Annotated in this window: 53 protein-coding genes (2 of these 53 cut by a window edge); 25 read left to right on the top strand and 28 right to left on the bottom strand. The window is 62.9% G+C overall.

The genetic code is table 11. The annotated features are described in order from the left end of the window. Positions 1-607: the 5' portion of a hypothetical protein gene (locus VT84_RS18245; protein ID WP_082840511.1), read on the bottom strand. Its footprint begins 191 nt before the window's first position; 607 of the gene's 798 nt are visible here — the first part of the coding sequence; it begins with the start codon at positions 605-607; its stop codon lies off the left edge, out of view. Positions 608-871: 264 nt separating this feature from the next. Between VT84_RS18245 and VT84_RS18240 the strand changes: the two genes are divergently transcribed. Further along, positions 872-2,317 (top strand): cation:proton antiporter, encoded by a 1,446-nt coding sequence (locus VT84_RS18240; protein ID WP_082840510.1) that lies wholly within the window; start codon positions 872-874, stop codon positions 2,315-2,317. A gap of 94 nt (positions 2,318-2,411) precedes the next feature. Here the strand turns inward: VT84_RS18240 and VT84_RS18235 are convergent, their stop codons facing one another. The 4 genes from VT84_RS18235 to VT84_RS40930 form a co-directional block, all read right to left on the bottom strand. Further along, positions 2,412-4,802: a sigma-70 family RNA polymerase sigma factor gene (locus VT84_RS18235; protein WP_082840509.1), complete on the bottom strand. Its 2,391-nt coding sequence runs from the start codon at positions 4,800-4,802 to the stop codon at positions 2,412-2,414. A gap of 206 nt (positions 4,803-5,008) precedes the next feature. Continuing rightward, positions 5,009-6,031 carry an AAA family ATPase gene (locus VT84_RS18230; RefSeq protein WP_082840508.1) on the bottom strand — a complete coding sequence of 341 codons (1,023 nt, stop codon included), beginning with the start codon at positions 6,029-6,031 and terminating at the stop codon, positions 5,009-5,011. A 94-nt stretch (positions 6,032-6,125) separates the two neighbouring features. Next, positions 6,126-6,941 (bottom strand): pyridoxal phosphate-dependent aminotransferase, encoded by an 816-nt coding sequence (locus VT84_RS18225; RefSeq protein ID WP_239465926.1) that lies wholly within the window; start codon positions 6,939-6,941, stop codon positions 6,126-6,128. Then, the gene (locus tag VT84_RS40930) at positions 6,841-7,278 is read right to left on the bottom strand and encodes an aminotransferase class I/II-fold pyridoxal phosphate-dependent enzyme (RefSeq protein ID WP_239465890.1); all 438 of its coding nucleotides are present in this window, start codon (positions 7,276-7,278) and stop codon (positions 6,841-6,843) included. The genes VT84_RS18225 and VT84_RS40930 overlap by 101 nt, the downstream gene beginning before the upstream one ends. Positions 7,279-7,759: 481 nt before the next feature. Between VT84_RS40930 and VT84_RS18220 the strand changes: the two genes are divergently transcribed. Continuing rightward, positions 7,760-8,935: a prenyltransferase/squalene oxidase repeat-containing protein gene (locus VT84_RS18220; protein WP_082840507.1), complete on the top strand. Its 1,176-nt coding sequence runs from the start codon at positions 7,760-7,762 to the stop codon at positions 8,933-8,935. 610 nt (positions 8,936-9,545) lie between these two features. Here VT84_RS18220 and VT84_RS18215 read toward each other — a convergent pair. Both VT84_RS18215 and VT84_RS18210 read right to left on the bottom strand, forming a co-directional pair. Next, the gene (locus tag VT84_RS18215; protein WP_082840506.1) at positions 9,546-9,800 is read right to left on the bottom strand and encodes a hypothetical protein; all 255 of its coding nucleotides are present in this window, start codon (positions 9,798-9,800) and stop codon (positions 9,546-9,548) included. A 234-nt stretch (positions 9,801-10,034) separates the two neighbouring features. Further along, positions 10,035-13,115 carry a DUF2309 domain-containing protein gene (locus VT84_RS18210; RefSeq protein ID WP_082840505.1) on the bottom strand — a complete coding sequence of 1,027 codons (3,081 nt, stop codon included), beginning with the start codon at positions 13,113-13,115 and terminating at the stop codon, positions 10,035-10,037. Positions 13,116-13,647: 532 nt separating this feature from the next. On the opposite strand from VT84_RS18210, the gene VT84_RS18205 reads away from it, so the two are divergent. Beyond that, positions 13,648-14,703, top strand: a complete 1,056-nt coding sequence (locus VT84_RS18205) for an RNA ligase (ATP) (protein WP_082840504.1) — start codon at positions 13,648-13,650, stop codon at positions 14,701-14,703. A 359-nt stretch (positions 14,704-15,062) separates the two neighbouring features. On the opposite strand, the gene VT84_RS18200 is transcribed toward VT84_RS18205, so the two are convergent. Continuing rightward, positions 15,063-16,667, bottom strand: a complete 1,605-nt coding sequence (locus tag VT84_RS18200; protein ID WP_082840503.1) for an acyl-CoA carboxylase subunit beta — start codon at positions 16,665-16,667, stop codon at positions 15,063-15,065. A gap of 115 nt (positions 16,668-16,782) precedes the next feature. On the opposite strand from VT84_RS18200, the gene VT84_RS18195 reads away from it, so the two are divergent. Further along, positions 16,783-17,550 (top strand): hypothetical protein, encoded by a 768-nt coding sequence (locus tag VT84_RS18195; protein WP_052554235.1) that lies wholly within the window; start codon positions 16,783-16,785, stop codon positions 17,548-17,550. Between the two features lie 25 nt (positions 17,551-17,575). Next, positions 17,576-18,343: a class I SAM-dependent methyltransferase gene (locus VT84_RS18190; protein WP_052554233.1), complete on the top strand. Its 768-nt coding sequence runs from the start codon at positions 17,576-17,578 to the stop codon at positions 18,341-18,343. On the opposite strand, the gene VT84_RS18185 is transcribed toward VT84_RS18190, so the two are convergent. The 8 genes from VT84_RS18185 to dnaX form a co-directional block, all read right to left on the bottom strand. Continuing rightward, entirely contained in the window at positions 18,260-19,399 is a 1,140-nt protein-coding gene (locus VT84_RS18185) for an NAD-dependent epimerase/dehydratase family protein (protein ID WP_082840502.1), read from the bottom strand. The genes VT84_RS18190 and VT84_RS18185 overlap by 84 nt on opposite strands. Then, the gene (locus VT84_RS18180; protein ID WP_162271760.1) at positions 19,396-20,439 is read right to left on the bottom strand and encodes an NAD-dependent epimerase/dehydratase family protein; all 1,044 of its coding nucleotides are present in this window, start codon (positions 20,437-20,439) and stop codon (positions 19,396-19,398) included. The genes VT84_RS18185 and VT84_RS18180 overlap by 4 nt, the downstream gene beginning before the upstream one ends. A gap of 208 nt (positions 20,440-20,647) precedes the next feature. Then, complete coding sequence (locus VT84_RS40925; protein ID WP_239465888.1) at positions 20,648-21,397, bottom strand: hypothetical protein; 750 nt, start codon at positions 21,395-21,397, stop codon at positions 20,648-20,650. Positions 21,398-21,572: 175 nt separating this feature from the next. After that, the gene (rpoN, locus tag VT84_RS18170) at positions 21,573-23,159 is read right to left on the bottom strand and encodes an RNA polymerase factor sigma-54 (protein WP_082840500.1); all 1,587 of its coding nucleotides are present in this window, start codon (positions 23,157-23,159) and stop codon (positions 21,573-21,575) included. A gap of 202 nt (positions 23,160-23,361) precedes the next feature. Further along, the gene (recR, locus tag VT84_RS18165; protein ID WP_052554227.1) at positions 23,362-23,958 is read right to left on the bottom strand and encodes a recombination mediator RecR; all 597 of its coding nucleotides are present in this window, start codon (positions 23,956-23,958) and stop codon (positions 23,362-23,364) included. A 48-nt stretch (positions 23,959-24,006) separates the two neighbouring features. Further along, a complete protein-coding gene (locus VT84_RS18160) occupies positions 24,007-24,255 on the bottom strand; it encodes a hypothetical protein (RefSeq protein ID WP_052554226.1) in 249 nt (82 codons plus the stop codon). Positions 24,256-24,293: 38 nt separating this feature from the next. Then, positions 24,294-24,626 carry a YbaB/EbfC family nucleoid-associated protein gene (locus VT84_RS18155; RefSeq protein WP_162669372.1) on the bottom strand — a complete coding sequence of 111 codons (333 nt, stop codon included), beginning with the start codon at positions 24,624-24,626 and terminating at the stop codon, positions 24,294-24,296. A gap of 25 nt (positions 24,627-24,651) precedes the next feature. After that, positions 24,652-26,478, bottom strand: coding sequence for a DNA polymerase III subunit gamma/tau (gene dnaX / locus VT84_RS18150; RefSeq protein WP_082840498.1), 1,827 nt, complete (start codon positions 26,476-26,478; stop codon positions 24,652-24,654). A gap of 359 nt (positions 26,479-26,837) precedes the next feature. Here dnaX and VT84_RS18145 point away from each other — a divergent pair, with 359 nt between their 5' ends. Further along, complete coding sequence (locus VT84_RS18145) at positions 26,838-28,007, top strand: sulfotransferase family protein (protein ID WP_082840497.1); 1,170 nt, start codon at positions 26,838-26,840, stop codon at positions 28,005-28,007. Positions 28,008-28,119: 112 nt separating this feature from the next. On the opposite strand, the gene VT84_RS39655 is transcribed toward VT84_RS18145, so the two are convergent. Continuing rightward, positions 28,120-28,461 (bottom strand): putative signal transducing protein, encoded by a 342-nt coding sequence (locus tag VT84_RS39655; protein WP_162271759.1) that lies wholly within the window; start codon positions 28,459-28,461, stop codon positions 28,120-28,122. Between the two features lie 2 nt (positions 28,462-28,463). Then, positions 28,464-28,748, bottom strand: coding sequence for a hypothetical protein (locus VT84_RS39650; RefSeq protein ID WP_162271758.1), 285 nt, complete (start codon positions 28,746-28,748; stop codon positions 28,464-28,466). Between the two features lie 491 nt (positions 28,749-29,239). Between VT84_RS39650 and VT84_RS18135 the strand changes: the two genes are divergently transcribed. Then, the gene (locus VT84_RS18135; RefSeq protein ID WP_162271757.1) at positions 29,240-30,505 is read left to right on the top strand and encodes a two-component system sensor histidine kinase NtrB; all 1,266 of its coding nucleotides are present in this window, start codon (positions 29,240-29,242) and stop codon (positions 30,503-30,505) included. Between the two features lie 34 nt (positions 30,506-30,539). Continuing rightward, positions 30,540-31,943: a sigma-54-dependent transcriptional regulator gene (locus VT84_RS18130; RefSeq protein ID WP_082840494.1), complete on the top strand. Its 1,404-nt coding sequence runs from the start codon at positions 30,540-30,542 to the stop codon at positions 31,941-31,943. Between the two features lie 8 nt (positions 31,944-31,951). Here VT84_RS18130 and VT84_RS38665 read toward each other — a convergent pair whose 3' ends face one another. The 4 genes from VT84_RS38665 to VT84_RS18115 all read right to left on the bottom strand — a co-directional run bounded on the left by VT84_RS38665 (position 31,952) and on the right by VT84_RS18115 (position 33,893). Next, positions 31,952-32,158, bottom strand: coding sequence for a hypothetical protein (locus tag VT84_RS38665; RefSeq protein WP_157469606.1), 207 nt, complete (start codon positions 32,156-32,158; stop codon positions 31,952-31,954). 91 nt (positions 32,159-32,249) lie between these two features. Further along, entirely contained in the window at positions 32,250-32,639 is a 390-nt protein-coding gene (locus tag VT84_RS40140) for a TraR/DksA family transcriptional regulator (RefSeq protein ID WP_052554214.1), read from the bottom strand. A 279-nt stretch (positions 32,640-32,918) separates the two neighbouring features. Then, a complete protein-coding gene (locus VT84_RS18120) occupies positions 32,919-33,401 on the bottom strand; it encodes a universal stress protein (RefSeq protein ID WP_052554212.1) in 483 nt (160 codons plus the stop codon). Positions 33,402-33,443: 42 nt separating this feature from the next. Further along, entirely contained in the window at positions 33,444-33,893 is a 450-nt protein-coding gene (locus tag VT84_RS18115) for a hypothetical protein (protein ID WP_082840493.1), read from the bottom strand. A 292-nt stretch (positions 33,894-34,185) separates the two neighbouring features. On the opposite strand from VT84_RS18115, the gene VT84_RS18110 reads away from it, so the two are divergent. The 12 genes from VT84_RS18110 to VT84_RS18055 all read left to right on the top strand — a co-directional run bounded on the left by VT84_RS18110 (position 34,186) and on the right by VT84_RS18055 (position 48,367). Continuing rightward, positions 34,186-35,748 (top strand): NBR1-Ig-like domain-containing protein, encoded by a 1,563-nt coding sequence (locus VT84_RS18110; protein WP_239465925.1) that lies wholly within the window; start codon positions 34,186-34,188, stop codon positions 35,746-35,748. Between the two features lie 155 nt (positions 35,749-35,903). Next, complete coding sequence (locus tag VT84_RS18105; protein WP_052554203.1) at positions 35,904-37,304, top strand: hypothetical protein; 1,401 nt, start codon at positions 35,904-35,906, stop codon at positions 37,302-37,304. Between the two features lie 118 nt (positions 37,305-37,422). After that, a complete protein-coding gene (locus VT84_RS18100; protein ID WP_082840491.1) occupies positions 37,423-38,577 on the top strand; it encodes an alkaline phosphatase family protein in 1,155 nt (384 codons plus the stop codon). 71 nt (positions 38,578-38,648) lie between these two features. Further along, complete coding sequence (locus VT84_RS18095; RefSeq protein ID WP_082840490.1) at positions 38,649-39,521, top strand: endonuclease/exonuclease/phosphatase family protein; 873 nt, start codon at positions 38,649-38,651, stop codon at positions 39,519-39,521. A 133-nt stretch (positions 39,522-39,654) separates the two neighbouring features. Beyond that, positions 39,655-40,803 carry a radical SAM protein gene (locus VT84_RS18090; RefSeq protein WP_082840489.1) on the top strand — a complete coding sequence of 383 codons (1,149 nt, stop codon included), beginning with the start codon at positions 39,655-39,657 and terminating at the stop codon, positions 40,801-40,803. A 91-nt stretch (positions 40,804-40,894) separates the two neighbouring features. After that, complete coding sequence (locus VT84_RS40920) at positions 40,895-41,569, top strand: hypothetical protein (RefSeq protein WP_239465886.1); 675 nt, start codon at positions 40,895-40,897, stop codon at positions 41,567-41,569. A gap of 198 nt (positions 41,570-41,767) precedes the next feature. Then, on the top strand, positions 41,768-42,658 hold the full coding sequence (locus VT84_RS18080) for a PP2C family protein-serine/threonine phosphatase (RefSeq protein WP_157469604.1): 891 nt from the start codon (positions 41,768-41,770) through the stop codon (positions 42,656-42,658). Positions 42,659-42,731: 73 nt separating this feature from the next. Further along, positions 42,732-43,202: a hypothetical protein gene (locus VT84_RS18075; protein ID WP_082840487.1), complete on the top strand. Its 471-nt coding sequence runs from the start codon at positions 42,732-42,734 to the stop codon at positions 43,200-43,202. Between the two features lie 168 nt (positions 43,203-43,370). Then, complete coding sequence (locus tag VT84_RS18070; protein WP_082840486.1) at positions 43,371-45,299, top strand: redoxin domain-containing protein; 1,929 nt, start codon at positions 43,371-43,373, stop codon at positions 45,297-45,299. A gap of 709 nt (positions 45,300-46,008) precedes the next feature. Next, a complete protein-coding gene (locus VT84_RS18065; protein ID WP_162271756.1) occupies positions 46,009-46,878 on the top strand; it encodes a PDZ domain-containing protein in 870 nt (289 codons plus the stop codon). 2 nt (positions 46,879-46,880) lie between these two features. Continuing rightward, the gene (locus VT84_RS18060; RefSeq protein ID WP_082840484.1) at positions 46,881-47,738 is read left to right on the top strand and encodes a PDZ domain-containing protein; all 858 of its coding nucleotides are present in this window, start codon (positions 46,881-46,883) and stop codon (positions 47,736-47,738) included. 74 nt (positions 47,739-47,812) lie between these two features. Then, positions 47,813-48,367 carry a HEAT repeat domain-containing protein gene (locus tag VT84_RS18055; protein WP_082840483.1) on the top strand — a complete coding sequence of 185 codons (555 nt, stop codon included), beginning with the start codon at positions 47,813-47,815 and terminating at the stop codon, positions 48,365-48,367. A gap of 299 nt (positions 48,368-48,666) precedes the next feature. Here the strand turns inward: VT84_RS18055 and VT84_RS18050 are convergent, their stop codons facing one another. Both VT84_RS18050 and VT84_RS38660 read right to left on the bottom strand, forming a co-directional pair. Beyond that, positions 48,667-48,894 (bottom strand): hypothetical protein, encoded by a 228-nt coding sequence (locus tag VT84_RS18050; protein WP_052554167.1) that lies wholly within the window; start codon positions 48,892-48,894, stop codon positions 48,667-48,669. Positions 48,895-49,136: 242 nt separating this feature from the next. After that, complete coding sequence (locus VT84_RS38660) at positions 49,137-49,613, bottom strand: hypothetical protein (RefSeq protein ID WP_157469602.1); 477 nt, start codon at positions 49,611-49,613, stop codon at positions 49,137-49,139. On the opposite strand from VT84_RS38660, the gene VT84_RS18045 reads away from it, so the two are divergent. The 4 genes from VT84_RS18045 to VT84_RS41710 all read left to right on the top strand — a co-directional run bounded on the left by VT84_RS18045 (position 49,496) and on the right by VT84_RS41710 (position 54,021). Beyond that, positions 49,496-51,571, top strand: a complete 2,076-nt coding sequence (locus tag VT84_RS18045) for a tetratricopeptide repeat protein (protein ID WP_082840482.1) — start codon at positions 49,496-49,498, stop codon at positions 51,569-51,571. The genes VT84_RS38660 and VT84_RS18045 overlap by 118 nt on opposite strands. 89 nt (positions 51,572-51,660) lie before the next feature. Beyond that, the gene (locus VT84_RS18040; protein WP_052554163.1) at positions 51,661-52,578 is read left to right on the top strand and encodes an aldo/keto reductase; all 918 of its coding nucleotides are present in this window, start codon (positions 51,661-51,663) and stop codon (positions 52,576-52,578) included. Positions 52,579-52,623: 45 nt separating this feature from the next. Further along, entirely contained in the window at positions 52,624-53,133 is a 510-nt protein-coding gene (locus VT84_RS18035; RefSeq protein WP_052554161.1) for a GNAT family N-acetyltransferase, read from the top strand. A 564-nt stretch (positions 53,134-53,697) separates the two neighbouring features. Further along, positions 53,698-54,021, top strand: a complete 324-nt coding sequence (locus VT84_RS41710; RefSeq protein ID WP_157469598.1) for a transposase — start codon at positions 53,698-53,700, stop codon at positions 54,019-54,021. 4 nt (positions 54,022-54,025) lie between these two features. On the opposite strand, the gene VT84_RS18025 is transcribed toward VT84_RS41710, so the two are convergent. Together VT84_RS18025 and VT84_RS18020 are read right to left on the bottom strand one after the other, a co-directional pair. Next, positions 54,026-55,006, bottom strand: a complete 981-nt coding sequence (locus tag VT84_RS18025) for a DUF1559 domain-containing protein (protein ID WP_052554156.1) — start codon at positions 55,004-55,006, stop codon at positions 54,026-54,028. Positions 55,007-55,050: 44 nt separating this feature from the next. After that, on the bottom strand, positions 55,051-55,425 hold the full coding sequence (locus VT84_RS18020) for a winged helix-turn-helix domain-containing protein (protein WP_052554155.1): 375 nt from the start codon (positions 55,423-55,425) through the stop codon (positions 55,051-55,053). A gap of 118 nt (positions 55,426-55,543) precedes the next feature. On the opposite strand from VT84_RS18020, the gene VT84_RS18015 reads away from it, so the two are divergent. After that, a complete protein-coding gene (locus tag VT84_RS18015) occupies positions 55,544-55,930 on the top strand; it encodes a hypothetical protein (RefSeq protein ID WP_157469596.1) in 387 nt (128 codons plus the stop codon). 15 nt (positions 55,931-55,945) lie between these two features. On the opposite strand, the gene VT84_RS18010 is transcribed toward VT84_RS18015, so the two are convergent. Next, on the bottom strand, positions 55,946-56,128 hold the full coding sequence (locus VT84_RS18010; protein WP_052554151.1) for a hypothetical protein: 183 nt from the start codon (positions 56,126-56,128) through the stop codon (positions 55,946-55,948). Position 56,129: 1 nt separating this feature from the next. Further along, a protein-coding gene (locus VT84_RS18005) for a putative sulfate exporter family transporter (RefSeq protein ID WP_052554149.1) crosses the window boundary here: on the bottom strand, positions 56,130-56,736 show its final stretch. 809 nt of this gene lie beyond the right edge of the window; the window shows 607 of its 1,416 coding nt (coding positions 810-1,416); the start codon falls outside the window, past its right edge — the gene reads right to left on this strand; the stop codon is at positions 56,130-56,132.

The raw sequence follows: 56,736 nt of genomic DNA, 5'->3' as shown, positions 1-56,736 counted from the left end.
TATCGTCCGGCTCCTCGAAGACGCGCCGGCACAGCACTTCGACCGTTGCTCGCTCGAACGCCGGTACTTGCCGCAGGTAAGTCAGAACCACTGCAAGGTCCGAATCTCTCCGAGCGGAATACTCACTGTTCTCAACGAGGAATTCGTGCCTCTCCGGGGCCATTCCCGGCAGTCTGTCCCGGAGGCCGGCCAGAATCAGTTCGCGTTCAACCCCTTCCGCAGCGAGGCGACACAGAAGAAGGAGCGCCCGGTCATTGGTATCCACGCGCTCCCAAAGCGACGGGAGCGCGTGTTCGCGGTAACTGCACAAGATCGCCTCGAGCGCCCGCCACCAGCACTCGATCCACTCGGTCATGCTCCGCTTGCGGGCCTCGAAGTTCGGGTGCGGTTCGCCGATGCTCTCGTAGCGCCGCCACAATTCGGGAATGACCTCCGGGCCGAACTGAAGCGGGAACTGTCGGGCCTCGCGGTTCACATCAACACGCCACGACCCGGCCGCGATCAACGCGATAGCCTCATCGAACCCCAACCCGGCCAGAACCAGTTGCGGCTGATTGGGATCGGATGCGGTCAGGAACGTTTTGCGAAACCAACCGACCAGCCCCATGTGTTCGCCCCTACTTGATCCTCGGAACAGTAAGCGCTCCCCAAACGCATGCCGCCCTGTTCCCGCACCCCAATAGGACACGAGGTTGTCCCGTATGTTCGGGGCGGCACTTCTGTCAGCCGTTCTACTCAAGCCCGTTACGGGTACGCACATTTTCGGCTGCATCGTGTTGGGGGACCGCAGTCGCGCGGTATTGTTGTCTGGACGATAGTTGTCTGAACAGCTATTTTCACTCCGTGAAGACCGCCGCTCACTGAGGTAGCGATGTCCCAAAGCGAAGCGCTACGTGTTTTTCGGCCGAATCCGTGGATCGGTGCGGCCGTGTATACCGGCCTGCTCGTCGCCGGGATCGGGATCTTCCTACTCATTTGTCGCGCGGGTTCGGGGCTGACCGTCCCGCCCGCATCAGACACCGCGGCTGCCGCAAGCGGGGCAATCAAGCACGAACCGGTCAACATCGTACTGCACGTTTTGGGGACGCTCGCTGCCGTTATTTTCCTCGGTTCGCTTCTCGGCAAAGTGTGCCGGCGTATCGGTCAGCCGCCAGTAATTGGAGAAGTGCTCGCGGGGATTATGCTCGGGCCGTCGCTACTCGGAGCCATTTCACCAGAAGCGATGCACGTCCTGATCCCATCCGCGACGACGGACCCCAAGGGACAGGTGACGTCCGCGCTCAAGGCCGTTTCACAGATCGGCGTCGTGCTCTACATGTTCCTGGTCGGGTTGGAACTGAACGCGGCCCGGTTGCGGAAGCAGGCTCACGCCGCGGTCGCCGTTTCTCATGCGAGCATCATTGTGCCGTTTGTGCTCGGTTCGGCCCTCGCGCTGGGTATCTACAAAACTCTCGCTCCAGCCGGCACGACGTTCCTGAGTTTCGCGCTGTTCATGGGCGTCGCGATGTCGATCACCGCGTTCCCCGTTCTCGCCCGAATCCTCACGGATCGCCGGATGTCGCGGACCGAACTCGGCGTCGTCGCCTTAAGTTGCGCAGCAGCAGACGACGTGACCGCGTGGTGTCTTCTGGCACTCATCGTCGGCGTCGCGCAATCGGAGCTGTCGAACGTCGCTGCCATCACCGCGGGCGCTGCGGCCTTCATCGCAATCATGTTCCTAATCGTCCGGCCGCTCGTGACGCGGCTGAGCGCACGGTTCGACGCGACCACTGCGCCGCTCCCGCCGATGGTCATTTCCGGCACGTTCCTCGCGGTGTTGCTGGCCGCTATGACCACGGAAGCGATCGGCATCCACGCTCTGTTCGGCGCGTTCCTGTGTGGGGCGATCGTCCCGCACGACGGGCGCATCGCGCGCGAATTCACTGCGAAACTGAAAGACCCGGTCACGGTGCTACTCCTGCCCGCGTTCTTCGCCTACACCGGGATGCGAACCCAGATCGGGCTGGTTAGCAGTGGCGAGGACTGGCTGTGGTGCTCCGCGATCGTGGTTGTTGCTACTGCGGGGAAGTTCGGCGGCACGCTCGTGGCGGCGCGGCTCACGGGGCAGTCGTGGCGTGACGCCGCAGCGCTCGGAGCACTGATGAACACGCGCGGACTGATGGAACTGATCGTCCTGAACATCGGTCTCGATTTGGGGGTCATCAGCCCGACGCTGTTTGCCATGATGGTTCTGATGGCCCTCATCACCACCGCCATGACCAGCCCGATCGTCAGCCTGCTCGTGCCGCCGGCGCCGCAAGAAGAACAGGCCTCCTGACGAAATCCGATTCTCTCGTTGCCCCAAATGAACCGACCGGCTCGCCATTCACGCGAGCCGGTCGCATTTCAGGGCAACCGCGACGAGATGGCAGTTACAGCCCGGACCAGTAAGCGATCTTACACTTCGGCAGTGCCTTCTGAAGGTCCTCTACACCCTCGGCCGTTACTCTCGTTTGGCCCAAGTTCAAGCGCCTGAGATTCGTAAGCGCCTCAAGCTCTTGAAGACCCACGTCCGTGATCAGTACCTTGGTCAGATCGAGGTCGGAAAGAGACTTGAGTGCCGCCAACTCACTCATCCCCGCATCAGTAATCTTCGTGTAACTCAAGGAAAGTTGTACCAACTTGGGTAGCGTGGCGATCCCCTTCAGCCCCGCGTCTGTAATTTTCGTGCTACCCAACTGAAGTTGAGTGAGGTTCTTCAAAGTACCTAATTCGTTGAACCCGGCGTCGGTCACGTTCTGGGCGTATAGCGCCAGCCAAGTGAGGCTCGTGAGTGCGGCGAGTTCCTTCACGCCCGCGTCCGTGATCGCATCGCCGCCGATCACGAGCGTGGTGAGATTCTTGAGTGCACGCAATTCCTTGATCCCAACCGCCGTCACGTTCGTGTTACTCAAACTCAGGGCAGTGAGTTTTGTGAGCGCAGTCAATTCCTTCACGCCCGCGTCCGTTATCGTCGTGGCACTGAGGTGGAGGTAGATAAGGTTCGTGAGCGCACCGATGTCCTTGAGACCCGTGTCCGTCACCTGTGTACCGTCCAAGAGAAGCAAAGTGAGTTTTGTGAGTACCCGTAATTCCTTCATACCCGCGTCCCCGACGCGGCTTTGATCCAAGGTGAGTTCGGTGAGGTTCGTGAGCGCAGCTACACCTTTAAGGCCCACATCCGTCACCTGAGTGTTTCCCAAGTACAACTTGCTCAGTTTCTTGAGCCCACTCAGTGCCTTAATCCCCTCATCAGTCACCCGAGTTCGAGTCAAATTCAAAGCAGTGAGATTTGTGAGCGCAGCCAGCTCCTTCACACCCGTATCCGTCACCTGGGTGCCGTAGAGATCCAATTGCGTGAGGCCCGTGAGTGCGGCCGCGCTCTTCAAGCCCGCGTCCGTTGCCGCGCCCCCTGGAGAAAGCCGGGTGAGGTTCTTGAACACCACCAGTTCTTTCACGGACACATCCGTCACTTTGCCGCTCAGGTGAAGTTCGGTGAGGTTCTGAAGCGGGGCCAGTTCCTTCACGCCCGCGTCCGTCACTTGAGTACCGCTCAAATCGAGTGCGGTGAGGTTCGTCAGTGCGGCCACGGCCTTCATAGCCGTGTTGGTCACTCCCACGCCGGAGAGCGTTAACTTGGTGAGTTTCTTGAAGACCGCCAGTTCTTTGAGGCCCGTATTCGTCACTTTTGAATAACCGAGATCGAGCGTTGTGAGGTTCTTGAATGCGGCCAGTTCCTTGAGGTCCGAGTTCTTCGCCTTTGTGGACTGAAGGCTCACCCCCACTACCGGCTTACCCGGCACCTTTTCGTCGCGAGTGACCGTTCCGCCCAATTTCTCCACGAACTCCACCGCCCGCGCCTCGGCGTCATCAACCGGCTCCACCGCTACGGGCGCGGTCGGTGGTTGCAGTGGTGCTGGTGCCTCAGCAACGGGTACGGGTACCTGCGGCGCTGCTGACTTGGCACCCGCCAGCACCACCCCGAGCCCCACCAACCCGAGCGCGACGGCACTCACGCCATATGCAATTACCTTCTGCGAGAGCATGGACGTTGTTACCCCTCGTGCGAGAACCGCTACGGAAGAACACGTCGTGTTTCCTCCGGTCAGAAAATCGAACACGAGGGCCACGGTGCGGTGGTTCAGTTCGGGCGGAACAGTCGCAGTTACTTCGCCGATACCAGTAACCAGAGCCGCGGCCACAGTGGGAACCACGCCGCGGCGTTCCAGTCGGAGCCGGAGTACCGACTTGGCACGTTCCAGGCGCCGGCGCAGGGTGCGCGGGTCGCGTCCGAGTTGGGCCGCAGCGCGCTCCTGGGTGTACCCCTGGAGTAAGCACAGCACGACCGGCCCGCGAAGCGCGTCCGGGAGTCGCGTGAGTTCCTCGTCCAGAATCTGGAACTGCTCGACCAGTTCCGCGGGTCGGTCGGTCCACGCGCCCCCGCGGACCTGAGCCGCGTCGGTTTCGTAACGTGCCCGACGACCGGACCCGCGACTCATCTGTCGCGCCACGCGGCCCGCTACTCCAGCCAGCCACGCACCCAGCGCGCCCGCCCTCTGAGCCGCACGCAGTTTGGTGGCGAGAACCAGGAACGTGGCCTGAAACGCATCATCCGCGCCCGCGGAACCAACTAGGCGCCGACAGATCCGGTACACCACCGGTCCGTGGCGCTGGACCAATTCTGCGAACGCAGATTCGTCGCGTGTACGACCAAAACGGTCGAGTAATTCGCTATCCGGGATCGGCGGTTCGGCGCAGCGCAGTAGCGGGAGCAGTACGTCCATCTCCAATCCTCGTGTTCGAGGCGTTCTCTCAAATCGCGTGGTAATGCCCGCTCAGCGCCAAAAGCGGACAGATTTTTCTGGGACACTTCGCGGCCCGATCTCACAACCAGCGGCAAGCGCGGCCGGTTTGTGAGATGAGCCTTCGGTCTGCGGAAATCTTCCCGCAGACCGAAGGCTCGTGCCACAAGCAAGAACAATCGTAACGCTTACCGCTTCTTCTCGACGTACTTCTTCGGTTCCGGTTCGCTCACGATCTTGAGCAGTTCGACCACGATGTCGTCGCTGGTGCGGCCCTCGGCCTGGGCCTGGAAGTTCGCGCTGACCCGGTGGCGCAGCACGGGGATTGCGGCCTTCTTGATGTCGTCGATGGCGACGCTCGGTCGGCCGTCCATCGCGGCGAACGCCTGACCCGCTTGCGCGAGGAAGATGCCCGCACGCGGCCCGGCACCCCAATCCACGAGGCGCTTGATGAGTTCGGGCGCGCTCGGGTCTTTGGGCCGCGTCGCCCGCACCAGTTTCACGATGAACTCGTTCACGAACGGCGGCACTTCCACCTTTTTCACCAGCTTCTGCCACGCGATGATGCGTTCCGCGGTCAGCACCTTCGTCAGCTCCGGCTTCTCGCTGCGGGTGCTCATCAGAACGATGTGGCGCTCGTCCTCCAGGGTCGGGTAGTCCACCTTCACGTTGAACATGAACCGGTCGAGCTGCGCTTCGGGGAGCGGGTACGTCCCTTCCTGTTCGATCGGGTTCTGTGTCGCGATCACGAAGAACGGCTCGGGCAGCTTCATCGTGTCCTGGCCCGCGGTCACCTGGCGCTCCTGCATCGCTTCGAGGAGCGCGGCCTGGGTCTTCGGTGGGGTCCGGTTGATCTCGTCGGCCAGCACGATGTTCGCGAAGATCGGCCCGCGCACGAACCGGAACTCGCGCTTGCCCTCGGCCGTCTCGTCCAGCACGGTCGTTCCGGTAATGTCCGAGGGCATCAGGTCCGGGGTGAACTGCACGCGCTTGAACGCGATGCTCAGGATCTGCGCGATGGAGCTGACCATCAGCGTCTTCGCCAGCCCCGGTACGCCCACTAGGAGGCAGTGCCCGCGCGTGAAGATCGCGGCCAGAACTTGCTCAACGACCTCGCTCTGCCCGACGACCACCTGCCGGAGCTGATCGAGCATCGCGACGCGGTCGGCGGAAAACTTGTTCAGGTAGTCCGTGAAACGGTCATCGGCCACAGGTGCGGCTCCGGTGCGTGTTGGGAACGAGAGACGGCATTTTACCAATTCACGCGCCGAAATGATTGCCCCACCCGATCGCAGGCGCTGCGAGTTAGCGACGGAGTCCCTGGAGGCGCGTCCCGGCCGCGTGAAGCGTCTCGTCCTTCTTCGCGAACATGAACCGCACGAGGTGCCGGCCGTCGGCCTTCGGGTCGTGGAAGCTGCTTCCGGGCACGCCCGCGACGCCCACAGTTTCGATCATGTGCCGAACGAACGACACATCGTCCAACGTGCTGAGGGCGGTGAAGTCGGCCATCACGTAGTAGGCACCGTCCGGCGGGCGCACCGCGAACCCGGCCCGTTCGAGGTACGGCACGAACAGGTCACGGCGATGCTGGTAGTGATCTCGGAGGCCGTCGAAGTAAGTTTGTGGCAGAGCCAGCGCTGTGGCCCCGGCAACTTGCAACGGGTGCGGCGCCCCAACAGTCAGGAAGTCGTGGGCTTTGCGGATGCCCGCGGTGATCGCCTCGGGCGCGACGCAGTAACCCAGCCGCCAACCGGTCGCGCTGAACGTCTTCGACAGCCCGCTAATCGTTACCGTGCGCTCCGCCATTCCGGGCAGCGACGCGATGCTGATGTGCGGCCGAGATGTGAAGTTGATGTACTCGTAGATTTCGTCCGAAATGGCGACCGCGTTGAACTCCTGACACAGCGCCGCGATTGTTTCGAGTTCCGCGCGGGTGAACACCTTGCCCGTCGGGTTGTTGGGCGTGTTCAGGATGACGGCTTTGGTCTTCGCAGAGAACGCGGCACGAAGTTCGTCGGGGTCAAAGGACCAGTCCGGAGAGCGGAGCGACACCCACTTCGGAGTCGCTCCGGTGAGTTTCGCGTCCGGTCCGTAGTTCTCGTAGAAGGGCTGGAAGATCACCACCTCGTCGCCCGGGTCGATCAGCGCGAGCATGGTCGCCATCATGCACTCGGGCGCCGCAGCAAACCGTGACGTGTGCGTCCGCGTCGACCCATTCCAGCCCGTTGAACGCGCGCATCTTCGCCGCGATCGCCTTTCGCAAACTCGCGATGCCCCACGTCACCGCGTACTGGTTGAACCCGTCGCGCACGGCCCGGCACGCGGCCTCCTTCACCTCCTCCGGCGGGTCGAAGTCCGGCATCCCCTGACCGAGATTGATCGCCCCGTACTGCTGCGCGATCCGGCTCATCTCCCGAATGACCGACTCCGTGAAGTGCTGTACGCGACTCGCGAGCATGTTGACCTTTGGAATAACGATCGAAATTGTGGCTCAGGGGTTACATCGGACGGCGCATCAAGTCCCTTGAACCGCAGAGGACGTCCGCGACCGCAATTATCATTTTACGAAGCTGTATAGTCGCAAACGGCGGTCACGCCGCGTTTTGGCGAACGGCTGAGGTGGGTTGGCTGGTAAAGTGCTTTTGACGTTAACTACTTCAAGGAACGCCTTTCGCCCACTGCGCGCGAAAGTTCCACATCACATCGCTGCCACTGGCCTCCTGCCCCCGCACCTTCACGAGCGGTTGTCACGATCTCGTTACAAATCGCCTTGAGAATTGCGTTTGCAGCACCGCAGTAAGTTGAGTTAAGATTGGGCGATGTCGAGTGGTCACGATTTGCCCTCTCCTGTTAATTCCTTACCCACTAATCGTCTCTTTCCTACACCCGTTATTCCGTGCAGGACCGGACGGGTAGCGAAGACCTCGTGGAGAACTCCCATGCCCCGCAGTTGGTTGCTCGCGACCCTGGCGGCGTGTGTGGTGGGCGGCGTGATCGCCATCCCCGCACCCCAACCGGCCTGCGCTGCCGACGACAAGGACAAGGAACAGAAGAAGGCCATCGAGAAGGCCATCGAGAAGGGGTTGGAGTACCTGAAGAAGACCCAGGCTCAAGACGGTCACTGGGAGGCGCAGGGCGGTCAGTACCCGACCACGATGACGGCGCTGGCGGGCATGGCGTTCCTCATGGAAGGCAGCACCCTTAAGGAAGGCAAGTATTCCGATCAAGTGAAGAAAGCCGTCGATTGGTTCCTCGCACCCGCGCGCCAACAAGCCAACGGCATGCTCGGCGACGTCCGCAACCCCACCGAATCGACCCGGTACATGTACGGTCAGGGTTTCGGGACGATGTTCCTGGCGAGCGTGTACGGGGAGGAAGAGGACAAGGAACAGCGCGAGAAGCTCGAGAAGCTGCTGAAGAAGGCGGTCGAGTTTATCTGCAAGGCGCAGACCCTCAAGAAGCACCGCAAGGCCGAGGGCAAGGACATGGACATCGGCGGGTGGGGGTACGTCAGCGCCGCCGACGGGGGAAACTTCGACGAGGGGTCCGTCACCATCACCGCGCTCCAGGGGCTGCGCGCGGCTCGGAACGCGGGCATTCCGGTCCCCAAGGAGAACATCGACAAGGCCGTCAACTACCTCGAAGCCTGTACCACCACCGACGGCGGCATCATTTATAACTACACCGGCGGCGTTGCGGGGCGCGGACAGGGCCGCCCGCCGCTGACGGCCGCGGCGATCTGCTGCGGGTTCAGCGCGGGCCAGTACAAGACCGATCTCCCCAAGCGCTGGCTCAAATACTGCAAGGATAACGAAGGGAACTTCTTAGCGAAGGGTCGCCAGGCCCACGACGAGTATCAGACATACTACTTCGGTCAGGCCATGTACTCGCTGGGCGACGAGCGCTACGGCGAGATGTTCCCGGACCAGAAGGAGAAGGACAAGTGGCTCTCTTGGGCGCGGTTCAAGGACTGCTACTTCCCGCAAATCCTCGACAACCAGGAAAAGAATAGCGGCGCCTGGACCGCGGGCGGCATCGGGCCGGTATACACCACCAGCATCAATTTATGTTTGCTCCAGTTGGAGAAGGGCATTCTGCCTATCTACCAGCGCTGAAACGCACTGGATGTAACGCGAGACCACCGTCGGGCGAAGCCAATGTGCTCTACTCGACGGTGGCGTTGTTTATGGATGCGAAGCCGCGGATGGCGCAGATCACACGGATTGAGGCAACAGGCACCCAGCAAAAAATTAACCCGCCCAGGTCGGGGAAGCGAGGGCGCGGGGCGGCCTCACCCAACCTGGGCGGCGTTCCGAAGGCGAACCGGAACTGTTTCAGTGATGTTTCAGAGATTGACTACTGTCCGGCAGTCAGGAGGGCTGAGCGGTTTGGGCTAGGTGTAGTGATGATAGTAGATGTTCCGCCAGCGTGTTAAGATTTTGCCTGATTACTTCCGAACGCGAATCTTTTGACCTCTGTGCGTATTTTCTGCTCACACCGCACGAGAAAAGACAACGGACTGTCCGAATCTCGGACGAACAGCAATTTCTCGTGAAATTTCGGCCCATTCTCTGTTAGCGCCTGGGGCCTACTTTTGTATCTTTCCATCAGACCGGCCGCGGTCAACGAGGTGAATGGGCGACGCCTCGACGATTTGCGGCCGGTCCTTTTTTTGCGCCAAGTCTCGCGATTAGATTGTTCCACTACCACTACGGCGAGCCCGCATCATTTCTCGCTGAAAAATTCCCGAATCTCTACACGATTTCCCGCGTGACGCAGTCGGATGGCGACCAGCTCCGCTTGAGCGTGGAGTTTGTACGTGCCGTGGCTCTGCCAACCTTGCGGCCCGCGGTGAACCATTACCTCGAGCCGGCGCGGGAACAGTGCGGGCGGGTTTGCTTCGGCGGTGGCCGGCATTGAGGTCACGCCGGCGACAGTTGCGGTGGCCATCACAGCGGACAGAATCAATTTGCGAATCATGGCTCTTCCCCGTTCGGGGTCGGCTTCATGCCAACCCTTCCGCGAGTAGAACGGTGCGCGCCTCAAGCGTTGCGCTCGGCCGATGAAACTTTGTGTGATTTTGGAAGCGTTGAACCGCGCACTTGAGGCAGAGATGTGTTCGGCGGAGCCGTAGATAAGTTCGGTAAACTGGAGCGCATTCAAACGGCGAGGGCCGGCACTAACCGGCCCCTCACATCTTTGATTTCATTCCGATCACGTGACCCCGATTTCCGCGAACTCCAAGTGATTCCGGCAATGCCGGTACCAGTCCGCGGACGACGCGGCCGTCGGGAGCCACGCTTCGAGCGGCCGGTAGGGGCGGAAATCCCCGTTCTCGTAGAGCATGATGTCATTCGAGCTCGGCGATTGCACGGCGAGCTGAACCCAACCGTTCTGGGCCATCGTCTTCCCGAGCGGGTTGCCGTTAAGCACCTTGTGCATGATCTCGGGCGTGGTTTCGCACACGATCAGCAGGCGCACGGGTTCATGGATCTCGACCATCTGCCACGGCAGCCCGGTACGCAAATCGCTCGCAGCGCCGTCCATCACACCCAGTAGCGCCGTGATGTTGTGCGGGAGTTTGGTTCCGCACCCGTACCCCGGTGAATCGGTGTGCGAGAAGTAGTATTCGAGGTTGATCCCGCCACAGACCGGAAAAATCGCGGCCATCGTGCGGGCCAGGATCGTACCGTTCTCGTCGTCCTGAGTCGGGTCGTATGCCGTCAGAAATGCGCGCCTGTCAAGGAACAGCCCCCGCGTGCGCTCCCGGCGCCCCACGTGCGTGATGGCGTTGGTCGCGTGCCCCAATTCTGGTCGCGTTTGGGCCAGATCCTCGCTCCGCTCCTCGACGTGGCGCCGGGCTTCGGACGGGGTCAGGTCCAGAGGGGCAGACATGAACCGGCGGCAGCGTTCGTGTGCGTTGCGGTCGAGCGCCTGTTCGATCTCGGAGCACGCCCGGTTGAACTCGGCCCGGTGCGTGTCCGGTACGCGGTCCAGGTCGAACAGAGTGACCGAATCGTTGCACGTGTTGTGGAACCCGCCGACGAACCACGTCGAGTCCGGAATCGCGATCCCGTTCTGTTCGAGCCGCCGGCGCACCCGTGGGTCGTTGAGCACCTGAGCCGCCCCGCGCCCGTTCGGCGCGCCGGGTGACCCGCCGCACGCACCGCAGTCGTAAGCGGACTTATGCGGGTTGTTCAAACTGGACGAGCCGTGCCCGATCGTAAACACGAGGCGGGCGAAATTCTTCGTCAGACCCAGGTCGCCGAGCAGTCGCTCAGCACTCGCTACCAACTCGTCGAGCGTGAACCCGAGGTTCCCGTTCGTGGGTCCGGGCGTACACCCCATCTCGCGCTCCAGCACGAGCCGGGTTCGGGATGTGGGGGACACGATCCGCCCGAACCGGTTGCGCGCCCGGGCCGTCAACCGGGGAAACAGTGTTCGGGCCACGAGCGGGATCGAGGCGAAAAACCCGAGGGCGCCCGCGAGCACCGTACCGAGCGCCAGCGACCGACTCCCGAGATGCGCCTGGTGAGCGGCCCGCCCGAGCACCCGGTGCGTTCGGCGCACCCGATCATGGGCGTGCTCCAGGCTCTCGTCGGGGCGTTCCGCGACCCAGTGCTTCGGCGTCATCACGATGGGGCAGAGCGGAATGAAGTGGGCGTCGGTCGCGCCCCTATAGTACATCGGGAGCGCGAAGAACCCGGCGGCGCCGAACGTCTCGCTGTCCGGAGCGACTTCTTCCAGGTGCCGGCGGAACGATTCTTCGCGCTCGTCCAGACACGTCACGACCTGGAATCGCGGTGCGGTCGGCTTCCGCGATGCGTGCAGCGCTAATGCGTCCAGAACTTGCGCGCGAAATCGGGCCTCATACGCGAGGTGGAACACGCACCGGCGCGGGATGTCCGAAAAGCCCTCGATCTCGCGCACGAGCGTTTCCCACGCGGCCGGGGTCAGCCACGCGGCCAGTTCGTCCGGCGACCAGGCGAGTACCTGAGCGAGTTGGAAGATCGAGAACGCGCGCATCTGCGGACTCGGCGGCACCCACGGCTTGAGCCGCGATCGCAGGTGCGCACGCAGTCCCGCGAGCGGCCCCGTGTAGTCGAGCGCCTCACGTGCCGCGTTCTCGATGGCGAGGCGCTCCAGGAGCAACCGCACCGCGACGAACTCGTGCAAGCTTCCCGCTTTCGGGGGAGTCGGCAGCCGGTCGCGGCGCTCCTCGGTCTGGTGAATCATCCCGCCCCAACCACGGAGCGAGAGTAGCGTCGAAGCAATGTACGCATTCCACTCGGCTTCCGGGACACCAAGTGCGGTCAGCGACGCACACGCCGATTCGAGCGGGGATACGTTTCCGTCGAGCAGTCGCGACAGCTCCCTGTCCAACCCGCGGAGCCACCGATTGGGCACCACAGACGACTGACGGTACAGCGTCCCGAACGTGCGGAAAAAACCCTCCTCGCGGTTCGGGAGCTGCCAGTGGGCGACCCCTTGATCGAGGAACGCGGCGCAGAACCGGGTCAAGATTTCGTTCACCGGGATGTCGATATCCACCCCGGCAACCGTCAACAGCAAGTCGCGGTGTCGGATCGGCACTGGCGGCGCGGACGCCGTTTGCGGCACGTTCCGCACCCCTTCGAGGCAACTGTGCCACAGCGATTCCAGCGCGCACGCTTCCCACACTTCTTCGGGCAGCATGTCCACGCCGTCGCTACCGTGCTCCTCCAGCACGCGAACCAACCACGCCGGGCGCTGGTCGGTATTGTTCCCACGAAGGTCACGCATGGCCCACCGGCGGGTTTCACCGATCAGTTTGGACCGCGCCGCGGCCGACGCTTCCGGCCTCACCCGGCGCAGCGCGTCAGTTTCTTCGACGAACCACTGCAGTTCCGCCTCGCTCCGCACTTCCTGCAACGGATACTGGAGCAGCGCCAACCGCAGATCCAGCCTCGTTCCGTAGGGCGGGAACGGCTCCGATGCACGCGAACCGAGGTCGCTCGCCAGCACCGCACGCAGATCCTCGAACCGGATGCGCCCGCGCACGAGCGCGTCGCGGTACCGGTCCTCGGTCATGTACGGCTCGCACCCGAACAACTCGCCCCCGTGCTCCACCGCTTCCGAGAACGGCATGTGCTCGAATGCGTGAAGCGTGTTGTGGTGAATGAAGACCGAAATCGGCCCCTGAGCGGGCAGCTGGTGGGCGGTGTGATCGATTATGTGGCTGAGACGGTCGGCAGGCGAATCGGCCCCCGGTTCGTGAGACTGGGGGTCGGAGTGTGCGGTATTCTTGGCAGCCATAGCTCGCCGCAGTGATATTTATGGGTGGGACTATGAGAAGGCTGCAACTCAGGTGCCAACCACTTTGAACGAGCGGCTGGCACGCAAGCGCCTTTTATCGCTTACAGCCCGCGAATTCCCTCGAGTGCCAGCCCGATCTCGTCGAACTACATTTCTGCCATAACAATCGACAACAGAACGCTTTGAGCCACTCCTGAACCGAGACCTTTTTACCTCTGAACCGCCCCTAAATCAGCAACAGCACAACAGTAATGATGAGACACACAACATAGTAACAAAAAAGTGACAATCCCGCTGGTTAAGTAGCGGCCGGGGTGAACGCGCTGGGGCCATTGTGCTCGACAACATCATGAGAGCGATACACGCGCCTCATGTATACCTCATATTTGAACCACGCGGAATCGGGTGCCAATTACAGAGATCGCAGCTGGGTCGCGACCGATTCGAGTTCACGCGAGCACGAACCGCCTGAACCAACTCGATCGTGTCGCCATCCTTCCGGCACGAACCCACGGCCGAACCGGGAGTCATCATGCGCAAACTGGCCAGCATTCAGACGGTGAACGCCGCGGAGCCGATCCCCAACGCCGACGCGATCGAAAAAATTCGCGTGCTCGGGTGGTGGGTGGTCACGAAAAAAGGCGAGTTCAAGCCCGGCGACAAGGTCGTGTACTGCGAAATCGACTCGCTGCTGCCCGAAACAGCAGACTTCGAGTTCCTGCGCCCCAGCAGCTTCAAGCCGGCCCGGACGGACGCGGCCGGTGCGGTCGTGCTCCCCAGCGGCTTCCGCATCAAAACGATCAAGCTCCGCGGTCAGGTGTCGCAGGGCATTTGCTTCCCGCTCAACATCCTGCCCGCCGGCACGCCCACCGCCGAAGACGCGGACGTGACCGATGCCTTGGGCGTGTGCAAGTGGGAACCGCCGCAGACCGGCGCCAGCGGTCGGGCGCGCGGGAGCTTCCCCGGCTTCTTGCCGAAGACGGATGAGACCCGCGTTCAAGTGCTCGAAAAAGTCCTGGAGCGGTACCAGGGGTTGGAGTTCTACCTCACGGAGAAACTGGATGGTACCTCGTTTACCGCGTTCATCCGCGAGGGCGAATTCGGGGTGTGCAGCCGGAACATGCTCCTCGATACCACCGACCCAATGAGCACACTCGTGGGGGTGGCGAAGCGCCTCAACCTGGAGGAGCGCTTGCGCGCGCTCGGTGCGGCGCGGGGATTCGAGGTCGCGATCCAGGGCGAAATCATCGGCCCGGGCGTGCAGCAGAACAAGTACGCGCTCAAGGAGGTCGCGCTCCGCGTGTTCAACGTGTTCGACGTGAGCGCGTACCGCTTCCTCGATCACGCGGACGTACTCACTGCCATCGCCGAAATGGGCCTGGAAACGGTCCCGCAACTCGGCACGCTCGTGCTGAGCCACGGGGTAGACGAACTCGTCGCGCTGTCTGAGGGTATGAGCGTGCTGAACGCCAAGGCCCAGCGCGAAGGGATCGTGCTGCGCCCGCTGCGCGAGGTGGACGACCACTACCTCGGGCGCCTCAGCTTCAAGGCGATCAACCCGAAGTTCCTGCTCAAGTACGACGAGTAGGAGCTGAGAGCGGAAAATCCGCCGCGGATAAACGCAGATAACGCGGATCAGACAGAAAGCAGAGATCAAAGGCGTTTTAGCCCCGATAGGGGCGGAAGCGAGTAGCCAGGGGTGAAGCGCGAGCGCAACCCCTGGCGGACTACCAATCCCAACTTCCGCGCCCCACCTCGTAGAGTGCGAGTGGGAGGCACGGATTCATCAGAGGTTCGTGGAAGCTCGCCAGGGGTTGCACTCGCGTGGCTCGCTTCACCCCTGGCTACTCGCCTCCGCCCCTATCGGGGCTAAAAATCGTTCTTCTGTCTGATCCGCGTGATCTGCGTTTATCCACGGCTCTCCTATCTGCCTTCTCTGCGGCAAGTTCACACCTGAAGTACGCCCGTTTTGAACGGCTTCCCCTCGTCGGATCTGGTCGCGACCGCGAGCGCCTTCAATAGAGCAGCGCGGGTGTTTTCGGGTTGAATGATCGCGTCCACCCACAGGCGCGCGGCAGCATAGCGGATGTCGGTCTGTTCGTCGTAGCTGGCCTTCACCTTGTCGCGCAGAGCCGCGAGTTCGTCCGCGTCGGGGTCTTTGCCCGCCCGCTTCAGCGCCTGAACCTGCACGTCGAGCAGCGTGCTCGCGGCCTGGTTCCCGCCCATGACCGCATATTGCGCGGTCGGCCACGCGAGGATGAAGCGCGGGTCGAACGCCTTCCCGCACAGTGCGTAGTTCCCGGCCCCATACGATCCACCGGTGATGAGCGTGAGCTTCGGGACGACACTGTTCGAGATCGCGTTCACCAGTTTCGCGCCGGCCTTGATGATGCCGGACTGTTCAGAGTCCTTGCCCACCATGAACCCGTTCACGTTCTGCACGAACAGAATCGGCACGCGGAGCTGGTTGCAGTCCATCACGAACCGGGCGGCCTTCTCTGCGGAGTCGACGTAGATCACACCACCGAACTGGAGCGGCCCGTCCTCGAACTGCGCCGATTTATCGGCCGAGCCTTTCGCGGCTGGTACGGTGGCCTTCACGCGCAACTTCTGGTTCGCCACCACACCGACCGTTTGTCCTCCAAGTTTCCCCCAACCGCACACAATCGTTTTGCCGAAATCGGCCTTGTACTCGTCGAATGGCGCGTCGTCGAATACCAGCTTGAGCAGATCGCGCACGTCGTATTCGGGCTGCGTGAAGTCGTCCCATTTCGCGCCCGCCTCGACTGGCGAATTGGCAGCGCGTTTGTCTTCGGGTAGTGCGGCCACCAGGCGCCGGAGCCGTTCGAGACACGCCTCGTCGGTCGGTTCGCGGTAATCGATCGTCCCGCTGACAGCAGCGTGCATCTTCGCGCCACCGAGCGATTCGGAATCGACTACCTGACCGATCGCGGCCTTCACCAGTGCAGGCCCTGCGAGGTACAACCCGCTCCCCTCAGTCATGAGGAGCACGTCGCACAGCACCGGCAGGTACCCGCCGCCCGCAACACAGTTCCCCATGATCGCGGCGAATTGCGGGATGCCCGAAGCCGAAATGACGGCGTTGTTCCGGAAGATACGGCCGAAGTCGTCCTCGTCCGGGAACACCTCATCTTGGAGCGGCAGGAACACGCCAGCGGAATCGACGAGGTAGACGAGTGGCAAACAGTTTTCCATCGCGATGCGCTGCGCGCGGAGCACCTTCTTGCAAGTCATGGGGAAGAACGCACCGGCCTTCACGGTCGCGTCGTTCGCGATGACCATCACCTGCCGACCGGAAACGGTACCCACTCCCGTTACCACTCCCGCTGCCGGCGCGCCGCCCCACTCGGCGTACATCTTCCACGCGGCCCACAAGCCCAGCTCGAACAGCTCCGTGCCCGGGTCGAGGAGTTTTGCGATCCGCTCGCGCGCGGTGAGCCGCGACTTTTCGTGCTGCCGGTCGATCGCCTTGGCACCACCGCCAAGGCGGATCGCGTGTTCTTCGGTGGAGAGTTCGGTGAGAGGTGTCATACCGGAATTATATTCCGGACCCGGCTCCTGCGCGCCGGCGCGCGATCCGGACTTGACCAAACTACGCGGCCCGACTTATAAGCTCTCGCCCACGTATTTGCACAGAGGGGCGGTGATGGCGAGTAGTCCGCGCGGGAAAGTGATTCCGCTTTCACCCGCCCGGCGGATGGTGGACGAACTGCTACACCACGCCAAACAGGTTCCGTCGCTCCCGCTCTCGCGCGACTGCCACATTGATGTGCTCGCCGACGCCCGCAAACGGGCCGGTACGCCCGTGTCGTGGACGAGCCTGTTCATGAAGGCTTACGGCCTCACGGCTCTGCGTCACCCCGTTCTGCGGCGCGCGTACATCCCCTACCCCACCGCCAAGCTCTACGAACACCCGCGCAGCGATTGTGCGGTGCTGATCGAGCGCGAATGGGAGGGCGAACCGGTCGTGCTGGGCGCGAAAGTCATTTCACCCGAAACAACGCCATTGACACTTATTGACGAGCACCTGCGACGGTTCCGCGAAGATGATGTGCTCTCCGTGTCGCCGTTTCGTCAGGTGCTCCGGCTCGGTCGGCAACCGTGGCTCTTGCGCCGGTTCGTGTTCTGGTCGTCGCTCTACTTTTCCGGCTACAAGCGCGCCAAGCGGTTCGGCACGTTCATGATGTCGAGCCTCGGCACGCACGGCGTCGAGCAGATGCACCCACTCACGCCACTAACGACTTACCTGACATTCGGCCCGATCCGGCCCGACGGCCGCGTGACGATCAAAGTGATTTACGATCATCGCGTCATGGACGGGCGCCACGTTGCGCGCGTGCTCGTCGACCTCGAACACATCCTGAACACGACGCTGGCCGAAGAAGTGCGCGGGGCGCACGCGCAGGCCGCCTGACCAATCGAATCGGAGAAGCGACCCCATGACGAAGACGCAACCCCGGAACTACTGGCGCGACGACCGCTGCGCAAAGGCGTTCTGGAGCCAGTACGAGATGCCCGCGTACCAGCAGCTCCTGGCCCACACCACGGAGTGGATGAATCCCGCCCCGGGCGGGCGCTGGATCGACCTCGGGTGCGGGTCGGGGCGCTTGTGCCGTGCCCTGTGGACCAAGAGCAACGGACAGCTCGCGGAAGTCACCGGCTTGGATGTTGCAGCACTGAACGCGAAATCGTTCACCAAGTTACGGGAATCCCTGTCTCCGCCGCCGGGCGAGCGCCTGAAGTTCGAGACGGTAGACTTCAGCGCCGGGTTGCCGTGGGACGGCGAAAACCTCTTCGACGGTGCAGTGAGCGGACTGGCGATCCAGTACGCCGAATCGTACTCGGAAGCCGAACAGCGCTGGACCACCGACGCCTACGACCAGTTGCTCCGCGACGTTCACCGAGTGCTGAAACCGGGCGCGAAGTTCGTGTTCTCGATGAACGTGCCCGAGCCGTCGTGGGGGCGCGTCGGGTGGAACGCGATGCGCGCGTTCTGGTCGGCGAAGCGCAAGTTGCGGTTCCTTGGCAAGCTCTACGGCATGTGGAGCTACGGCGGTTGGCTGAAGCGCGAGGCCCGCAAGGGGCGGTTCCACTACCTCTCGGCCGAAACTATCACCGCCAAGTTAACGGACGCCGGGTTCACGGACATCGAGTACCGGCTGAGTTTCGCGAACCAGGCCTTTCTCTTCCGCGCCACGAAGCGCTGAGGACTTCGTGGGCCGGAGCCACAGTTTGTTCAACCCGCGCGGCGCGACCCGGGTGCGGGCCGCGTGCCACGCGAAGGCGTCCGCGAGCGTTTCGCTCAGCGGGCGCGCCCGGTAGCCAAGTTCCGTTTCTGCACGCGCGGACGACACGAACCAGCACCGCCGGAACATTCGCACGAACTCGAACGACGGCCGCGGTTCCTTACCCGATACGCGGTGCCCGAGTTCAGCGCATGCGGCCAGCCCGAACCACGCCCACGCCGGAAGTGCTGGCCGAAACGATGACAAGACCGCGCGACGTAAGCCGGCCGCTTGCGCGAGTGCGGTAAACAGGCGCGTGAACCGCACGTTCTCACCGCCCAGTATGTAGCGCCGACCACTCACCCCGCGCTCGGCCGCGAGCAGGTGCCCCGCGGCCACGTCGCGCACGTCCACCGCGTTGATCCCGCCGGGTAGTGCAAACGCCACGTTCCCGCGCCAGAACCGAACGCACAAATCCCCCATCACCGACGGCCCGGGGTCGTCCGGACCGAACAAGTAGCCCGGGTTCACAACGACGACATCGTGCTGCTTCGCGGCCACCATTGCGGCTTCTTCGGCGGAGCGTTTCGCGTGGACGTAGTTGACCCGCAACCGCGCGTTTGGGAAAGGTGAATCCTCCGTCCGCACCTCGCCCCAACCGGCGCCGACGGCCACGATGCTCGACGTGAGCACGAGCCGCGCGCCCTGTGGGAGCGCGCTCAGCACGCTGGCGAGCGCGTCCGGGTGCGTACCCATTCCGCGCGCGATCTTTCCCCCAGCGCCGACCGGCCCAGCAGCCAGAAACACGACGCGCGCGCCTTCGATCGCCGCACGTGCAGCCGCAGGATCGGTGACGTCGCCGGTCCGGGCGTCGAGGTTCGGGTGAATTTCGCTCAGTGCCGGTCCCGGAAGCGAGAGCGTCCGAACCCGCGCGCCCGCGTGCAAAAGTGCGCTCACGATGTGGCGACCGAGGAACCCGTTACCGCCGAGCACGCACACCGGGGTGTCCGTCCAGAACGAACGCAGGGTCGCACTCATGCGGCTTTCTTTCTCGAAGCGAGTTGGGCGGGGCTGTGCCAGAACGCATATGCGTCCGCGAGTGATTCGCGAAGCGGGCGCGGCGCGAAACCCAGTTCGCGCCGCGCCTTTTCACCCGTGAAGAAGAAGTACAGACCAACGAACTTCGCGCTATCGATGCTCAATTGCGGTCGGCGTTTCTTCTTGCGCCCGCGCCACTCCATGACATGCGCAACCGGCAGCGCGAGCCAACTCGGGAACGTGGCCCGCGGAATCGCGCGACCGGCCGCCCGCGCGAGGTCTTGAAAGAACCCCTGCCACCGCCGGTTCTCGCCGGTGAGCAAGTACCGCTCCCCCGGGCGCCCGCGATCGGCCGCGGCTAATACCCCGGCGGCCACGTCGCGCACGTCCACGAAGTTGTTTCCGCCTGTAAAGTGGAACGGCACCCGCCCGCGCCAGAAGCGCTTGCAGAGCGCGCCGAACTCACTCTCGCCGAAGTCGTCGGGGCCGATCACGCACCCCGGATTGACCACCACAGTCTCCAGCCCGGAACCGTTCGCAGCGAGCGCGACGAGTTCTGCGTCGCGCTTGGTGGTCGCGTAGGGCACATCGAACGCCCCGAGCGTCCATTCCGCGCGCTCGTCGCGCACTTCGGGCCACCGCGTCGCGCCTACAGCCGCCACGGAACTGAGGTGAACCACCCGGCGCACGCCTGACGCACGGGCCGCTTCCATCACCGCCCGCGTACCGTCCACGTTCACCCGTTGAATGGCCTGTCGGTCGCCGCCGAAATCGACCGCCGCCGCCGCGTGCATGAGCACCTCTGCACCGCGACAACCCGCCGCCAGCGCGCGAGTGTCATTGAGCGACGCGACAGCCGTCCGAACACCGATCCCCCGAAGGCGGGCCGTGTCCGAACCTTCCCGGTGGAGCGCGACCACATCGGCCCCGGCCGCGCGCAGCGTGGAGGCCAGGTGCCAGCCGACGAACCCGGTCGCGCCGGTCAGCGCGACGCAGCGCCCGTTCCACGTCGCGTTTGTGATGTTGTGGGGTGTAGCCAAACGAAAAGCCCTCGCCGGAAGTAGCCAGCGAGGGAATGTAGTCGGATCGCTGATCGGGATCAATCGGAACCCGAAGTGCGGTGAAGAGTATTTCACCGCAGAGAGCACGAGAGGGCGCGGAGAAGAACCCAAGTTGAAACGATCGCGTCTCCTCGTGCTTTTCTCTGCGCTCTCCGCGCCCTCGGCGGTGAAATCTTCTTACACACCCTCATTCCTTCCCCAACACCATGTCGACGACCCAGCACCCGCGCACGTGCGGACCTGGCCCGCGGCAGTGATTCAGCACATCGGCATTGTCGCATCCTGCGTCTTGGAGCGCGTCGGCCAGAATGGGCATCGCGCTGAAGTCCCGCGCCTCGTACATCTGCGCGGCGAGTGCGACCGCGGTGGACGTGCGCCACTTGCGGTGACACTTAATTTTGCGGAACGGGTTCCCGAAGATCTCGCGAAGTAAAGCGCACAGTGCCTTGTCCGATCGATCCATGCGCTCGAATGCGGCGTCTGAACTCAACTGCTCCTCGCGTGCGCTAAGGTACTCGACCTGCCCGACCAGAGAGCCCACGTGTGCCGGCCCACACCTGGACGCCATCGCCTCGTGAAAGTTGGACCAGACGGCCGACAGCGGCACTTCGGATGCGAGCCAGTCGACCCGCCCATTCGCCTCATTGACGGGCACCAGCGCGAGGGCGGCTTCGAGCCGTTGTGCCGCGGCATTCAGCAACGCCGCGGGTACCTTTCGGTCCGCGTACTGTTCGGCCAACTCGACTACCTCTTGGGCGGCAGCGGTGGCGAATGACATCCGGTGCCAAATGCGACGCGCACAAGCGCACGACCAGAGCCGGTACTTCCGCTGTCGATACGTTTGCACCCGTGGATAAGCCGGCTGTCCGAGCACATCTAGTAGGAGTCCGGGCTCACCACCACTGAACCATTCCTGCTCAGCTTCCGCTTCGGTCATCGGCCGACCTCCCGCTCCCAACATGCCCGATCCCGCGGCCGCAAGCTACGGCACTGACCGGTAAACCCCACGGAAATCGGTGCTCACATCGGTCGGCGACTAGGACAAAAAACAACCCCGGTCCGCGGAAACAACCGCGGACCGGGGTTGGAAATCCCGAAGCTACGAATGCCGCTCACGTGGTCGTCGGCGAGAGCGACCAATCCTTGCGCTGGCGGCTGCTCGGGATGTTGAGCATCTTGCGGTACTTGGTCACAGTTCGGCGGGCCACCGGGTACCCGTCGGCCTTCAGCAGCGTGACGAGTTCCTCGTCGGACAGCGGGTTCGCCTTATCTTCGTTGGAAACGAGTTCGAGGAGCTTCTGCTTCATCACCTCGTAGGCCACGTCCTCGCCGGTCTGGTTGTTGGCCTTCCCGCCGCCGAAGAACCGCTTCAGCGGGAACACGCCGCGCGGGGTCTGCACCCACTTGTCGTCCACGGCCCGGCTCACGGTCGTGACGTGGACCTTCACCTGGTCGGCGATCTGCTGCATCTTCAGCGGGTGAATGTGCTCGGGACCGTAGTCGAGGAACGCCCGCTGGTGGTCAATAATGGCCTTCGTCACCTTGAGCAGCGTGTTACGACGCTGTTCGACGGCCTTCACGAGCCAGTCGGCCGACTGGAGCTTCTTGCGCAGCTCTTCCTTCACGCTCTCGTCCAGATCCTGGCGCTTGCACAGGTCCACGATGCGCTTGCTCACGCGGATGCGCGGCACCCACTCGTCGGTGAGGCGCACCGTGTAGTCGCTGTCGTCGGCCCGCTCCACCACCACGTCGGGCATCACGTACCGCGTGCCGGAGTCGGAGAACTTCAGCCCCGGCTTCGGGTCCAGGTGCTGGATCGCGGCAATCGTATCCTGGATCGTAGAAAGTTCGTACCGCGTCGCTTTCTGAATCACCGGAATGCGGTTCGCCCCGACGTCTTCGAGGTGGTCGCGGACGATGGTGCGCATCGCCTCGGTCAGCGGCGAATCCGGCGGGATCTGAAGGAGCAGGCACTCCTTGAGATCACGCGCGGCGACGCCGGGCGGGTCGAGCTTCTGTACGACGTGGACGAGCGTGTCTTCAACGTCTTCGGCGGTCACGGTCGCATCGTAGAGTGACGCGATCTCGCTCAGCGGCACCGTGCGGAAGACGTCGCTGTACAGCTCCTCGTCGTTCTCGTCGTCGGCCTTCTTCTTCTTGGGCTTGTCCTTGTCTTCTTCGTCCAGTTCCTCGCGATCCTTGCCTTTGCGGACCTTGAGCCGCGCACCGAGGTACCCGGTGCGGTCCACGAAGCTGCAAATGTGCCGCGCGAGGCGCCGTTCGTCCTCTTCGAGTTCCAGTTCGCCGATCTGGTCCGCGAGGTAGTCCTGGAGCGACGGGGCGCGATCGGGCATGTTCGCCATCGCTTCGAGCTTCCGGTCCCCCTCCTCTTCCATCGAGGCGCGGCTGCCGCGGTGCTCCTCGTTGAAGTGATCGTCCCAGTCGCGGTTGAGTTCTTCGAGCCGGTTGAACTCCAGGTCGCCCGTTTCGTCGTGCTTGAGCGGCGCGTCCGGGTTGAAGTCCGGGGCCACCTCGTCCACCTCGCCGAGCTTTTCCTTCAGCTCGAGGAACGGGTTCTCCTGGAGAGCCTCGTCGATCTTCGTTTGGAGGTCCGTGATGGACAACTGGAGTATTTCCATGGACTGGATCATGCGCGGGGCCAAGACCTGGCGCAGGTCTTGGCGAACGCGGATGTCCATTCTCATTCCGAGACCGCTCATCGGTTCCCTCTCAAGAATCGTGCGTGGGTCGCACGCGGGGCACCTGTCGTGCGTGCCACAGTAATCTTGCTTAACTCACAACTTGCGCTTACTCGCGGATACCGGGATCGCGTTCCGCTCTTGCGGCAACAACTTCTCGAAGTTCCCCCGGTGCTCACATTCGCGCACCCGGTTGCTTGGCTTAAAACGTTCGTCGCCCGTCGAGGGCCTCGGCCAGCATTTGTGCATTCGCGAGTTCCAAGGAACTACCGCTAGGCAATCCTCGTGCCAGTCGCGTGATCGAGACCCCCGTGGGGGCCAGCGCCGTCGACGCAAATAGCGCGGTGCCGTCTCCTTCGAGCGTCGGGCTGGTCGCGAGAATTACTTCGCGCACACCACCGCGATTCACACGCGACACAAGCGCACTGAAGGTCAACCGGTCCGGCCCCATTCCGTCGAGCGGGGCCAAACGCCCGCCCAGGACGTGGTACAGCCCGCGGAAGTTACCCGCGCGCTCGAACGAGTTCACGTCGCGCGGCGTCTCGACGACACATAGAACCCCCGCGTCGCGTTTCGGGTCTCCACAAATCGGGCACAAGGTGCCGTCGGTCAGGTTGAAGCACTCGGAACACGGCCGCACCTTGTCCGCAACGGCCTGGAGCGCGTTGGCGAGTTCGACCGCGTGCCGGCGGTCGCCCGCGAGCAGAAAGTGCGCGATGCGCTCCGCACTCTTGGGTCCGATGCCGGGGAGCTTCGTTAGCTCCTCCAGCAGCCCCGCAATCACGCCTGCTTCGGACACGTCCACTCACTCCTTTGGGCGACTCGCGCCCAAGGCTCCGCCACGAAATTAGAACGGAATCGGATCGGCTCTGCTCACCGCGTGCGGAACCACGTCGCTCGGTTCTTCCGAGACGAGGTGCTCGCGCGCCACGACCGCAATCACTTCGTTCTGATCGAACAGCCCGACCACCCGGGGATTGGGACTCGCGGGCGGCCCCGCGACGACCAACTCCAGGTGGCACCCGGTACAGCGCAGTTCCTCGGCCTGAACCGTGTAGCGCCGACCGTTCCGGAGCGTGACGATGAACGCGAGCATGAGCGAACCTCGTGTCGTGATCGCGCGGGGAACTTACATCAGCCCATTCCCGGGAACCCGCCGCCCCCGAGCATTCCCGGCGGGAGCCCGATGTTCGCGGCCATCTTCGCGCTCTCCTCGGCGAGCTGCGCCCGCACCTTCGTGAGCGCCTGGTTGATCGCGGCAGTCACGAGGTCTTCGAGCATCTCGCGGTCGTTGAGCTTCATCGCGTCCTCGGAGATGCGAACGCTCAGCACCTCCAGGCGCCCGTTCACCTTCGCCGTGACGTAGCCGGCCCCCGACGACGCCTCCGCGGTGATCTGCCCCACTTGCGCCTGGAACTTCTGAATCTCTTCCTGAATCTTGCCCTGGTTCCCCAGGAGACTCAGCATCGATCCGAGTCCTTTGAACATGGTGTCACCCTTCCTCGTCGGTCCCGTCTTTGGTCTCCGCCTCCTTCGGCGGAGCAGCAAAGGGATTGAAGCCGTCGTCCACTTGCCGAATCTGTGCCCCGAACAGGTCGAGCGCCTTCTTGAACAGCGGGAGACTGGGCAGTAATTGCTTCACGTCCCCGCGCGACGCCAACGACGGTTGTGCCTCGCGGACCAGCGGCTGAGAGTTTGGGGCGCGATCGCGCTCGAACCGCAAGGCAATCGTTTGGCCGGTCACCTTCTTCAGCGCGTCCGCGAGCCGCAGCGATCCGGTCTCGGCCGAACACGTGTCGTGTGATTCACTATAACTCGAGGGGAAGCGGATTACCAGAGAATTTGGCGCAGAAATTGCATATGAACTGACTGAATTCAAGTGTTTTGCAAGGATCGGATATCTTTCCCCGGCGTAGCGGTAAAAGCGATTCCACACGTCTTGAAGGGTCGATTCGCTGAGCGGAACCGTGGACGTACCGTTATTCGGAGAACCGTTTTCAGCCGGCTTAGCCGTCAGTGCTCCCGCCAGGGGTCCGTTTTTTTTTGCGGCTTCAGCCGCCACAGGAACCGGCGCCGCCGCTCGCGTTGGGGCCGGGGTGCCCGCTCCTGTAGCAACGACAGCGGATTGTACCCCCGGTTGCGACAGAGCTTGCACCAATTGATCGAGAGAACGGAGATCCCCGAGCCGGCACAACCGGACCACAGCCATTTCGAGCAGCACTTGGGTGTGCGCACTGCCGCGCATGCGCGCTTTCGTCGCGGTCAGCACCTCAAGGCCCGCAAGGATAGTGTCGAGTGAAACGCTCTGAGATTGCGTCTTCACTGCCTCAAATTGGTTCGGCGACACTGGAAGTTCACGGACCTCTGGCCCGCCGCAACTCACGAGCATGAGTGCGCGCCAGTATTCCACGAGCTGGTCAACAAGTTCCCCGATCTGAAGCCCGCGATCGACCCACGCCGCGATGAGATCGAGAGCCGCCCGCGCGTCTCCACCAATAACGGCGCGGGCCAGATCGATCACGCGATCATCGGCCGCGGTTCCCAAAACGGCACTCACTTGCTCCGTCGTGAGCTTGCCCTGCGCCGAAGCGAGGAGCTGGTCGAGCAGCGATTGCGAGTCGCGCATCGACCCGGCCGCGCGCCGGGCGACGAGTCGCAGCGCGTCGTCATCGGCGAGGTGCCCTTCCCGCTCCACGATCCGCTTGAGCTGGTCGAAAATCTTGGCCGGTCCAACGTGTGCGAAGTCGAACCGCTGGCACCGCGACAGGATCGTTATCGGTATTTTTTGCACTTCCGTTGTCGCGAGGATGAACTTGACGTGCTCGGGCGGCTCCTCCAGCGTCTTCAGCAGCGCGTTGAACGCGGACGTGGAGAGCATGTGGACTTCGTCGATGATGTAAATCTTGTAGCGCCCGCGTGCGGGGCGGAACCCGACGTTCTGGCGCAGGTCGCGCACTTCCTCCACTTTGTTGTTGCTCGCGCCGTCGATCTCCAGCACGTCCACGTCGTCACCGGTCATCACGGCCCGGCAACTGTCGCACTCGTCGCACGGAGTGGCGGTCGGGCGGTCGCTCTTCATGCAGTTGAGCGCCTTCGCCAAAATGCGGGCGGCGCTGGTTTTGCCGACCCCGCGTGCGCCCGTGAAGAGGTACGCATGCGCCACGCGCCCGGACTTGAGCGCGTTCACCAGCGCGTTCGCGACGTGCTCCTGCCCGATTAACTCCGCGAACTGCTGTGGCCGGTACCGCCGCGCGACGACCGTGTACGCCGGCGCGTCGGCACCGGGGTCGGGTGCGGAGATCGGCTTCGACTTCGACATCGGCCCGTCCTGTTCCTGTCGGTTGACTCTCGACTTTGAATCTACCCGGAACCGCGGTCACGAACAATCGCGGAGGCGGCCAAAGCGTTCCGGCGTTACAGAGTTCCACGTTCCCGAGTTCCAAGTCTCGCATCCAGGGGTTGAAACCCCTGGAATCTGTGACCCCGTTGGGGTCCAAAGACCGCATCTCTTGCCTCTGGACCCCAACGGGGTCACCGGAAATAGCCAGGGGTTTCAACCCCTGGAATCTGTGACCCGAGGCCGACTGCGTAACTCAAAATAAAGCCCGGTTGTCGTTGTGCGCGGAATCGCTTCACTTGACTACACGCGAATCGTCCGTCGCGTCATGGAGGAACGGGATGCCCGCGACCGCGGCCGACTCAGTCAAAGAAACGGGAAGCGCCCCCGAACCGAAGCGCCCCGCCCCGGCGAAACCGCAGAAGCGAGAATGGTCGCCGCGCGTCTGGGAGGGGATGGACTGCTTCACCTGGATGCGACTGTTGCGGGACAACGGGTTCGCGGTGCAACTGCCGTACTGGTACATCGCGGCCATCGTCTCGGTCAATTCCGTGACGAACGCGGCACTCAGATGGGCGCTCAATGCACGGTTCGGGGAACGGGTGCGCGAAACGGTGATCGAGAAGCCGCCGGTGTTCGTGATCGGCCACTGGCGCACCGGCACCACGCTCCTGCACGAGCTGATGATCCGCGACTCGCAGTTCGGCTTCCCGGACATGCAGGACTGCTTCAACCCGCACCACGCGCTGCTCACCAACCACTTCTTCAAGCGTTACGGGAAGTGGATGCTGCCCGACAAGCGGCCGATGGACAACATGCCGTTCGGCTGGGAGCGCCCGCAGGAGGACGAGTTCGCGCTGGCGCTCATGGGGCTGCCCTCCACGTACACCGATTTCGCGTTCCCGGCCCGGGCACCCAAAGACGCCGGTGCGCTCGATTTGTCGGGCCTCTCGCCCCGGCAACTGGCCAAGTGGAAGCGCGTGTTCCTGCGATTCCTGAAGGAAGTCACCCTGCGGACCGGCAAGCAACTCGTGCTGAAGTCGCCCCCGCACACGGCCCGCGTGCCCGTCCTACTCGACATCTTCCCGGAAGCAAAGTTCGTTCACATCGTGCGCAACCCGCGCGCGGTGTATCCCTCGACGGTCAACCTCTGGCGGTCGTTGGGTCGCAGCCACGGGTTGCAAACACCGACTGATACGGGGCTCGAAGAAAAGGTGCTTCGAGAGTTCCGGGTGATCTACGACCGACTGGAAGAAGCGCGCCCGCTGTTCAAGGACGGGAACTTCGCGGAACTGCGATACGAGGACTTGGTCCGCAACCCCACCCGCGAGCTAGAGAAGGTGTACGCAACCCTAAACTTGGGCGACTTTGACGTGGTACGACCGCGAATCGAAGAATACCAGCGCCAAAACGCGAACTACGAGACGAATAAATTTCAACTCACCGACGTGCAGCACGCACTCGTGAGCGAGCGCTGGGGCGATGTGATTCGGCGCTACGGGTACGAGTAAGTCAACGGCCCTATTCGGATCAAGCACGAACGTCAGCCGCTCGTAAGCACGCGCTTACGAGCGGCTGACGTTCGTGCTCACTTCCACACGAAACGGCCTGATCGGTCAACGGTCACCCCTTCGGATCGGGGTTCACATACGGCTCCCGGCGGTACGGCGCGGGCGCCGGCTTCGGGTCACTGACCGGATGGGGGAAGTGGTGGTGCGGCCGGTCGTGAGTCGCACTACCTTGAGCGTCGGACTCACCCCCAATGATGTCCCTGGCCCGGGTCATGTCGACCCGGTGAACCCACAGTTCAATCGGCTCCGGAAGCACGGAGCCGACGCTCCCGACCAGCTCCGTTCCGACGACGCGGCACTCGATGCCGGCCTCGGACAGTGCCGCACGGTACGCTTCTACCAGCGCCAGCGGGCCGGAATACACCCGCAGCACGTCGTTCGGGTCGCGTTTCATGGTCAACCTCCGACTCGGTTCGTTGGGAAATTCGCACCCGGTGCGGGCGCTTCGACCTCGATCTGGTTCGCGATCACGGGCAGGCCGCACCGCCGCTGCAGTTCGCACAGCGCGAGTTGCTTGCCGTAGTACGACCGCGCCACCCCACTGATGACGACGCCCCGTTGCACGGCCTTGAACCACAGTTCGCGCAAGTGGCTCCGGTGGCGCTGACAGATCTCGGTCGCCCACTCTCGCAGGCTGCGTTCCAGAGGGTCTCGACACGCGAGCGCGGTGCACATCGCCACGATCCACCTTTGTAGTTTGTCGCCGGATGCACCCGCTCCAGAGGCAATAGCCGTGCCGACCGTGTTCCGGCCCGGGTTCAACCGGATTGTGGCGAATGAAAGCGCGGAAGCGTGCCCGCGTCGCACACCCGGCGCGACGCGGTGTGCCGCTGTGACACACGAGCACCACGAAACGGACGGTCCAAGAGCACGAAAACCCGGCACGATCCCTACCTCCCGATGCCGCTGCGACCGGCACCCGGATTGCGATAGCGCCCGGCACCCCATCCACTCCGGAGGCTGCGATGCAAACCGTGGTACAAGTGCTGATTATGTTGGGCTTCGGGGCCGTGCTGCTCACCATGCTCGTCGGGCTGACGCACCTCCTATTGCGCAAAGTCCCCCCGCGCTAGTTCGCCCACCGGGTTGAAGTTCGTTGACACGCGCCCCGGTCCGTAACCATGATGAAGTACACCGTCATTCTGTCCGACACTGCGGGGCGCAGGAGCGCTGTGACCACACGTATTTCCCTCGACCAATTGGCCCAAATCCTGGACATCACCGAAGACGGCGTCGTGACCGTCGACGTGCGCCAGGACATCGTCCTGTTCAATTGCGGCGCGGCCAAGTTGTTCGGGTACGACCCGAACGAGGTGGTCGGGCGCCCGCTGGACCTGCTCCTCCCCGACCGGTTCCGCGCGCCCCACCACGGACAGGTGGAGGAGTTCGCGCGGTCCCCGGCCCCGGCCCGGTTGATGGGCGAGCGCCGGGAAGTGTTCGGCAAGCGCAAGGATGGGTCCGAGTTCCCGGCCGAGATCTCGATCTCGAAGTTCGGCACCGGTGTAGACATGCTCTTCACCGCGATCGTCCGAGACGTGACCGAGCGCAAGCGGTTCGAGGCGGTCCAGCGGGAACTGGAGCACCTCCGGGCACAGGCGGAACTCACCGAAGCCCGCACCCGTGCGGACGCGCAACTCCACGAAACGGCCCGCCAGCGCGAGCAAGCGCTCACGGACCTCCAAACCCGAACCGAGGAACTGCGTGCCACCACACAACAGTTGTGGCAAGCGGCCAAACTCGCGGGTGTCGGGGAACTGGCCGCGAGCATCGCCCACGAACTGAACAACCCGCTCGGTACGGTAAGTCTGCGGATCGAGGGACTGATCGCCAAAACGCGCCCCGACGATCCCCGGCGCAAGCCCCTGGAAATCGTCGAGAGCGAAGTGGAACGTATGGCCGGGCTGGTGTCCAACCTGCTCCAGTTCAGCCGCGCCGGGCGGGAGCAAGTCTCCACTGTCGACGTCTGCGAAGAAGTCACCAAAACGGTCGAATTGATCGGGCACCACTTGCGAAAACACGGGGTCCGGGTGCAACCGGAGTTCGACCGGCTCGTCACCCCGATCCACGCGGACCGCCAACACTTGCGCCAGGTCTTCTTGAACCTGTTCACCAACGCGGTCGACGCGATGCCCAAGGGCGGGACGCTGGTGCCGCGCGTGCGCCCCGGGCGCCTGCCCGACGGGTTGCCGGCCGTGGTGATCGAGGTCACGGACACGGGCGTGGGCATCCCCTCCGAACTCAAGGACCGGGTGTTCGAGCCGTTCTTCACCACAAAGGAAGACGGCAAGGGCACCGGACTGGGTTTGGCCATCTGCCGGCGCATCGTCCAGCAGCACAACGGCACGCTCGAAGTCGAGAGCCGCGTGAACGAGGGGACCACGATCCGCATCACGCTCCCGATCCGCCCGGACACGAACGTCGCGCGCCTGCGCGACTGACCCGCACACGAACGCACCAACGGATGCCGTCTCTATGACCGAAACCGGAAACAAGAAGCCGCGCGGCCACATACTCGTGGTGGACGATGAAGTCGAGCTAATGCGCGCCCTGTGCGAGTCGCTCACCGACGAGGGGTTCGAGGTTCAAGGGTTGTCGGACCCGGCACTCGCCCCGGACGCGCTCCGCGAGAACGAGTGCGACGTGCTACTCTCGGACCTGATGATGCCCGGGACCGACGGCATCCAGTTGCTCCGCAAGTGCCTGGAGATCGACCCGCACCTCGTGGGCGTCATCATGACCGGTCAGGGCACGATCCAGACCGCGGTCGAGGCGATGAAGGCCGGCGCGTTCGACTACATTCTCAAACCGTTCCGGCTCCAGCAGGTGATGCCCGTGCTGGACCGCGCATTGGAAGTGCGCCGGCTCCGGGTCGAGAACATCCGGCTCCGGCGCTTCGTCCAGCGGCTCACGTTCGAGTCCGAGCGCTACCGGATCGTCGGGAGCAGCCCGGCCGTGCGGAAGATCGTTCAGATGATCGAGAAAGTGGCACCGACGAACGCGGGCGTCCTCGTGCGCGGGCCGAGCGGAACCGGCAAGGAACTGATCGCCCGGGCGATCCACGGCAACAGCGCCCGGCGCGACAAACCGCTCGTCACCGTGAACTGCGCGACGCTGCAAGAGAGCCTGCTGGAGAGCGAGCTGTTCGGGCACGAAAGGGGCGCGTTCACCGGGGCCGATCGCACTAAACCGGGCTTGTTCGAGGTGGCCGAGGGCGGCACTCTGTTCGTCGACGAAGTCGCGGAAATGGCCCCTGCCCTTCAAGCCAAGCTCCTCCGGGTGCTGGAAGACGGGCACTACCGCCGGGTCGGGAGTACGCAGGAGAAGCGCGCCGACGTGCGCGTGATCGCGGCCACGAACAAGCCGCTCGAAGCCGAGCAAGCGGCCGGGCGGTTCCGCGAGGATCTGTTCTTCCGGCTCAATGTAATTTCCATCACGCTTCCGCCACTAAAAGAGCGGCGCGAAGACATCCCCGAACTGATCGCCCACTTCTTGCACACGCGCCAGGTGGGGCGCGGACTCATGACCGTAGACCCGACAGCCCGTGCCGCGTTGTGTTCATACGACTGGCCCGGGAACATCCGTGAACTCGCGAACGTCCTGGAGCGCGCCCAGATTCTGGCCGAGGGCACCACGATCACCCCCGACGACTTGCCCGAAACTGTGCTTGCGAGTCGCGCCGCGGTCCCCGGAGCCGAACCACAGCCCCCGGTTGCCACCAGCCCCGACGACCTGGACCGCATGGAGCGGTACCACGTTGCGGACGTGCTCCGGCGCCACGGCGGAAATAAGGTCCAGGCGGCCAAGGCACTCGGCGTGAGCCGCCGAACGCTGTACCGCCTGATCGAAAAGCACCGGCTCGCCGCGGAGAGCGAATAACCCACCGCTTACGCATACGTCGGGGCCGCGTGAGTTCCTTCGCGAACCGGTTCCGATGTGGCAGCCGGAGCGGGTGCGGGAACCGCGACAATATCGCGCTCCCGACACACCCACCACGCGAGCGTCACACCGATCATAGACGCGATGCTGAGCCAACCGATCGCACACATCGCAGAGATGGCAATGATTTCAGAAGCCTCAAGTCCCGTTGGCATGGTTCTTACCCTCGCCACCTCACGTGTGATGGAACCGACGCTGAGGTGGTGCGCGAGCGGTTCCCGTTAAAATTCGCGTGGATCAAGTAACTCAAAGTGCCGACTGCGCGGCCTCCGCACGTGCGCAGCGAACGCACACGCGGGCGTAGGGCACTGCGTCGAGCCGCGCTTTCGTGATCGCGTGCCCGCACTGAGTACAGGTTCCGAACGTGCCCGCGTCGATCCGCTCCAGCGCGGCCGTGGCTTCGGCCAGAATCTGTTCCTCGTTCGCGAAGAGCGTGCGGGCCACGTCCTCTTCGGTTTCGCGTGCGGCACGGTCGGCCTCGTGCGCGGGCATGTCTTCGACCCGCTCCGTCCCCGCAGGCGCCCGCAAGCCCTCGGCTTCGAGCCGGGTCACGCCGTCGGACAGGCGCGAAACCAAATCGCGCAGTCTCTGCCGGTACGTCCGCAGCGCCAGTGTGCTCAGGTGTGTGTGGGTCATGACGGCCCTCGTTCATCAAGTTGGGGGTTCCACAGATTGATACACCTTTAGGCAACGCCCGTGCCGGAGCCGTTCGAGTGCAACAAACCGCTTAAAAACGCTAAAAAGTCGGGACTTGCGGGGATCAAGATGTGCTCACCGCGCCATCGGTGTGCGTAGGAGCCACAACAGTGTGACGACTCCGCACACCCATACAGACACGCCTAACCCACTGTGCAAAATGACAACGACCCCGCACTGCGGGGCCGTTGAGACGCGAACCAGTCAATTCCCAGAACATCAAACCGAAGCGACTTCCTGCGCCGCACGAGGGGCGGACGAGTCTAATGGCCGATGGAACTGACCGCGAACGGTGAGCACGGGGCACGGGGCCTTCCGCATAACACTTTCGGCGATGCTGCCCATGAGCAGGCGCATCAGGCCACTCGATCCGTGCGTGCCCATCACGATCACGTCCGCGCTCGTATCACCTGCGACTTTAAGGATTTGCTCCGTCGGATCGCCATCGAGCAACCGGTACTCGAATCGCCCGCCGTGCCCACTAGTGCCGAGGGCTGCCAATCGCGCGGCGGCTTCTTCCGGGTCTTCGACCGGTGCGGCGATGCCCATGCCATCCCCCGCGAAGACGTGCGGAGGAGGAATGACGTGAACGGCGATCAGAGTCGCGCCGTAATCACGGGCCAATGCACATGCCAGCTCGAACGCCGATGACGCCGCGTCCGAGAAGTCGGTCGGGTAAAGAATAGTTCGGATGGGAAGCATGGTGTCCTCCAAAAAAGTAAGCCCGAAACGCTGCGGGCTCCGTTACTTGCGCACAACACCTGTGGAACCGGGAGCCGCGGTCATGCGCTCTTCGCGCAAGTGCTGGTGGCACCGCACACAGGTGAGCGTGAGGTCCACATACGCTAGCGCCGCGGCGTCCGTGTTCTTGTCCTTCGCCGCTTTCTTGAGGGTCTCGGACCGGCGCATGAATTCGTTGCTGTACAGCAGGTACTTATCGGTTTCGTTGATCTTCCAGGTGGCATCTTTAACGCACTCGATGAGCCCGTCGGCACCGGTATCGATCTTCTTGAAATCGTTCGTCGCCAGTCCCTCAAGTACCTTCTGGGCGTGGGCCAGTTTCCGCTGCATCACGGTCGGTTTCTTCGGATCGTCTTTGGGCTTCGGCGCATCGCCGGCGCGCCCCGCCCCACCGACCATCACGGCCACAACGGTGACGCCGACCCACGCCGCGGAACGAACGGGCAACTTCATCGCACTCTCCGGAAATGAAGGCGCTGCCCGGAACGCGGGTGTGTCCCGTCTGTAGTGGTCAGCGCGCTGATGAGGGGAACTGCAACTCAGGGGCCAAAGTTAGCACAGTATGCACACGAAGTGCAACTATCTACCGTGTCGCAGACTTGGTTGGAACAGGATCGCGAAGAGAATTCGGGCGCCGCGGCTCTGAAGTAGTGTTTCGGAATAGGATACGTCCCGGGCGCCGTGACCACGTGCGGCACCACCGTCGAGCCGCTCCGATCCGCACGGAGAACCAGTCGTGAATCGCATGTGCGTTGCCGTCGTGCTACTCGTTTTTGTTGGGTCGCGCGCCGGCGCTCAACAGCCCGAATGGGATTCCAAATACATCAAAATGGAAGTCCCGAAAGAAGTGACCGCGGACCAAGTGTTCGTCGCGAAGGTGACGATGCGCAACACCGGCACCCAGACGTGGAAGGAAGCACGCGATGTAGTCCCGAGTTCGCTGCACTCGGCCGAACCCGCGGACAATCTCACTTGGGGCACCAACTTCTTCATCCAGGGACAGGGAGTGGTCGTCGCGCCGGGTCAGGACATCACATACACCTCGTACCTGCGTGCCCCGAGCGAACCCGGCAAGCAGAATTTCCAGTGGCGCGTACACGGCCCGAAGGGGGCGTTCGGCGAGACCACACCTAAACTCGAAATCACGGTACTGAAGCGTCCTGATGCGAAGGAGCAACCGCGTGCGGTGCCGGCCCCGGACCCGAACGGGAAGCGCCCGCTCACGTTCGACGACTTCGAGTACCTCGGTTCGTTCAAGGTGCCAGAAGCGGTGGGCAAAGGCGGGGCCGGGTTCTCCGAGAGCGGGCTCGCGCTCCGCACACTGAAGGACGGCTCCAAGCGCCTGTTCATGAACTACACGCACCCCGAAGCCGTGCTGTTCGAGACGGACGTCCCGGAGCCGGTCAAGTTCGAGAAGGGTGATGCGGGAGCGCTCAAAACCGCCACTGTGAAAAAGGAGTGGGGCGCCCTCACGAGCAAGGACAAGAAGTACGGGGCCAACGGCGGGTTCGTCTGGGACGACGAGCGCCAGACGATGTATTGGACGTACTACCACGGCTATTGGGCCGGAGGGGATCTGCCCGTTCTGAACGCGACGAAGTTGGACGCGGACGGCACCGTGGCGCCGGTCGGCTCGTGGATGCTACCGCGGCAGAAGTGGTTCTGGGGCGGGGTGACACGCTTACCGAAGTCGTTCGCCGACAAGTACACGGGCGGCGCAACGCTCGGGGTCGGGTTCGGAGGGTACTACAGCATCGTCGAGCCGTGCAGCCGCGGCCCTGCACTCGGTGTGGTCGCGACGCCCGACCCGGCGAAGGGCAAAGCCGAAGTCACTTCTCTACTCGGCTACCCGGGGACCGCACCGGCCCCGCGCCCGGGCGACTACTTCAACGCGAACTGCGGGTTCTGGAACGACCAGCCCAAGAGCCGCGCCGCGGGCGCCTGGACGTACTGCGATCACACCCGCGCGGGGGTGCTGATCGACCTCGCCGACAAGCAGGGCTACATCGCGTTCGCGAAGCTGGGTACCGGTCGGCTCGGGTACGACTACGGGCACATCGGGAACGCGGGTGAGGCGCAATACTGGTACTTCTACGACGCCCGCGCGCTGGGCGAAACGGCGAAGGGCGCGCGAAAGATCGGCGCGACCGCCCCGTACCTGATGCAGCCCGACGCGGAAATGAAGGGCATGGCGTTCGGCGCGTGCTTCGACGAAGAAGCGCGCACGCTGTACGTGATGCGCTGCGCCGCGTACCCGGTGGGGCGCGAGATGCACCCGCTCGTTCACGTGTACCGAGTGAAGAAGTGACCGGCGCACCGACGCGACGTGATGGCACGAGTCATTGACAACAGGTGAAGCGTGCTACGCCGGCGCGGGACGGTATACTGTCCCGCGGTCGTGCCGCTTGGATAAACTCACCGTCGGCCGACGCGAGAATCACGTTTCCCAATCGGGAGGGTGCCATGCAGGTACTCGTCGTAGGGCTGATGGCTGTGGTCGGTTGGCTCGCGCCGGCAGGCGCGATTCGGGGCGCCGAACCGGTCGCGCGGTACGCGGTCGTCGTCAACAAGGACGTCGCGGCCGGACTGTGGGGGAAGGTTGTCAAGTTCCTCGAAACCAAGCACAAGGCGAAGACGTTCGCCTACGACAAGTCTCCCGAGGATGTGCGCAAGGATGTCGGGGCGTACCACCCGCGGTACGTCTGCTTCGTGTGCCCGCCGACCGAGAACTTCCCGGCCTTTGCCGTGGTCGCGAACAAGTTCTGCCGCACGCTCGACGACGACCCGTATGTGGACGCGATCTGGGGCATCCTCACCGGGTTCGATGAGGAACACGCGCTGGAACTCGCGAAAGCGGAACCGGTGGTAATCAAGCGCGCGTTCACCAAAACCCTCGGCTCGTGGTTGAACTGGGTGCCGGAGGGGGACTATGTCACCGAGTGGACCCGGGATCGGGGTGAACTGGGCGCGAAGAAAGCCGACTCAGACTTCGCGCTGAAAACCGGCGGGCCGACGAGCGACGCGGACGACGCGAAGTACGTCCACAAACTCCTGTCCGAGGACACGTTCGACCTGATTATCGGCTCCGGGCACGGCGGGCACCGCGACTGGATGCTCATGTACCCGAGCGGCAAAGGGTTCCTCGCCGCAAAGGACGGCAAGCTCGCCATGACCGCGCCGGGCGTGGACCTGGCGCTCACCGCGAAGCGCCCCAAGGTCTACTGGGCCGTCGGCAACTGCCTCACCGGGGTCGTGAACGCGGGCCGGAACAACTTCAAGGACTCCTACGCCCTGGCGTGGATGAAGAACGGAACCCGGCAGTACATCGGCGCGGTCCAATCCACCTGGTACGAGCTGAACTGGAACATGGCCGACTGGTTCCTCAAACAGGAGGGGCGCTGGACGTTCTCTGAATCGCTGTTCCTGCTGCGCCAGTGGTCGCAGTACCTGCTGGCGGAAAACATCGTGTCCGGGCGCGATAAGCAAGGCACGGAGTTCACCGACGAAATCTTCGTGCTGTACGGCGACCCGGCACTGGAAGCTCGAGTGGAGAAGGCCCGTGAGCCGGCCCTGACGGAAACGCTTGAGGTCAGCGAAACCGGGGACAAGGACGTCGTCCGGATGACCTACAAGGTCAAGGTGAACTTCGTCGGTGAGGGGAACAAGCGGACCGCCGAGAAGTACGGCGGGTGGCGCATCTTCTGTCACATGCTGCCGTACCAGGTGACCGACGTGAAAGTCGAGAAGTCCGACTTCGCGAAAGTCGTGTGCCCGGGAGAAACGCTCATCTGGGACGCGGGTAGGGGACTGAAGGTCGGCGACGAGCGGAGCGTCACCTTTACGGCCAAGCGCGTAAACGATTGAGAGTCGTTACTTCGCTCCCGGCGTGGCGGGGCGCACACACACCTTCATCCGATCTTCAACCGCGTCACCGACGCGGTTCGTACTTTTTCTGCACACCCCTCTGGGCCGAGATGCTGCCATGTTGGACCTGTCGAACCTGTGCGCCGCGGTGCGCTCCAAAGGCGGCGCGAAACGCTGCCTGATCTCATCCACCGCCCTGGTGGTGCTCGCCACACTCACGGCACCCGCGTCGGGCGCGGAGCCGGCACGGAAAGCCGAAAATGTCATCGTTGTGACGCTCGACGGGTTCCGCTGGCAGGAGCTGTTCGAGGGCGGGGACGAGTCGTTCATGGACGCCAAACAGGGCGGCGTGAAGGACGTGCCCGGCCTGAAGAAACGGTACCTGCGCGAGAAAGTTGAAGACCGGCGAACAGCGCTGATGCCGTTCCTGTGGGGCACTGTGGCCAAGCACGGCCAAGTGTTCGGGAACCCGGCCAAAGGCGCATCGGCCAAGATCACCAACGGGCTGAAGTTCTCGTACCCGGGCTACAGTGAAATGTTCTGCGGACTTGCCGATCCGCGAATCGACTCGAACGCCAAGAAAGCCAATCCCAATCTCTCAGTGCTGGAGTTCCTGAACGGTCGGCCGGGCTTCAAAGACAAGGTTGAGGCGGTCTGCACCTGGGACGTGTTCCCCTCCATCTTCCGGACGCAACAGAACGGGCTACGCATTCAGGCCGGCTGGGAGCCGCTCAAAGCCGACAAGCTGACCGATCGCGAGCGCGGCTTAAACGAGACGATGGAGTTGCTCCCGCGGTACTGGCCGGACAATGCGTTCGACGTGTTCACGATGGGCGCTGCGAAGTCGGCGCTGGAACGGCGCAAGCCCCGCATGCTGTACATCGGACTGGGCGAAACCGACGAGTGGGGGCACGGTCGGCGATACGACCTGTACCTGGACTCCGCGAACAAGGCCGACCGGTTCCTGGCGGAACTGTGGGACGGCCTGCAGAAAGACCCGCAGTACAAGGACAAGACCGCCCTTCTCATCACGACCGACCACGGCCGCGGGAGCACGCGGGTCGATTGGACCGATCACGGGAAGAACGTAGCCGGGGCCGAACACATCTGGATCGCGGTGATGGGACCAGACACGCCGGCTCTGGGCGAGCGCGAGAAGGTTGAGGTGACGCAGAGCCAAGTCGCCGCCACAGTTGCCGCTCTGGTCGGAGAAGATTTCAACGCCGCGAGCCCGAAGGTCGCAGCGCCTCTACCGGTGTTCGAGAAGAAATGACGCTCGGAGCGGGCGAACGAACTTGTCGCGTTCCGCCTTCGATCAGAACTAATTCTCCCACGAGGTTCGTGATGGTTGCTCGGGTTGTTTGTTTGGCCGCACTCTGCGGGCTGTCGGCTCCTGCATTCGCCGGTGAGGGGCCGACCGGCTCGGATGTCAAAGTCATGAGCTTCAACGTGCGTTACGGCACGGCCAAAGACGGCGAGAACCACTGGGACAAGCGAAAAGAGTTCCTCGCGGAGACGGTCAAGACGTTCGGCCCGGATCTGCTCGGCACGCAGGAAACGCTGGGCTTCCAGCGCGACTTCCTGGCCGAGAAGCTCAAGGGGTACGGTGTGCTCGGGGTCGGTCGGGACGACGGCAAGGAGAAGGGCGAGATGATGGCCCTGTACTGGCGCGAGGCCCGGTTCGAGAAGACGGACGCCGGGCACTTCTGGCTCAGCGAGAAGCCAATGGACGCGGGCAGCAAGAGTTGGGACAGCTCCCTGCCCCGCATGGTCACGTGGGTGCGGCTGAAGGACAAACTGGGCGGCAAGGCGGTGCTGTTCGTAAACACGCACTTCGACCACATCGGGAAAGAAGCCCGGCTCAAGTCGGCGAAGCTGATCCGCGAGCAGATCGCCGCCCTCGGGAAAGACTGCTCCGTGGTCCTCACCGGCGACTTTAACTCCGGCGAGGACAGCGATCCGTACAAGGCCCTGTTCCACAAGAGCGGGAACAACGAGTCGCCGGTCGTGGACAGTTTCCGGGTGGCGCACCCGAAGCGAGAAGAGGGCGAGGGCACGACAACTGATTTCAAGGCGGGCGTGAACAAGCGAAGTCGGATCGACTGGATCGGCGTGTCACGCGACTGGAAGGTGGTTGCGGGCGAGATCGACCGTACCGAAAAGGACGGCCGCACGCCCTCGGACCACTTCCCGGTGACGGCCGTCATCCGTCGGTGAGTGACAGAATGTGGGACGGTCGGGCGTATGGACTCGCACGCGCCCACCGTCACGGCTCCTGAGATCGCGAGAGTTAGCAAACAGACGTCGCCGACGTTTGTAGAATAACTCGCCAGCCTTCTCAGAGTGGCTCATGAGTACCTCCGTTTACAAGCGACCCGCCCCGTCTGAGCCACCCGCCCGAATGTTCCGGCCGCGGATGGTGCAGCTAGCGCCCCTCTACCAGTGCAACCTCGCGTGCCCGCACTGCTGCGTGCCGATCGAGTGGCCCGACCGGCTCGACATCCCGACCGCGGTCAAATTTCTCGAACAGGCCCACCACGCGGGCATCGGCACGATCGGCTTCACGGGCGGCGAACCGTTCCTGTACCCGGAGTTCCTGAACGCACTCACCGCGCGCGCTGCGGAACTCGGGTTCCGGTTCGACAAGTTGATGACGAACGGCGTCTGGCACCGCGACGCGGAGCACGCCACGGCTGTACTGTCGGACCTCCGCGACGCGGGGTTCAGCGGAAAAATCGGTCTGAGCGTGGACAAGTTCCACGGCATGGACATCGAGAAGCTCGCGGAGTTCTGCCGGGTAACACGCGCGGTCTTCGCACGCGACACGATCCTCTCTCTGAGTTACGCGAGTCGCGCTCCCAATAAGGGTCTGGAGCCGATCAAGCGGCTCGCGGAAGCCCTGGACGGCGTGGTCGAGTGGTCGAAGGTGCTCGGGCGCTACCTGCTCGTGAGCGACGACTTCACGATGACCGCGTGCTGGAACCACCTCGCCACCGTGGAACGCGCTGAGGAACTCCCCGGCGATTCCTGGGACGGCACGTGGTTCGAGGAGGATTACTGTGAAGGCCCGGGGCAAGCGCTGATCGTGAACCCGAAGGGCGAAGTGAAGCCGTGCTGCGGGTTCGCTTCGGACCTGGACCAACTCACGATCGGGAACATCTACACCGACAGCCTCGAGCAGATCGTTCAGTTCGCGCGCAACCACCCGGTCGTGGGTACGGTCTTTCGCGACGGACTGACTGCCATCCGCGACGAGATCTTGGCACGCGACCCGAACGCCCTCCCCGGCGCCACGAGCAACCACTGTTACTTCTGCTGGTACGTGCTCGCGAAGGGTATTTACGCTCAGACCACGGGAAAGCTCGAACTCCTCCCCGAACACGGCGGCTCGCAATGGGCCAAGATCGTGGCCGAAAAGGGTAAAACCGCCCTGCCCCTCCTCGGCGACGATCAGGGACCGAAGGGGTGCGGAAGTGGTGGATGTGGTCGGCGGGAATAACGAACCAACGCAGCCACGGAAACGGGGGCGGTTCGTTTCGCCTTTCTGCACGACGGCGGATCGGTCATGCTGAGGCGATGGAGGGCGGGCGATGACAAAGGTGAAATGGCTAAAGTGCTTTGATCCACACGAACTGCTGGAATTTCTGGTCAAGGAGGCGAGCGAACGCAAGTTACGATTATTCGCGTGTGCCTGCTGTCGGCGGGCTTTGCATTTGGTCAGCGACGACCGCCTCCCGCCATTGGTCCAAGTAGCCGAGAATTTGGCGGAAGGGCCAATCAAAGCAAAGGAGTTGAAACGTGCATTCCGCGTGTTCTCCGAATCCGAGCAGTCAGACACAGGTCGTTCGCATTCTAACCTTGTGTTTGCGATCCACTCCGCCCTGAAGTCTCCTATTGACCGAGGGTACTTCGGGTTGGGCGAGTCCGCATCGTGTGCCTTCGGTTGGGCCGTCGGAAACGGACTGAACGATACGCAATACTTGGAGGCTACGCAACAGGAGCGTCGGCAACAAGCCACTCTCATCCGCGACATTTTCGGCAACCCGTTCCGGCCCGTTACCTTCTCCTCGGAATGGCGGACTGACACCGGGTTGTCTCTCGCCCGGCAGATGTACGACTCCCGCAATTTCTCCGCGATGCCGATCCTCGCGGACGCTCTTCAAGACGCAGGCTGCGACAACGACAACATCCTCGACCACTGCCGCAGTGAAGGGCCGCATGTTCGCGGGTGTTGGGTGATTGATTTAGTTCTCGGGAAGGAATGAACATCACATCATCCCCGCCTGGCACCCAGCCTCGCACTGGCATGAACTAATAGCGCTGAAAAGTCGGTAATTGAATCAGCCCAAGCCAAATTTCACGCGCGGGCTAATTCCATTGGGTGTTAAAAAATAGGAACGACGGCACACCGCTTGCAACTCAGTCAGAACGTGAGTTTCTTCCTCAAGCGGGAGTCGCCACCGATGGCTATTTCGGTCGAATACGCCGGGCTGACGGACATCGGCCGCGTGCGCAAGAATAACGAAGACCACTTCCTGATCGCGGACCTCACGAAACAGCTCCAAGTGACGCAGACGAGCCTGACGCCACCTCATTCCTATGGCTGGAAATCGGGTGTTACCGGGCACCTGTTCGTTGTGGCCGACGGAATGGGCGGGCTGGCCGGCGGAGAACTGGCCAGCGGACTCGCGGTGGAAACGATTTCGTGGTACGTCGCGAAGACGATGCCGTGGTTCTACCGCTACCAAGACGGGCGCGAAAAGGAGCTGGAGAACGAACTCAAGAACGCGGTTCAGGCGGTTCAAGAAGCAGTCAAGGACGCGGCCGAGCAATCGCGGTTCCGCAAAATGGGCACGACGCTCACCCTCGCGTGCGTGCTGTGGCCGCGCGTGTACGTCGTTCACGCGGGCGACAGCCGCTTTTACCTCCGGCGCGACGGCAAGCTCCAGCGCTGGACTACCGACCACACGGTTGGGCAGCGCGCGGTGGACGACGGCCTCCTGACTGCGGCCCAAGCGGAAGCGTCCGGACTCGGCAACGCACTCTGGAACTGCATCGGTGCGGGTCAGAGGGATGTTACGCCCGATCTGTACCACGCGACCCTTCAACCGGGCGACGAGTTGCTTCTCTGCACGGATGGACTTTCGCGCAAAGTGACGGACGAAACGATCCTCGATATCCTCTCCAGCGCGCCGACGGCCGAACTCGCCGCAAGCGCCCTTATTACCGCGGCCAACGACGCCGGCGGCACCGACAACATCACCGTTATCGTCGCCCGGATGCAGCCCGTCCCCGCACGCGACCTCAACGCAACTCCGCCCGACGGCATCCCGCTGATGGCGACCGCGGTGTGAAGACCGTTTTCCCTGTTGTGTCCGCACTCACGATCTCGGTGTGAGGAGTGAGGACACAATGGGGAGAATCGCCATGAAAGCCCTGGAGCAGTTCCTTTTTTGCGTTCACGGAATGTCGGCCGCGGCGTGGTTCGGTGCGATCTTCTATCGCACGCTCGTCGTAGATGGCAAAGCGTTTACGTTCTTCGATAAGCGGGCCGACTACGAGCACTTCTCGACGCACCTCGCTCACAACATGCGGTACTTCGTGACAGCCGGGTTATTGGTGTGCGGGCTGTCCGGCTTCGCGCTCGTCGGGTTGAAGTGGGACGGTTCGAATATCGCGTGGCTCGTCCTGATGACGGCGAAAGCTGGCGTGTGGCTCGCGGCCTGCGTGCTGTTCACGTATGTATCATGGGTCCACTGGCCGTGGCGGGCGTGTGCGGCGCCGGACGAGTTCGCCCGCTACCGTACACAGGGTCAGCGGCTCGCGCTCGGAATGGTGGCACTGGCCGGCACCGGGCTCGCGCTCGGCCAAGCGTGCCGTGCAATTGCGAGCGCCTAAAAGGTTCTGGCCGAAGCTCTTACGTTCTAAAGCGAGTCTCTCTGTCAATAGTGCCGGACCCGTGATACTTCCGTGAACCTGAAACCCGCCCCCGGCCGGAGCGTGTATGCTAAGTAGAGTGCGGCAACGTCGCCTCTCGTGTTGCTGCGGTCTTGTGGAGGTGTGCGGATGTCTCGGGCGGCTCACATCGGGTTGGCGGGCGCGGTTCTCGCGCTGGTCGGTGTTCTGGTCGGGTTCTCGGGACCGGCGCGCACGTCCGCCGCTGACCCGGACGTCAGCACGGACCGGCTCAACAAGGAAATCGAGAACGTGAAGTTCGCCGCGGTCGACGGGAAAACGCCCGCACTCCGGGATTTCGCGGGCGAAAAGGGCACGGTCGTCGTGTTCCTCTCGTTCGATTGCCCGGTCTCGAACAGCTACGCGGGCACCCTCGCGGAACTTCACAAAACCTACTCCGCGAAGGGCATCAAGTTCCTCGCGCTCGTCCCGACGGACGACAGCGCGGAGCGGATCGCGAAGAAAGCTGCAGATTTCAAACTCCCGTTCCCGGTAGTATCCGACAGCAAGCTCGACGCGGTCGAAGCGTTCAAGGCGATCGTCACGCCGGAAGCGTTCGTCCTCGACCACAACCACGTCCTGCGGTACCGCGGGCGCATCGATAATCAGTATTACGGCCGCTTGAAGAAGAACCCCCAGGTGACCGAACGCGACCTGCGGGACGCACTCGAAGCTCTCACTGCTGGCAAAAACGTGTCGGCCCCCGCGACGCGGGCCATTGGTTGCCACATCGACGCGAAAGAGCGGAAAGTCACCGCCGATACCGTGACCTACCACCGCGACGTGCTGCCGATCCTCCAAAAGCATTGCCAGAGCTGCCACCGGCCCGGCGATGTGGGACCGTTCGCGCTGATGACGTACAAGCAAGCGCTCAATTGGGCCTCCGACATCGTTCACTACACGCAGTCGAAGGAAATGCCACCGTGGAAGCCGAGCGCGGGGCCGGAGTTCAAGAACTCCCGCAGCCTGACCGCACGCGAACTCGACACGCTCGCGCTGTGGGAAAAGACCGGGTGCCCCGAGGGTGACCCGAAGGACGCCCCGGCGCCCGTGAAGTTCCCGGACGGCTGGCGCCTCGGCGAACCGGACCTCGTGGTCGAAGTGCCCGACGACTTCCACGTCGGCGCGGCCGGCAAGGACACGTTCCGCTGTTTCGTGCTCCCCACGGGGCTGAAGGAAGACAAGTATGTGGTCGCTTACGAGGTGAGGCCGGGCAACGCGACCGTCGTTCACCACACGCTCAACTACTTCGACACCACCGGTAAGGCGCGCAAGCTCGAAACCGCCGAGCGCGAACGCAAGAAGCCCGCGGACGAACTCGACCGCGGTCCCGGGTACCCGGTCGCAATGGGTTTAGGCTTCATTCCGAACCAGGCCGATGCCCCGCGCCCGGAAATTCCGGCGGTCGGGTCGCTCGGCGGCTGGGCGCCGGGGCAACTCGGTACCAAGTTCCCCGAGGGTTCCGGCGTCCTGCTGCCGAAGGAAGCGGAGATCGTGCTCCAGGTCCACTACCACCGCACCGGGAAGCCCGAAAAGGACCGCACGAAGGTCGGGCTGTACTTCGCCAATAAGCCGGTCGAAAAGCCGTGGACCACGCTCGTCGTTGGGGGAATGTCCCCGCTCACGCTCATCCCCGCGGGTAAGGCCAAGCACATCGAGAAAGGTTCCGTCTGGACCACCGCGGACGCGAACCTTCACAGCGTGATGCCGCACATGCACCTGCTCGGCCGAAGCGTGAAAGTGAGCATGACCCCGCCGGGCGGCGAAACCGTCGTGCTCGTGGACATCAAGGACTGGGATTACAACTGGCAGGAATCGTACTGGTTCGCGAAACCCGTGTTCGCGAAGGCGGGTACCAAGATCGATATCGAGGCCGTGTTCGATAACTCCGACAAGAACCCCCACAACCCCAGCAACCCGCCGAAGCTCGTGCGGTTCGGCGAAGAGACCACGAATGAGATGCTGTTCGGGTTCCTCGGTGCCACGCCCGCTGGTAAGGATCTCGTCCGCACGCTCCGCTCGGACCCCAACAAGAAGTAACCTCCGAACCGTATGCTCACTGCCAACGAAGGCAGTGAGCACACCGACGGCGAACCCCGCCCGCAAGGGCGGTGGGTGGTTCAGCACACCCCCCTCAGGCAACTGCATCCGCCCATCAGTGCCCACACGCAAGCGATCACCGACACCCGCCACCCTTGCGGGCGGGGTTCGCCACACTTCTCCCCACCTCTCTGATAGAATCCTTCACAGTTCGTTTACTGCGGCGCACGACCGAAACTCCCCTTTGGCGCTATCGGGCGTTGAGAGGGAAGTATTATTTTTATTCCTATGTCCACTAGTATACAATTTAGGTAGAGAGCAAATGGGGCGACAGGGAAAGTGATGTGATAAAAGCGTTTCAGCGACACAAAATGACGGTGATTCTGATCGCGATGTTAGCACGCTTGCCCGGGAAAACGTCGAAATGTAGCAATTGTTAGCCCACAATCGCGGGCTGACTCAGAGGCTGGGAGCATGTTTGCGTTATAAGTCCTGAATAGATCGGCATTTGGCACATGGCAAATGTACCGCAATGGTCGTGCGGATTGGTTCGGGGGCCAAAGTGTTAGCAATTGTCACCCCGCCACCCGACGCGGACCGGCAAAGGTCGAACAGCATTGCTATTGAAGAGGAAATGTCCAATCAGCGCCGACTCGATCCTGTTGGGACCGCGGTCGGTGCTTCCACGATGCAACTCCGGAGATCGCACATGAGATTGCGCTACGCGCTCGTGCTCGCGGCGTGCTTGGGGCTGGTGCCCCTCGCCGCGTCGCGTGCGGACGATAAGCCCAAAGCGGACGCGAAAGTGACCGCGAAGGCGGAAAAGTTCGAGGTACCGTACCGCCTCACCGATACGAAGCACGTGATGGTGCGCACGAAGATCAACGGCAAAGGGCCGTTCAATCTCATCGTGGATACGGGTGCGCCGGCCGTGTTCATCACGAAGGGCGTCGCGAAGAAGGCCAAGGCCGAAGAGGGCGAAAAGGGCTGGGTCGATTTCGATTCGTTCGAGCTGGAAGGCGGACTGAAGGTCGAGAAGGCACGCGGTCGGGTCGAAGACCTCATTCAACTCGACGGCATGAACGGGATGGGATTGGCCGGCGTCGAGCTGCACGGCGTGATCGGCTACAACGTGCTCGCGCGGTTCCGCATCCAGTACGACCTCACCAGCGACAAACTCGTGTTCGAGCCGCTCGCGTTCGACCCGCCGCCGCTCGTTCCGCTTGGCGGCAAGGGCGGCGAGGGCATCCAGTCGATGGGACCGATGGTGAAAATGCTCACGTCACTTCTCGGCATCAAGCCGAACTTCGACATCGCCCCGCGCGGGTTCACCGGGATCGAATTCGACGAAAAAGACGGCAAAGTCGTCGTGAAGTCGGTCCTCGCAGGAAGCCCCGCCGAGAAAGCCGGACTCAAGGTCGGCGACCGTATCACCAGCGTCAAAACGGACACCGTCGAATCCGGCAAAGACCTAGCGAAGGCACTCGCGAAAGCCGGGGTCGGCACCAAGTGGCGGTTCCACGTCACACGCGACGGCAAAGAAGAAGAGATCGTGGTCGAACTCGGAAAGGGGCTTTAATCATGAAATTCGCACGCACACTTTCCCTGTTCGCCGCTCTCGCAATCGCACCGGTTGGTGTTGCTGCACCGCCGGAAAAAGATTCACTCAAGGTAGACGAAAAGCCCGTTGTCGTGCCGTTCGAGTTGCTGAAATCGCGCCACATGGCGATTCAGGTGAAGATCAACGACAAGGGACCGTACCGCCTGATCTTCGACACCGGCGCGCCCACGAACCTCGTCAACAACAAGATCGCGAAGGCGTCCGGGATACTGTCGAAAGAAGATAAGGGCGGATTACCGCTGTTCGGCGCTTCGATGGGTGCGAAGACCATCAAGAAGCTCGAAATCGGTGACCTGAAACTCGAAGGGATGACCACGATGGTGATGGACCACCCCACGGTCGCGGCGATCGCGGACGTGGTCGGTCCGGTCGAGGGAATCATCGGGTTCCCGTTTTTCGCGCGGTACAAGATGTCCATCGACTACGAAAAGAAGGAAATGACGCTGACCCCCAACGGGTACGTCCCCGGCGACGCGATGCAGGGTCTGACGGAAAAGCTCATGGGCGCGAGCAGCGGCAAGAAGCCGGAACCGAAGGTGGTTGCCCCGGCCGCGGTGTGGGGGTTCGATGTCTCCCGCGACAAGGACGACGAAGAGGCCGGCGTGGTGGTCGGTAAAGTGCTCGCGAAAAGCCCCGCGGCGGTCGGCGGGTTGAAGGAAGGCGATCGGCTGCTCACGCTCGACGGGCGCTGGACCGATACCGTCGCCGACACCTTTCTGGCCGCGTCACTCGTGAAGCCGGGTAAGGCCGTAACGCTCGTTGTGAAGCGCGACGGCAAGGAGAAGAAACTCACCGTTACGCCGGGCAACGGGTTGTGATTCTGAATGCCCGCTCTGCCACAAGGGAGCGGGCGCAATGCAGTAACGATCGGCTTCCAAACAGGGGTTCGCCCATGTTGGGATGGTTCAAGCGTCTCCGGGGTAGCGGCAGTCGCGTGTCTCAACGCGCGATCGCCGCACAGGTCCGTGCGGCCGATCCGGACGTGCGGTGCCGGGTCGCCGAGCAACTTGGCGGGATCACAGAACCGTGGGCCTGCGACGAATTGCTTGTGCTGCTCAAAGACATGATGCCCGAAGTGCGGAACGCGGCCCTCGATGCCCTCCGGCGCCAGGGGCCAAATGCGACGGCCGCGCTGATCCAAGCACTCGAATACGCCGACCCGAAAGTAGCGGTGCCCGCCGCAAACGTGCTCGGAGAACTGCGCGATCTCGACGCGGTCCGGCCGCTGCTGCTGGTGATGAAGTTCGGTTCGCCCGAAATCCGGGCCGCCGCGACTCGCGCGTTGATCTCCTACGGCCGTACAGCAATTCCCGCGCTGGCTCTCGCGCTCCAGGATCCCGATCCGTGGACGCGAACTCGCGGCGAGGAGATTCTTGCCGCGATCCGCGAATCTATCCGAGCGCAAGAAGCCTCAACACCCACTCCCGACTCAGACAAAGTTGGGTGATCTGTCCTGGGACCGCGGACGTTACGCGCGCTTGTCCCGGCGCGATATTAATCGGGTGTTGCTCTGCAAATTGTAACGTCGAGCCTCATTTCGGGACCGTCATGCGTGCGAAACAAGCCGCAAACTCGAGGCACAGATCCCGAACACGCCGGGCGTGGTGGCCGTCGAGATCGATGGCGGTCGGTACCAGCGCCGCCCCCCAGTCCCTCGGTGCGGCATGCGCGACCCGCACTGGCGTAATGCCCCCGGCGACCCCCGCTCACAAGGGCGGGGGTCGCCAGCCATTCACCACACGACAATCAGGAAGCGATCCCAATCAGGGCCGCGGCCAGCGCGAGCACGGCCCCTTTTGCGAGAAGCCGCGACCGCAGCATCCGGCCAAACTTCCGCGCCGCGTTCCCGATCCGCTTGCCACCAGTAACGCAAACCTGCACGCCGTACTGCTGCGAATCTTTTCCGGCCGCACGAGACGCAAAGCGAATCGTGATACCGAAGACTCGCACCGTGTTCTTTTGCTTCTTTGCCATTGCACGTCTCCCTGAATCAAGTCTGAATTTGGTGCTCACCCGATGGCCAGTCGAGTAAGCTGGAACCAATCGCGATTGACGTGGGAATGGTAAAGCGACTCGACTGGCAATCTGAAGCACAACGAACTGGCAGTCTCCTGGTAATCTCACCGGATTCCCCAATGGCACGCCCAACGCCCGACAAGCGCACCGTTGCACCTAACGGTCAGCGAATTCGTGAGTTGCGACAACTTGCCGGATTCTCACTCGAAGATTTTGCTGAGAAGTCGGGCATTTCCACCGGAACACTTGGACCGGTTGAACGTCGCAACAAACCGATCTTCGTGAAGAAGCTCCACGAGATCGTAGAGGTGCTGAACGGGACGAAGAAAGTCGCCACAACCTACCAAGAGTTGCTCTTGTCTGCCGACGAAGCGCCAAAGCCCTCCGGCTTCTCGCGTGGGGTGTTTCAACTTCCACCGTCGTTGCCAGACTTCACCGGACGCGAAGACGAACTTGCCCGGATTACGGCTCGACTTCGCGGCGCGGGCGGAATGGTCGGGGTATCGTCCGCATTGCGCGGGATGGGCGGCATTGGCAAAACGGTGACCGCCATCGAAGCGTGCTGGGAAGTGAAAGACGACTTCCCAGACGGCCAACTCGTGGTCGAGCTTCGCGGGATGTCCGAACAGCCGCTCACGCCAGTTCAGGCGATGTCGCAGATCATCCGCGACTTCCACCCCGAAACAGGCAAGCTCCCGACGACGAAAAGGAGTTACTCCCCCTCTACCGACGGGTTCTTGCAGGCAAAAAGGCACTCGTACTGCTGGATGATGCAAAAGACGAAGCTCAGGTCAAAAGCCTGCTGTTGGTGCCGCCGGTCGCGTTCGTGGTTACGAGTCGCAATGCGCTCGCCCTCGACGGGGTGGAATCGATTCGACTCGGCGTATTGCCACCAGACGAAGCCTTCGCGCTGCTCCGCGGTATCGTCGGGACAAAGGGAACGGAAGCCGAATTGCGAACCGTCGCTGAACAGTGTGGATGGCTCCCACTGGCTCTGCGGGTAGCCGGTGACTTCCTCCGGCTGCACGAGAACTGGTCGCTGCCAAAGTACATTGCGGCATTGAAAGATGAATCCAAGCGGTTGGAGCGTCTGAAGGGCAAAACGCCGGATCGCGATGTCGAGGCGGTGTTGGGGCTGAGTGCCCGCGAACTCGTCCGTGAGAATGCAGAATTGGCGGCGCGGTGGCAGATGTTGTCCGTGTTCCCGGCCGACTTCGATTCATCCGCAGCAGCAGCAGTTTGGGATTTGATGGACGGGAATGAACCCGACGCGAGCACCGCGGTGGATGAACTCACCGCCCTGCTCGAACGCAGTCTCGTGCAATTCGACGCAGACACCGACCGCTATTCACTCCACGACCTGATGCGACCGATCGCTCGCGAGGTGTTCAATGAAGTCGATGGGCATCCGTCACACAGCGAAGCAAACCGCATCATCGCAGCCGAGCGGCGCTTCGCGGGCTTCTACTGCGGTATTCTGGCCGAGGCAAACAAGCTTTATTTGAAGGGTAACGACGGTACCCTAAGCGGGCTTAAATTTTTCGATCAAGAAGAACTCAACATTCGCCGCGGGCAAATCTGGGCGGTCAGGCACCGAACTTCAGATTGGTTTGCAGCGGAATGCTGCCGGGATTACTCCAGTGCCGGCATCTACATCATTAATCTTCGCCTTTCTGCCCGGGAGCGAATCACTTGGTTTCAGGAAGCAATCATCGCATGCCAGAAAATCAATGACTGGAGCGGCGAGTGCAGTGCCCTGGGAAATTTGGGGAACGCATGGTTCGCCTTGGGAGATGCGAAAAAAGCTATCACCTTCCACGAACAGGTTCTCGCTATTTCCCGCAACATTGGAGACCGACGCGGAGAAGGGAATGCACTGGGAAACCTGGGTGTGGCGTGGTTCGCCTTGGGGGATGCGAAAAAAGCCATTGTTTTCTACGAACAGCGGTTACTCATTGCGCGCGAAATTGAAGACTTGCGCACTGAATATAGCGCACTGGGGAATCTGGGAAACGCATGGTCCGTTTTAGGAGACATGAATAAGGCCATCGTGTTCTGTGAACAGGCTCTTACCGTTTCCCGCAGAATCGGAGACCGACATGGCGAGAGTCACGCGATGGGCAACCTGGGGATCGCATGGGCGGCCCTAGGGGACACGAAGAAAGCCATTACGTTCCAAGAACTAGCTCTCAACATTTCACGCGAAATCGGAGACCGGCACGGCGAGGGAGATGCATTGGGAAACCTAGGAATAGCATGGGCCGCTTCGGGAGACATGAAAAAAGCTACTATATTCCACGAACAGGCTCTCACCATTTCACGCGAGATTGGAGACCGACGCGGAGAATGCGCGACTCTCGGAAATCTAGGAAACATGTGGTCAGCCATAGGTGACCACAAAAAGGCCCTAACATTTTACGAGCAGGTTCTCATCATTTCTCGCGAGATTGGAGACCGACGTGCCGAGGGTAACGCATCATTCAGCACGTCACTAGCGCGGTACCAATTCGGACAAAGAGACGAGGCTATTCGTCTCGCTGAACATGCCCTAAAAATCTTTGTCGAGATCGAAAGCCCTGAGGCAGAGAAAGTTCGCCAAACCCTCGCCCAATGGCGCAGAGAGTCAGCGACCTGAGTGGTCACTTCACCCGTTGCCCCGAGGCGCGGGCGCGGTATTGTGCCGGGAACGGATTTCGCACTCCCACCGCTCCCGGAGCCTCTCTCATGTCCATCCCCACACGACCACTCGGTAAGACCGGCGCGAACGTCTCCAGTATCTGCCTCGGCGGGTGGCACATCGGGCAGCCGGCCATCGGCGACGCCGAAGCCGAGCGCATCATGCACGCCGCCGTCGATGAGGGCGTCACGTTCTTCGACAATGCGTGGGACTATCACGAGGGCCGCAGCGAAGAGATCATGGGCAAGGCGCTCGCGACCGGTGGTCGGCGCCAAAAAGTCTTCCTCATGACCAAGAACTGCGGGCGCGACGCGGACACCAGCCGCCAGCACCTCGAAGACAGCCTCCGGCGCCTGCAAACCGACGTGATCGACCTCTGGCAGTTCCACGAGATCAACTACGACAACGACCCCGAATGGGTCATCGAGCGCGGCGCGCTCGCGGCGGCCCTCGAAGCCCAGAAAGCCGGCAAGGTGCGGTTCATCGGGTTCACCGGGCACAAGTCACCGCACATCTTCCTGAACATGCTCGGCAAACACACCAACTGGGACACGTGCCAGCTCCCGGTCAACGTGTGCGACTACTTCTACCGCAGCAGCATCCACGAGGTGATCCCGGAACTGAAGAAGAAGAACGTCGCCGCGATCGGGATGAAGAGCTTGGGCGGCGGCAACATGGTGGACGGCGGGCGCATCGTCGCGGGGGGCGTCGCGACCGTGGACGAGTGCCTCCGGTTCGCGCTCTCGCAGGACATCGCGTCGCTGGTGGTGGGCATCGATTCCATGAAGGTGCTCATGCAAGACGTGGCCATTGCGCGCGCCTTCAAACCGATGGGAAAGGCCGAAACCGAAGCACTCCTCGCCCGCGTGAAGACCGTCGCCAGCGACGGCCGGTTCGAGTGGTCGAAGTCCACCCAAGCCTACGACGGCCCGTACCACCGCCGCCAGCACGGGTTCCCGGAATAAACTGATCACATCACAGCTCTGCTCAATATTGGACGAGGTAGCCCGATGCCCGAGTTCACGATCCGACTGGCGACCACGGCCGACGCGGAACCGATCCGCGCCATTTACAACTACTACGTCACGCACTCCACTTGCACGTACCAGATCGAGCTCGAAACGGCCGAGGAACGGGCCGCGTGGATGCGCGAGCGGTCCGAAAAATACCCGGCCACGGTCGCAGAGGTGGACGGGCAGTTAATCGGCTGGGCCGCGCTATCACCGTGGAAGTCACGGTGCGGGTACGCCTGGGCCGCGGAAGCGTCGGTGTACATCCACCACGAACACCACCGGCGCGGGCTGGGTCGGGCACTGCTGCTCGACATCATCGAGCGCGCGAAGCAGGCGGGGCTGCACACCATCATCGGCGGAACGAGCAGCGATCAACAGGCGAGCCTCGCGCTCCAGTACGCGGTCGGGTTCGAGCCGATCGGCACCTTCCGCGAAGTGGGCCGCAAGTTCGACCGCTGGCTCGATGTGACCTACACACAGTTGACGCTGCCCGTTTCCGTGCGCTGATTGCGTATTCACTAGCGACGGCCGAGGAGTTGGTCCCGGCAACCGTGCTCGCGTGGCGGGAGTTACAAGGGCAGTTCGGGTTCCGCGAGGCGGCCCGAATCCAACAGCGGCGGTTCCGACGCGATCCCGCCAACTACCTTAAACGCCTGGAAAACAGGGCCCGCCAGTCAGGATTGCCGGCATAGGAAAAATGACCTCAAGCCGTGGCTCAAGCAACAGTGGGTGGTCCCACCCGGGCAAAGCGGGGCGTTCGTCGCGGTGATGGAAGACGTGATCGAGGTGTACCACCGAGCGCACGATCCCGAGTGCCCAACGATGTGCGTGGGTGAGGCGGCAAACAATTGGTCGGGGACATCCGGGAGCCGGAACCGGTCGCGCCGGGGCGGCCGGCGCGGGTCGATTACGAGTACGAGCGCAACGGGACGGCCAACCTGTTCGCGGTCGTGGGTCCGCACGCCGGGCGGTGGCACGTGACGGTCACCGAGCGGCGAACGAAGGTGGACTTCGCCCGCCAGATGAAGGCCCTGTGCGACGACATGTACCCCAACGCGGACCGGATGCGGGGTGCTGGACGACCGGAACACGCACACGCCCGGGGTCCTGTACGAGGCGTTCGCTCCCGCCGAGGCGCGACAGCTGGCGGCGCGGATCGAGTGGCACTACACGCCCAAGCACGGATCGTGGTTGAACATGGCCGAAATTGAGCTAAGTGCACTCGCGTTTCAGTGCCTCGATCGTCGGGTACCAGATACCGAGGCACTGAAACGCGAGGTCGCCGCCTGGGAGTCGCGCCGCAACACGGCGGCGGTGAAAGCCGGTTGGCAATTCACGACCGCCGATGCGCGAGTGAAGCTCAAGAAACTCTACCCAACAACTCAGGTGCAATGAACCACTAGTCAAGGCTCACAACTTGCCCATCGTTTCGGACGCAGAACAACTTGAGCATCGGTTGCGACAGAGAGTCCCGGACGAATCGCACGGCCCCGTCGCCGAGGGCGAAGTTCGCCCCGCCGGTGTGCTGGCTCCCGAACGAGTTAACTCGAAGTTCGTAGAGGGGGACGAAGCTCGCGTAGTCGGTCGGCGGGTTCGCGGGCACGCGGTAGTTGAGCGGCGCGAACGCACTCATCGTCACGTCCCCGGCCGCGAGCCGCCCGCCCGAGTTCGCCCACCAACCGACGCTCCCCATCGGGTTCACGAACTGACCGCTCGGCGGCACGACCACCGCCGCGGCCTTATCGTTGTTCGGGTCGGTGTGGCTCCGCTCGCCGAACAGGGCGGTGTTCGACAAACCGTCCATTACGTCCCCGATCCGCACCGGTTGGCCGGTCGGCGCGGTCTGCGACCCCGGGCCGATCACGCCGAACATGCCGTCGTTTGTGGCCGCGGCCGGGTCGTAGCTCCGGCCCCCGCCGTTGCCGCCGTAGCTCGTCAGCGCGTACCACCGGTTGCTCCCGGAATCGACCGGGTTCGGCCCGTTGATCGCGTCCGAGGGGCAGAGCAGGATCGGCACGAGCGTCGCGGTCTTGGCCGTCGGTCCCGGTGCCGGGAGCGTTGTGTTCACGAGCGGGTCGGTCAGGTTCCAGTCTTTGGTCAAGTTGTCCTTTTCCATGTACGGGGCGAGGTACACGAACAGCGTCACGCCGCGGAACTTCGGAGCGGAAGCGAAGGAAAGCTGGGTCACACCGGGCGGGAACTTCTCGTTGGCCCCGTGGTAGTTGTGGGCCGCGAGCCCGAGCTGCTTCAAGTTGTTCTGGCACTTCATGCGTGCCGCGGCTTCTCGAACTTTTTGGACCGCTGGGAGCAGTAACCCGATGAGGATCGCAATGATCGCGATAACCACCAAAAGTTCGATCAGTGTGAATGCGCGGCGCATCGGCTCCTCGGGCGCTATATCCGAACGGGAACAACGATCCTACATTACCCCGGGTTCGCGGAAACGGCCAGGGGATCGGGCGAGAGCGGAGCACTCGCGACCGTTTGAGCGAACCGGGCTTCCAGCGATCGGTACAAGCGGATCGCTTCGTGGCCGTGCGGGGTCACCGTTGCCCCGCCGCCCCCCGCACCACCGGTACTGGACTCGACGAGTGCAACGCCCGCGGCTTCGTTCATGTCTTGAACGAGTGTCCAGGCCCGGCGGTAGGACATCTGCATCTTCTTGGCGGCGGCCGAGATGCTCTGTTCGCGGGTGATGTGTTCGAGGAGTTCGACGCGCCCCGGCCCTAGAACTTTTCGGCCGTCGCGCTCGACCCAAATGCGGGTCTTTAAGCCCCAACGAGATTTGCCAGCGGGCATGCTCAACCCTCGGAAATTCGTGACGATTATCCCGCTTGTCATCGTACATGCGGAGCAGCGCCATGGGCGCCGTTGGTAATCTCGTTGCGGTGCCGGTAACCAAACGTAGAGGTGTCACATGATGGTGCGAAGTCTGTTAGTAGTTGCGCTTGTTTCTCTTGGTGCGTTCGCCGCAGACGAACCGAAACCGCTCAGCCCGGTCGAAGCGCGCAAACAAGTGGGGAGGGAAATCACCGTCAAAATGAAGGTGAAGACGGCCAAGGACCGGCTCGAAAAGCGCGGCGAGATCTACCTCGACGCCGAAGACGACTTCAAGGACGAGAAGAACTTCGCGGTTGTCATCACCAGAAAGGGAGCGGAGAGCTTAAAAGAGGCGGGTATCACAGACCCCGCCGATCACTTCAAAGACAAAACGATTACCGCCAAAGGGACCGTGAAAGAAGTGGACGGGGTGCCGCGGATCGAGGTCGACGAGGCGAAGCAGATCGCCGCCGAGAAGCCCTGATCCGCGGACCGGTTCTCAATTCGAGCCGACGGGGAAATACGTTCGGCTCACCCACAGCAACAGCCCGAGCAGAACCGCACCGAGGGCCAGGCTCCCGCCGATCAGCCACTTTTCAGCGGGCAACAGCGGTTCGGCTTCGACCCGGGACAGTTCGCGGGCCATCTCCGCGTCGGTCGGGGGGACGTTCGGCTTTTCCATTTCACTTTCCTCCCGCCGGTACCCCGTGAAAGAACAGCCACGAGATCGCCAGACCGATCCAGATCACGAACCCGAACAGGCTCACTACGTACACCAGCGCGAGGCGCCCCAACCCCTCGGCCCAGAGTCGGCGCACGTTCGTCGCCAGCCCGATGCTGAAGAACGTAAGCACGAAGAACAGCCGGCGAAATACGTCGGCCTGATCGGTGCCGCGCTTCAGATCGCCGATCACGCCGGGGTCCGACACGCCGATGGCGAAGAACGCGCCGAACGTCACCGCGTAGCCGAACACGAACTTGGGGAACCGCTCCCAGATCTCGCGGAGCGGAAGTCCCCCGCCCGGGCGCTTGTCGATCTTCCACGACCAGATCACGGACAGAACCAGTGCCCAGATCCCGATGAACACGTCGATGAACACTTTCACCGTTGTGGTCGTCAGTGCCATCCACTTCCGGGCCGGGTCTTTTTCGTCGGGGTAATAGAACCCGGCCGTGATTTCCCCACTGGAGAACGCGGCCCCGTCCGTTTTCACGGCCAGCCCCATCCACCCGGCGGCGACCATTGGCTCATCGGGCAGAATCACGTGTGCGAGTTTCGGGAGGACCAGC

Origin of the sequence: Gemmata sp. SH-PL17 (assembly GCF_001610855.1) — a bacterium.
GTDB classification, from domain to species: Bacteria; Planctomycetota; Planctomycetia; order Gemmatales; family Gemmataceae; genus Gemmata; species Gemmata massiliana.
Note: the sequence above shows the minus strand (reverse complement) of the source record. Positions and strands in the feature narration are given on the sequence as shown.

What these genes read in the sequence shown, in the direction of transcription:
- VT84_RS18240 (WP_082840510.1), top strand. Translation starts at nt 872, where the DNA reads ATGTCCCAAAGCGAAGCGCTACGTGTTTTTCGGCCGAATCCGTGGATC.
- VT84_RS18235 (WP_082840509.1), bottom strand. Translation starts at nt 4,802, where the DNA reads ATGGACGTACTGCTCCCGCTACTGCGCTGCGCCGAACCGCCGATCCCG.
- VT84_RS40930 (WP_239465890.1), bottom strand. Translation starts at nt 7,278, where the DNA reads ATGCTCGCGAGTCGCGTACAGCACTTCACGGAGTCGGTCATTCGGGAG.
- VT84_RS18220 (WP_082840507.1), top strand. Translation starts at nt 7,760, where the DNA reads ATGCCCCGCAGTTGGTTGCTCGCGACCCTGGCGGCGTGTGTGGTGGGC.
- VT84_RS18215 (WP_082840506.1), bottom strand. Translation starts at nt 9,800, where the DNA reads ATGATTCGCAAATTGATTCTGTCCGCTGTGATGGCCACCGCAACTGTC.
- VT84_RS18210 (WP_082840505.1), bottom strand. Translation starts at nt 13,115, where the DNA reads ATGGCTGCCAAGAATACCGCACACTCCGACCCCCAGTCTCACGAACCG.
- VT84_RS18205 (WP_082840504.1), top strand. Translation starts at nt 13,648, where the DNA reads ATGCGCAAACTGGCCAGCATTCAGACGGTGAACGCCGCGGAGCCGATC.
- VT84_RS18200 (WP_082840503.1), bottom strand. Translation starts at nt 16,667, where the DNA reads ATGACACCTCTCACCGAACTCTCCACCGAAGAACACGCGATCCGCCTT.
- VT84_RS18195 (WP_052554235.1), top strand. Translation starts at nt 16,783, where the DNA reads ATGGCGAGTAGTCCGCGCGGGAAAGTGATTCCGCTTTCACCCGCCCGG.
- VT84_RS18190 (WP_052554233.1), top strand. Translation starts at nt 17,576, where the DNA reads ATGACGAAGACGCAACCCCGGAACTACTGGCGCGACGACCGCTGCGCA.
- VT84_RS18185 (WP_082840502.1), bottom strand. Translation starts at nt 19,399, where the DNA reads ATGAGTGCGACCCTGCGTTCGTTCTGGACGGACACCCCGGTGTGCGTG.
- VT84_RS40925 (WP_239465888.1), bottom strand. Translation starts at nt 21,397, where the DNA reads ATGACCGAAGCGGAAGCTGAGCAGGAATGGTTCAGTGGTGGTGAGCCC.
- rpoN (WP_082840500.1), bottom strand. Translation starts at nt 23,159, where the DNA reads ATGGACATCCGCGTTCGCCAAGACCTGCGCCAGGTCTTGGCCCCGCGC.
- VT84_RS18160 (WP_052554226.1), bottom strand. Translation starts at nt 24,255, where the DNA reads ATGCTCGCGTTCATCGTCACGCTCCGGAACGGTCGGCGCTACACGGTT.
- VT84_RS18155 (WP_162669372.1), bottom strand. Translation starts at nt 24,626, where the DNA reads ATGCTGAGTCTCCTGGGGAACCAGGGCAAGATTCAGGAAGAGATTCAG.
- dnaX (WP_082840498.1), bottom strand. Translation starts at nt 26,478, where the DNA reads ATGTCGAAGTCGAAGCCGATCTCCGCACCCGACCCCGGTGCCGACGCG.
- VT84_RS18145 (WP_082840497.1), top strand. Translation starts at nt 26,838, where the DNA reads ATGCCCGCGACCGCGGCCGACTCAGTCAAAGAAACGGGAAGCGCCCCC.
- VT84_RS39655 (WP_162271759.1), bottom strand. Translation starts at nt 28,461, where the DNA reads ATGAAACGCGACCCGAACGACGTGCTGCGGGTGTATTCCGGCCCGCTG.
- VT84_RS18130 (WP_082840494.1), top strand. Translation starts at nt 30,540, where the DNA reads ATGACCGAAACCGGAAACAAGAAGCCGCGCGGCCACATACTCGTGGTG.
- VT84_RS38665 (WP_157469606.1), bottom strand. Translation starts at nt 32,158, where the DNA reads ATGCCAACGGGACTTGAGGCTTCTGAAATCATTGCCATCTCTGCGATG.
- VT84_RS40140 (WP_052554214.1), bottom strand. Translation starts at nt 32,639, where the DNA reads ATGACCCACACACACCTGAGCACACTGGCGCTGCGGACGTACCGGCAG.
- VT84_RS18120 (WP_052554212.1), bottom strand. Translation starts at nt 33,401, where the DNA reads ATGCTTCCCATCCGAACTATTCTTTACCCGACCGACTTCTCGGACGCG.
- VT84_RS18115 (WP_082840493.1), bottom strand. Translation starts at nt 33,893, where the DNA reads ATGAAGTTGCCCGTTCGTTCCGCGGCGTGGGTCGGCGTCACCGTTGTG.
- VT84_RS18110 (WP_239465925.1), top strand. Translation starts at nt 34,186, where the DNA reads ATGTGCGTTGCCGTCGTGCTACTCGTTTTTGTTGGGTCGCGCGCCGGC.
- VT84_RS18105 (WP_052554203.1), top strand. Translation starts at nt 35,904, where the DNA reads ATGCAGGTACTCGTCGTAGGGCTGATGGCTGTGGTCGGTTGGCTCGCG.
- VT84_RS18100 (WP_082840491.1), top strand. Translation starts at nt 37,423, where the DNA reads ATGTTGGACCTGTCGAACCTGTGCGCCGCGGTGCGCTCCAAAGGCGGC.
- VT84_RS18095 (WP_082840490.1), top strand. Translation starts at nt 38,649, where the DNA reads ATGGTTGCTCGGGTTGTTTGTTTGGCCGCACTCTGCGGGCTGTCGGCT.
- VT84_RS18090 (WP_082840489.1), top strand. Translation starts at nt 39,655, where the DNA reads ATGAGTACCTCCGTTTACAAGCGACCCGCCCCGTCTGAGCCACCCGCC.
- VT84_RS40920 (WP_239465886.1), top strand. Translation starts at nt 40,895, where the DNA reads ATGACAAAGGTGAAATGGCTAAAGTGCTTTGATCCACACGAACTGCTG.
- VT84_RS18080 (WP_157469604.1), top strand. Translation starts at nt 41,768, where the DNA reads ATGGCTATTTCGGTCGAATACGCCGGGCTGACGGACATCGGCCGCGTG.
- VT84_RS18075 (WP_082840487.1), top strand. Translation starts at nt 42,732, where the DNA reads ATGAAAGCCCTGGAGCAGTTCCTTTTTTGCGTTCACGGAATGTCGGCC.
- VT84_RS18070 (WP_082840486.1), top strand. Translation starts at nt 43,371, where the DNA reads ATGTCTCGGGCGGCTCACATCGGGTTGGCGGGCGCGGTTCTCGCGCTG.
- VT84_RS18065 (WP_162271756.1), top strand. Translation starts at nt 46,009, where the DNA reads ATGAGATTGCGCTACGCGCTCGTGCTCGCGGCGTGCTTGGGGCTGGTG.
- VT84_RS18060 (WP_082840484.1), top strand. Translation starts at nt 46,881, where the DNA reads ATGAAATTCGCACGCACACTTTCCCTGTTCGCCGCTCTCGCAATCGCA.
- VT84_RS18055 (WP_082840483.1), top strand. Translation starts at nt 47,813, where the DNA reads ATGTTGGGATGGTTCAAGCGTCTCCGGGGTAGCGGCAGTCGCGTGTCT.
- VT84_RS18050 (WP_052554167.1), bottom strand. Translation starts at nt 48,894, where the DNA reads ATGGCAAAGAAGCAAAAGAACACGGTGCGAGTCTTCGGTATCACGATT.
- VT84_RS18040 (WP_052554163.1), top strand. Translation starts at nt 51,661, where the DNA reads ATGTCCATCCCCACACGACCACTCGGTAAGACCGGCGCGAACGTCTCC.
- VT84_RS18035 (WP_052554161.1), top strand. Translation starts at nt 52,624, where the DNA reads ATGCCCGAGTTCACGATCCGACTGGCGACCACGGCCGACGCGGAACCG.
- VT84_RS18025 (WP_052554156.1), bottom strand. Translation starts at nt 55,006, where the DNA reads ATGCGCCGCGCATTCACACTGATCGAACTTTTGGTGGTTATCGCGATC.
- VT84_RS18020 (WP_052554155.1), bottom strand. Translation starts at nt 55,425, where the DNA reads ATGCCCGCTGGCAAATCTCGTTGGGGCTTAAAGACCCGCATTTGGGTC.
- VT84_RS18015 (WP_157469596.1), top strand. Translation starts at nt 55,544, where the DNA reads ATGATGGTGCGAAGTCTGTTAGTAGTTGCGCTTGTTTCTCTTGGTGCG.
- VT84_RS18010 (WP_052554151.1), bottom strand. Translation starts at nt 56,128, where the DNA reads ATGGAAAAGCCGAACGTCCCCCCGACCGACGCGGAGATGGCCCGCGAA.